At 72.4% G+C, this 56175-nt stretch carries 55 protein-coding genes and 1 riboswitch (1 of these 56 only partly in view); of the genes, 28 read left to right on the forward strand and 27 right to left on the reverse strand.

Going from position 1 to position 56175, the window contains the following annotated elements:
- Both AB0924_RS30300 and AB0924_RS30305 read left to right on the forward strand, forming a co-directional pair.
- The coding region (locus AB0924_RS30300) for an ALF repeat-containing protein (protein WP_366913069.1) at positions 1–2908 on the forward strand (2908 nt) is incomplete at its 5' end.
- Complete coding sequence (locus AB0924_RS30305; protein ID WP_358930791.1) at positions 2905–3264, forward strand: DUF6086 family protein; 360 nt, start codon at positions 2905–2907, stop codon at positions 3262–3264. The genes AB0924_RS30300 and AB0924_RS30305, both read left to right, overlap by 4 nt.
- Positions 3265–3339: 75 nt before the next feature.
- Here AB0924_RS30305 and AB0924_RS30310 read toward each other — a convergent pair whose 3' ends face one another.
- The 5 genes from AB0924_RS30310 to AB0924_RS30330 form a co-directional block, all read right to left on the reverse strand.
- A complete protein-coding gene (locus tag AB0924_RS30310; RefSeq protein ID WP_366913070.1) occupies positions 3340–4170 on the reverse strand; it encodes a hypothetical protein in 831 nt (276 codons plus the stop codon).
- Positions 4171–4394: 224 nt separating this feature from the next.
- Complete coding sequence (locus AB0924_RS30315) at positions 4395–5276, reverse strand: DUF5707 domain-containing protein (protein ID WP_366913071.1); 882 nt, start codon at positions 5274–5276, stop codon at positions 4395–4397.
- A 162-nt stretch (positions 5277–5438) separates the two neighbouring features.
- A complete protein-coding gene (locus tag AB0924_RS30320) occupies positions 5439–8567 on the reverse strand; it encodes a molecular chaperone Hsp90 (protein ID WP_366913072.1) in 3129 nt (1042 codons plus the stop codon).
- A gap of 68 nt (positions 8568–8635) precedes the next feature.
- Positions 8636–8884, reverse strand: coding sequence for a DUF397 domain-containing protein (locus AB0924_RS30325; RefSeq protein ID WP_358930783.1), 249 nt, complete (start codon positions 8882–8884; stop codon positions 8636–8638).
- Complete coding sequence (locus AB0924_RS30330) at positions 8881–9726, reverse strand: helix-turn-helix transcriptional regulator (RefSeq protein ID WP_358930781.1); 846 nt, start codon at positions 9724–9726, stop codon at positions 8881–8883. Before AB0924_RS30330 ends, AB0924_RS30325 begins: the two co-directional genes overlap by 4 nt.
- Positions 9727–9852: 126 nt before the next feature.
- On the opposite strand from AB0924_RS30330, the gene AB0924_RS30335 reads away from it, so the two are divergent.
- The 3 genes from AB0924_RS30335 (at position 9853) to AB0924_RS30345 (ending at position 12029) form a co-directional block, all read left to right on the forward strand.
- Positions 9853–10380 (forward strand): ATP-binding protein, encoded by a 528-nt coding sequence (locus AB0924_RS30335; protein ID WP_366913073.1) that lies wholly within the window; start codon positions 9853–9855, stop codon positions 10378–10380.
- A 154-nt stretch (positions 10381–10534) separates the two neighbouring features.
- Entirely contained in the window at positions 10535–11383 is an 849-nt protein-coding gene (locus AB0924_RS30340; RefSeq protein ID WP_366913074.1) for a helix-turn-helix domain-containing protein, read from the forward strand.
- A 52-nt stretch (positions 11384–11435) separates the two neighbouring features.
- Complete coding sequence (locus AB0924_RS30345; RefSeq protein WP_366913075.1) at positions 11436–12029, forward strand: Uma2 family endonuclease; 594 nt, start codon at positions 11436–11438, stop codon at positions 12027–12029.
- 24 nt (positions 12030–12053) lie between these two features.
- Here the strand turns inward: AB0924_RS30345 and AB0924_RS30350 are convergent, their stop codons facing one another.
- Together AB0924_RS30350 and AB0924_RS30355 are read right to left on the reverse strand one after the other, a co-directional pair.
- The gene (locus AB0924_RS30350) at positions 12054–12521 is read right to left on the reverse strand and encodes a DUF3592 domain-containing protein (RefSeq protein ID WP_358930773.1); all 468 of its coding nucleotides are present in this window, start codon (positions 12519–12521) and stop codon (positions 12054–12056) included.
- 11 nt (positions 12522–12532) lie between these two features.
- On the reverse strand, positions 12533–13459 hold the full coding sequence (locus tag AB0924_RS30355) for a DUF3027 domain-containing protein (RefSeq protein ID WP_358930771.1): 927 nt from the start codon (positions 13457–13459) through the stop codon (positions 12533–12535).
- Between the two features lie 406 nt (positions 13460–13865).
- Between AB0924_RS30355 and AB0924_RS30360 the strand changes: the two genes are divergently transcribed.
- From AB0924_RS30360 to AB0924_RS30375, 4 genes are all read left to right on the forward strand, one after another.
- The gene (locus AB0924_RS30360) at positions 13866–15272 is read left to right on the forward strand and encodes an MFS transporter (protein ID WP_358930769.1); all 1407 of its coding nucleotides are present in this window, start codon (positions 13866–13868) and stop codon (positions 15270–15272) included.
- Between the two features lie 62 nt (positions 15273–15334).
- A complete protein-coding gene (locus AB0924_RS30365; RefSeq protein WP_358930767.1) occupies positions 15335–15835 on the forward strand; it encodes a DUF2771 domain-containing protein in 501 nt (166 codons plus the stop codon).
- Entirely contained in the window at positions 15805–16554 is a 750-nt protein-coding gene (locus tag AB0924_RS30370; RefSeq protein ID WP_366913076.1) for a futalosine hydrolase, read from the forward strand. The genes AB0924_RS30365 and AB0924_RS30370 overlap by 31 nt, the downstream gene beginning before the upstream one ends.
- Entirely contained in the window at positions 16544–17392 is an 849-nt protein-coding gene (locus tag AB0924_RS30375) for a 1,4-dihydroxy-6-naphthoate synthase (RefSeq protein WP_358930763.1), read from the forward strand. Before AB0924_RS30370 ends, AB0924_RS30375 begins: the two co-directional genes overlap by 11 nt.
- Positions 17393–17441: 49 nt before the next feature.
- Here AB0924_RS30375 and AB0924_RS30380 read toward each other — a convergent pair whose 3' ends face one another.
- Positions 17442–17825, reverse strand: a complete 384-nt coding sequence (locus AB0924_RS30380; protein WP_358930761.1) for a cold-shock protein — start codon at positions 17823–17825, stop codon at positions 17442–17444.
- Positions 17826–17988: 163 nt separating this feature from the next.
- On the opposite strand from AB0924_RS30380, the gene AB0924_RS30385 reads away from it, so the two are divergent.
- Positions 17989–18252, forward strand: a complete 264-nt coding sequence (locus AB0924_RS30385; RefSeq protein ID WP_358930759.1) for a hypothetical protein — start codon at positions 17989–17991, stop codon at positions 18250–18252.
- Here AB0924_RS30385 and AB0924_RS30390 read toward each other — a convergent pair.
- Complete coding sequence (locus AB0924_RS30390; RefSeq protein WP_366913077.1) at positions 18216–18845, reverse strand: haloacid dehalogenase-like hydrolase; 630 nt, start codon at positions 18843–18845, stop codon at positions 18216–18218. The two genes, AB0924_RS30385 and AB0924_RS30390, sit on opposite strands and share 37 nt — an antisense overlap.
- Before the next feature lie 75 nt (positions 18846–18920).
- Positions 18921–19907, reverse strand: a complete 987-nt coding sequence (locus AB0924_RS30395) for a hypothetical protein (protein ID WP_366913078.1) — start codon at positions 19905–19907, stop codon at positions 18921–18923.
- Positions 19908–20030: 123 nt separating this feature from the next.
- Between AB0924_RS30395 and AB0924_RS30400 the strand changes: the two genes are divergently transcribed.
- Positions 20031–22562 carry a helicase C-terminal domain-containing protein gene (locus AB0924_RS30400; RefSeq protein WP_366913079.1) on the forward strand — a complete coding sequence of 844 codons (2532 nt, stop codon included), beginning with the start codon at positions 20031–20033 and terminating at the stop codon, positions 22560–22562.
- 153 nt (positions 22563–22715) lie between these two features.
- Here AB0924_RS30400 and AB0924_RS30405 read toward each other — a convergent pair whose 3' ends face one another.
- The gene (locus AB0924_RS30405; RefSeq protein WP_366913080.1) at positions 22716–23285 is read right to left on the reverse strand and encodes a hypothetical protein; all 570 of its coding nucleotides are present in this window, start codon (positions 23283–23285) and stop codon (positions 22716–22718) included.
- A 149-nt stretch (positions 23286–23434) separates the two neighbouring features.
- Between AB0924_RS30405 and AB0924_RS30410 the strand changes: the two genes are divergently transcribed.
- Positions 23435–25084 (forward strand): DNA repair helicase XPB, encoded by a 1650-nt coding sequence (locus AB0924_RS30410; RefSeq protein WP_366913081.1) that lies wholly within the window; start codon positions 23435–23437, stop codon positions 25082–25084.
- Here the strand turns inward: AB0924_RS30410 and AB0924_RS30415 are convergent.
- On the reverse strand, positions 25036–26193 hold the full coding sequence (locus AB0924_RS30415) for a glycosyltransferase 87 family protein (protein ID WP_366913118.1): 1158 nt from the start codon (positions 26191–26193) through the stop codon (positions 25036–25038). The genes AB0924_RS30410 and AB0924_RS30415 overlap by 49 nt on opposite strands.
- 147 nt (positions 26194–26340) lie before the next feature.
- Positions 26341–26523: a hypothetical protein gene (locus AB0924_RS30420; RefSeq protein ID WP_358930747.1), complete on the reverse strand. Its 183-nt coding sequence runs from the start codon at positions 26521–26523 to the stop codon at positions 26341–26343.
- A 315-nt stretch (positions 26524–26838) separates the two neighbouring features.
- Between AB0924_RS30420 and AB0924_RS30425 the strand changes: the two genes are divergently transcribed.
- On the forward strand, positions 26839–28905 hold the full coding sequence (locus AB0924_RS30425) for a UvrD-helicase domain-containing protein (RefSeq protein ID WP_366913082.1): 2067 nt from the start codon (positions 26839–26841) through the stop codon (positions 28903–28905).
- A gap of 311 nt (positions 28906–29216) precedes the next feature.
- The gene (locus AB0924_RS30430; RefSeq protein ID WP_366913083.1) at positions 29217–29867 is read left to right on the forward strand and encodes a hypothetical protein; all 651 of its coding nucleotides are present in this window, start codon (positions 29217–29219) and stop codon (positions 29865–29867) included.
- On the opposite strand, the gene AB0924_RS30435 is transcribed toward AB0924_RS30430, so the two are convergent.
- Both AB0924_RS30435 and AB0924_RS30440 read right to left on the reverse strand, forming a co-directional pair.
- The gene (locus tag AB0924_RS30435) at positions 29864–30583 is read right to left on the reverse strand and encodes a copper homeostasis protein CutC (protein WP_366913084.1); all 720 of its coding nucleotides are present in this window, start codon (positions 30581–30583) and stop codon (positions 29864–29866) included. The genes AB0924_RS30430 and AB0924_RS30435 overlap by 4 nt on opposite strands.
- A gap of 91 nt (positions 30584–30674) precedes the next feature.
- A complete protein-coding gene (locus AB0924_RS30440; protein WP_366913085.1) occupies positions 30675–31352 on the reverse strand; it encodes a maleylpyruvate isomerase family mycothiol-dependent enzyme in 678 nt (225 codons plus the stop codon).
- A gap of 50 nt (positions 31353–31402) precedes the next feature.
- Here AB0924_RS30440 and AB0924_RS30445 point away from each other — a divergent pair, with 50 nt between their 5' ends.
- Positions 31403–32047 carry a hypothetical protein gene (locus tag AB0924_RS30445; RefSeq protein WP_366913086.1) on the forward strand — a complete coding sequence of 215 codons (645 nt, stop codon included), beginning with the start codon at positions 31403–31405 and terminating at the stop codon, positions 32045–32047.
- A gap of 65 nt (positions 32048–32112) precedes the next feature.
- Positions 32113–33189, forward strand: coding sequence for a GNAT family N-acetyltransferase (locus AB0924_RS30450; RefSeq protein WP_358930735.1), 1077 nt, complete (start codon positions 32113–32115; stop codon positions 33187–33189).
- On the opposite strand, the gene AB0924_RS30455 is transcribed toward AB0924_RS30450, so the two are convergent.
- Together AB0924_RS30455 and AB0924_RS30460 are read right to left on the reverse strand one after the other, a co-directional pair.
- Positions 33171–33449: a DUF4031 domain-containing protein gene (locus AB0924_RS30455; RefSeq protein WP_359548666.1), complete on the reverse strand. Its 279-nt coding sequence runs from the start codon at positions 33447–33449 to the stop codon at positions 33171–33173. The genes AB0924_RS30450 and AB0924_RS30455 overlap by 19 nt on opposite strands.
- 7 nt (positions 33450–33456) lie before the next feature.
- Complete coding sequence (locus AB0924_RS30460; protein ID WP_358930731.1) at positions 33457–33840, reverse strand: hypothetical protein; 384 nt, start codon at positions 33838–33840, stop codon at positions 33457–33459.
- Between the two features lie 55 nt (positions 33841–33895).
- Here AB0924_RS30460 and AB0924_RS30465 point away from each other — a divergent pair, with 55 nt between their 5' ends.
- The 7 genes from AB0924_RS30465 (at position 33896) to AB0924_RS30495 (ending at position 39944) form a co-directional block, all read left to right on the forward strand.
- Entirely contained in the window at positions 33896–34801 is a 906-nt protein-coding gene (locus tag AB0924_RS30465) for a MurR/RpiR family transcriptional regulator (RefSeq protein WP_366913088.1), read from the forward strand.
- Between the two features lie 34 nt (positions 34802–34835).
- Positions 34836–35759 carry an N-acetylmuramic acid 6-phosphate etherase gene (gene murQ, locus AB0924_RS30470; RefSeq protein WP_366913089.1) on the forward strand — a complete coding sequence of 308 codons (924 nt, stop codon included), beginning with the start codon at positions 34836–34838 and terminating at the stop codon, positions 35757–35759.
- 317 nt (positions 35760–36076) lie between these two features.
- Positions 36077–36508, forward strand: a complete 432-nt coding sequence (locus AB0924_RS30475) for a hypothetical protein (protein ID WP_358930725.1) — start codon at positions 36077–36079, stop codon at positions 36506–36508.
- A gap of 76 nt (positions 36509–36584) precedes the next feature.
- Positions 36585–37862: a hypothetical protein gene (locus AB0924_RS30480; RefSeq protein ID WP_358930723.1), complete on the forward strand. Its 1278-nt coding sequence runs from the start codon at positions 36585–36587 to the stop codon at positions 37860–37862.
- Positions 37859–38446 carry a hypothetical protein gene (locus AB0924_RS30485; protein ID WP_358930721.1) on the forward strand — a complete coding sequence of 196 codons (588 nt, stop codon included), beginning with the start codon at positions 37859–37861 and terminating at the stop codon, positions 38444–38446. The genes AB0924_RS30480 and AB0924_RS30485 overlap by 4 nt, the downstream gene beginning before the upstream one ends.
- On the forward strand, positions 38443–39174 hold the full coding sequence (locus AB0924_RS30490) for an ATP-binding cassette domain-containing protein (RefSeq protein WP_366913090.1): 732 nt from the start codon (positions 38443–38445) through the stop codon (positions 39172–39174). The genes AB0924_RS30485 and AB0924_RS30490 overlap by 4 nt, the downstream gene beginning before the upstream one ends.
- A 194-nt stretch (positions 39175–39368) precedes the next feature.
- On the forward strand, positions 39369–39944 hold the full coding sequence (locus AB0924_RS30495; RefSeq protein ID WP_358930717.1) for a hypothetical protein: 576 nt from the start codon (positions 39369–39371) through the stop codon (positions 39942–39944).
- Between the two features lie 17 nt (positions 39945–39961).
- On the opposite strand, the gene AB0924_RS30500 is transcribed toward AB0924_RS30495, so the two are convergent.
- The 5 genes from AB0924_RS30500 to thrC all read right to left on the reverse strand — a co-directional run bounded on the left by AB0924_RS30500 (position 39962) and on the right by thrC (position 45417).
- On the reverse strand, positions 39962–41086 hold the full coding sequence (locus tag AB0924_RS30500) for an NADH:flavin oxidoreductase (RefSeq protein WP_366913092.1): 1125 nt from the start codon (positions 41084–41086) through the stop codon (positions 39962–39964).
- Positions 41087–41289: 203 nt separating this feature from the next.
- Entirely contained in the window at positions 41290–42912 is a 1623-nt protein-coding gene (gene groL, locus AB0924_RS30505; protein ID WP_358930713.1) for a chaperonin GroEL, read from the reverse strand.
- Between the two features lie 298 nt (positions 42913–43210).
- Positions 43211–43414, reverse strand: a complete 204-nt coding sequence (locus AB0924_RS30510; protein WP_004929928.1) for a cold-shock protein — start codon at positions 43412–43414, stop codon at positions 43211–43213.
- A gap of 447 nt (positions 43415–43861) precedes the next feature.
- Positions 43862–44137 (reverse strand): MoaD/ThiS family protein, encoded by a 276-nt coding sequence (locus AB0924_RS30515; RefSeq protein ID WP_358930711.1) that lies wholly within the window; start codon positions 44135–44137, stop codon positions 43862–43864.
- Positions 44134–45417 (reverse strand): threonine synthase, encoded by a 1284-nt coding sequence (gene thrC, locus AB0924_RS30520; RefSeq protein WP_358930709.1) that lies wholly within the window; start codon positions 45415–45417, stop codon positions 44134–44136. The genes AB0924_RS30515 and thrC overlap by 4 nt, the downstream gene beginning before the upstream one ends.
- Before the next feature lie 17 nt (positions 45418–45434).
- A riboswitch (SAM riboswitch) is annotated at positions 45435–45577 on the reverse strand.
- 161 nt (positions 45578–45738) lie between these two features.
- Between thrC and AB0924_RS30525 the strand changes: the two genes are divergently transcribed.
- Positions 45739–46710, forward strand: a complete 972-nt coding sequence (locus AB0924_RS30525; protein WP_366913093.1) for a glucosyl-3-phosphoglycerate synthase — start codon at positions 45739–45741, stop codon at positions 46708–46710.
- Positions 46711–46817: 107 nt separating this feature from the next.
- A complete protein-coding gene (locus AB0924_RS30530) occupies positions 46818–48236 on the forward strand; it encodes a trehalose-6-phosphate synthase (RefSeq protein ID WP_366913094.1) in 1419 nt (472 codons plus the stop codon).
- An 18-nt stretch (positions 48237–48254) separates the two neighbouring features.
- On the opposite strand, the gene otsB is transcribed toward AB0924_RS30530, so the two are convergent.
- From otsB to AB0924_RS30545, 3 genes are all read right to left on the reverse strand, one after another.
- Positions 48255–49088 carry a trehalose-phosphatase gene (gene otsB, locus AB0924_RS30535; RefSeq protein WP_358930703.1) on the reverse strand — a complete coding sequence of 278 codons (834 nt, stop codon included), beginning with the start codon at positions 49086–49088 and terminating at the stop codon, positions 48255–48257.
- A 67-nt stretch (positions 49089–49155) separates the two neighbouring features.
- Positions 49156–49383, reverse strand: a complete 228-nt coding sequence (locus tag AB0924_RS30540) for a DUF3263 domain-containing protein (protein ID WP_358930701.1) — start codon at positions 49381–49383, stop codon at positions 49156–49158.
- Between the two features lie 36 nt (positions 49384–49419).
- Positions 49420–50661 (reverse strand): extracellular solute-binding protein, encoded by a 1242-nt coding sequence (locus AB0924_RS30545; protein WP_366913095.1) that lies wholly within the window; start codon positions 50659–50661, stop codon positions 49420–49422.
- 139 nt (positions 50662–50800) lie between these two features.
- Here AB0924_RS30545 and AB0924_RS30550 point away from each other — a divergent pair, with 139 nt between their 5' ends.
- From AB0924_RS30550 to AB0924_RS30560, 3 genes are all read left to right on the forward strand, one after another.
- A complete protein-coding gene (locus AB0924_RS30550) occupies positions 50801–51742 on the forward strand; it encodes an ROK family protein (RefSeq protein WP_366913096.1) in 942 nt (313 codons plus the stop codon).
- Positions 51742–52911 carry an N-acetylglucosamine-6-phosphate deacetylase gene (nagA, locus tag AB0924_RS30555; protein WP_358930695.1) on the forward strand — a complete coding sequence of 390 codons (1170 nt, stop codon included), beginning with the start codon at positions 51742–51744 and terminating at the stop codon, positions 52909–52911. The genes AB0924_RS30550 and nagA overlap by 1 nt, the downstream gene beginning before the upstream one ends.
- A gap of 119 nt (positions 52912–53030) precedes the next feature.
- Positions 53031–53960 (forward strand): 1-phosphofructokinase family hexose kinase, encoded by a 930-nt coding sequence (locus AB0924_RS30560; RefSeq protein WP_358930693.1) that lies wholly within the window; start codon positions 53031–53033, stop codon positions 53958–53960.
- A 501-nt stretch (positions 53961–54461) separates the two neighbouring features.
- Here AB0924_RS30560 and AB0924_RS30565 read toward each other — a convergent pair.
- Entirely contained in the window at positions 54462–55415 is a 954-nt protein-coding gene (locus tag AB0924_RS30565; RefSeq protein ID WP_358930691.1) for a carbohydrate-binding protein, read from the reverse strand.
- A gap of 118 nt (positions 55416–55533) precedes the next feature.
- Positions 55534–56175: the 3' end of a diguanylate cyclase CdgB gene (gene cdgB, locus AB0924_RS30570; RefSeq protein WP_358930689.1), read on the reverse strand. The gene runs 1017 nt beyond the window's last position; only the last 642 of its 1659 coding nucleotides appear in the window; its start codon lies beyond the right edge, outside the window — the gene reads right to left on this strand; the stop codon is at positions 55534–55536.

Consider the following 56175-nt stretch of genomic DNA (forward strand, 5'->3'; position numbering starts at 1 on the left):
ACTGGCCGAGCAGGCGAAGGAAGCGGGCCGGCAGGCCGCCAAGGAGACCGCGGCCGCCAAGACCGAGTCCGCCAAGGCGGTCGAGGCCGCCGGGCTGGCCAAGGACGCCGCCCTGGAGGCCCAGGCGGAGGCGAAGGCGGCCAAGGGCGACACGGACCGGGCCGCGCGCGCCGCCAAGCGGGCCGCGACGGCGGCCTCCGAAGCCGCGGCCGCCTCGCAACGGGCGATCGACGCGGCCAACGCCGCGAACAACTCGGCGCGCGTCGCGGCGAACGCGGCCGCGCAGGCGGCCGCCGCAGCGGCCGGTGCCTCGCAGGCCGCCTCCCGGGCACGCAACTCGGCCGCCGACGCCGCGGTCGACGCCAAGAAGGCCGACGCGGCACGCAAGGCGGCCGAGGACGCCGACAAGGCGGCCAAGGGGGCCGAGCTGGCCGCCGACGCCGCCGACCAGGCCGCCAAGGCCGCTGACGCCGCCGGTGACGCCGCCCACTCGGCGGCCGGAGCGGGCGCCAACGCCAAGGCCGCCGCCGACGCCGCCGCCGAGGCCGGCGACTACGCGGGGCAGTCGAGCGCTGAAGCCGCCGAGGCGCGCTCCGCCGCGGCCGCCGCGAAGCGCCACGCCGACGAGGCCAACCGTGCCGCCGGCGAGGCCGAGTCGCTGGCGCGCAAGGCGGGCAAGGCCGCTCGCGAGGCCCGGGACGCCGCGACATCCGCGGCCACCCACGCCCGGAACGCTGGCAAGGCGGCCCGGGAAGCGGCCGAGCATGCCGGCGAGTCCACCAAGGCCGCGGCGAAGTCCACGGAACACGCGAAAGCCGCGACCGAGGCAGCCGACGCCGCCACCGCCGCCGTGACCAAGGCGCAGGACATCTACACCCTCGCCCGCCAGGTCGAGGCCGAGGGCCTGCAGGGCCGCACCAACGCAGGCATCGAACGCGCCCGGGACGACAAGGAGCAGGACAACGTCCGTACGGCCGCGCAGGCCGCGCTGGAGAAGGCCGCGAAGGACCGGCAGGCCGAACGGGACCGCCTGCTGGCCGAGGCGGCGAAGCCCGAGGCCGACCTCGCCGCCGTCGCCAAGCAGGGCCGCGTCCTGGCCGTACGCGTGATGAAGGGCGGCACGTCCTGGGGACGCGCCGCGGCCGAAGCCGCGCTCGGCGGCACCGACGAGGTCGTCGTCGACTACCTCCGCAACGGCTGGAAGACCGCCGAGCAGCAAGACCAGCGGTCGTACGTGGAACGCCTCGCCGAGGAGAGCGAGGACAAGACGGTACGGGACGCGGCCGAGACCGCTCTGGACGGTGACGCCGCCACCATCAGCGAGTTCGTGAACAACGGCCAGTACCAGGTCGGCGCCGAGAGCATGCGCGTCGCCATCGCCCAGGTCCTCGACGGGGCCGGTCCGGTGCTGACCGACGCCGGGCGCAAGGCCCTCGCCACCGGGGACCCGAAGAAGTACAGCGAGTTTCTGCTCACCACGCAGCACACCGCGCGGACGCAGGACGAGCGGGTCCGGGCGGCACAGCTGGTCGACAGCGGCACCCCCGAGGTGAAGTCCGCCGCACGGATCGCCCTGGAGGCCTCACCGCAAGCTCTGCACGCCTTCATCGTCTCCGGCCAGTACAAGGCGCTGCGCAAGGACTACCTGTCCGCCGCCCACGTGGCCCAGGTGCAGAAGCTGATCGCTGACGCGTCGAAGGTGGCCGCCACCGCACGACAGAACGCAGCCACGGCCCAGAAGGTGGCTGCCACCGCCCGCAAGGCGGCCGCCGAGGCCAACGACTGGGCGAAGAAGGCGGACGCGGCCTACGCCGACGCGCAGGAGTACGCGAAGAAGGCCGACCGTTACGCCAAGGACGCCGAGACATCCGCGGCGCAGGCCGCCGCCTCCGCCAAGACGGCCCGCGAGGCCGCGAACCGCGCCGACCGGGATGCGGCGGACGCCGCCAGGTCGGCGGCGGACGCCACCCTGTCCTCGGAGACCGCCCAGGCGGCCGCGACGAACGCCTCGTACTACGCGGACCAGGCCAGGCAGTCCGCAGTCGCGGCCGGCAAGGACGCCGACGCCGCGATGAAGGCGGCGACCGACGCGTTCGAAGTCTCGGTGCGGAAGTACCGGGAGGAGGCAGAAGCACGGCGCAAGGCCGCCGTCGACGCCAAGGAGAAGGCCAAGAACGACGCCGGGGCCCGCGCCCGTGAGCTGTACCGCTGCCAGCAGGGCCTCATTCCCTGCGACCCGCAGGGCTTCGCCCGCTGGTGCCAGCACCAGCAGGTCTACTGCAGCATCCTGGCGCACGGCAAGGAGTTCGGCGACGCCGCCGAGCAGCTGTGGAACGTGGAGAAAGAGCTGCTGGGCCTCGGCCAGTACGAAGCGTGCATGGAGAAGAAGGACTTCGACTCCTGCGGCAGTCTCGCGGTGGACGCCCTGCTCAAGAGCAAGTTCAAGGTCCTGGACCGGGCCTTCGAGGAACTGAAGCTGCTGAAACGCGGCTGCAAGCTGGTCTCCAAGGTCTCCTTCACCCGGACCGCCTCGTTCCGGCCCCAGGCACGGGCCGCCGCGGGGACCAACCCCGCCAAGTGCCTCGACGGTCTGACGGACCACGACGTCTACGACCCCGTCAGCGGAAACCGGATCACCGACATCGACCTCTTCGAGAACGGTGTGATGTGGGAGCTGAAGTCGGCGATCTACGCTGACGACAAGTGGCTCGACGACAAGGTCGACAAGAAGCTCGCCGCCTACCTCAGGTGCCGGGAGCTGCTTCCCGGCTACGAGGGCGCACCCATCGGGTTCCGCTTCACCAGGTCGGGGATGGATCCGCGGTTCCGGACGGCCCTGCAGGAGCGGTTCAAGCAGCTCAGGCAGAAGTACCCGGACCTCGACCTCAGACTGGAGATCGCAGATTGAGTTACCCCTTCGAGTACGGCGACGAGACGATCTGGGACGCGGGGTACCACAGCGGGCAGCTGTACTTCGCGCTCGCCCGGGGATGTGCCGAGTTCCTCGACGTGGCGCCGGGACTGACTCACACACCGCAGGGGAGCTGCGCGGTGGACGGCGAGGTGTTCCAGGTCTTCGTCCAGCGCCTGTACGAGCTGTACAGCGCGAGTTCCCACGAGGTCCTGCGGGAACTGGGGCACGGCCTGCTCGTCACCTCGCTCGTCCTGCTGGACCGGACGGGCGGACGGATCGACATGCGACCGGAGGACAGGGCGGCCCTGGATGAGGCGCGCTCGGGCCTCGCCCGGACCATGGCCTCGTAGGAGCCTCCCGACCGGCCGCTGACCGGGGGCCGCCCCGTCTGGGCGGCCCCCGGTCTCATGTGCGCGACCGAAAGGTCACTTCACGTCGACGTAGTCGCCCGTGGCGCTGACCGCCGGGGTGGTCGAGGTGCCCGCGAAGCTGAAGCGCCAGTAGCCGTCGTTGGAGGCCGTGGTGGTGGTCTTCAGGCTGCCCGTCGAGTCGGAGTAGACCGTCTTGACGGTGGTGTACGTGCTCGTGCCCGCCTTGCGGAACTGGAGCTTGACCGGCTGGCCGGTGTAGCCGTGGTACAGGTGGTCCTCCCAGTTGGCGCGGGAGAGCTTGCCGGTGACCGTGAGGGTCTTGCCCTTGTAGACCGGCTCCGGGGAGGCGTTCACGGTGAGCTTGGAGTAGCGCTGGACCAGGGTGGCGCCGAGGCCGTCCTGGTCCTTGTAACCGACCTTGCTCATGTCCGGGCTGTCCGGGTCCTGCCCGTTGAAGGCGACGGCCTCGGCGGCCACGGTCCAGGTGCCGGCGCCCGCGTTCGTCAGGTCGCCGTCGGCCGGGTGGATGTCGATCGTGCCGGTGCAGGTGGCGGTGGTCGCCGAGGTGGCGGTGCAGGTCGCCCCGTTGTCGCCGTACAGCTCGGCGCTCGGGTCGTCGAAGGAGCCACGGTAGAGGAACGCGTCGGTGTAGAAGTCCTGCGCGGTGATGTCGACATCGGCGCCGTGGGTCAGCGTGTAGGTGTACTTGGTACTGACCTCGCTGGTGGTGCCGACCTTGATCGCCTTGGCGATCGTGACGCTGGAGAAGCTCGCGTCGAGGGTGTACGGCGTGCCGCTCGGCGTGGCCGCGTGCGCGGCCGGGACGACGAGGGCGGAGAGGGCCAGGGCGCCGGTGACGGCGGCCACGGTGGCACGTATGCGCATGTGCGGTTCCCTTGGAGGGAGAAGTGATCGTGGAGTCGGCTGACTCACGCGATCAGATCCGCGACACGGGGCGCTGGTTGTAGGGCGAGAGTGCCTTCCGGCCAGATTTTGGGTTCCGATTGCCCGTCCGTTACCCAGGTGGGACGGCATCTTGGCACAAGTGAGAGAAAAGGTTCCGGCCCCGGAAACGGTGGGTTTCCGGGGCCGGGGCGGTGCGGTGCCGCTTACCTCACGTCGACGTAGTCACCCGTGGCGTTGACCGCCGGGGTGGTCGAGGTGCCGGCGAACGAGAAGCGGTAGTAACCGTCGGCCGTGGCCGTGGTCGTGGTCTTCAGGTTGCCGGTGGAGTTGGTGGTGATGGTCTTCAGCGTGGTGTAGGTGCTGGAGCTCTTCTTGCGGTACTGGAGCTTGACGGACTGGCTGGTGTAGCCGTGGTACTGCAGGTCGTCCCAGTTGGCCCGGGACAGCTTGCCCGTGACCGTGATGGTCTTACCCTTGGTGACGGGCTCCGGCGAGGCGTTGACGGTGAGCTTGGAAGCGCGCTGGACGCGAGCCGTCTTGTAGGCGTCCTTGATCACATAGTCACCGTCGTTGCCCGCGGCACCCACCCACACCTTCCAGGTGCCGGCCAGGATGTTGCTGTAGATGTTGTCGTACGGGTCAGCAACCAGGGTGACCTTGCAGGTCGCTGTCGTGGCGTTGACGTTGGTGCAGGTGCCGACCTGGTCATCCTCCAGGTTGTCCGGGCCGATGGCGCCGTCGGCGTGCTGGGAGTCCGGGCCGTGCCACAGCATGGGGAACGCGTCGTAGATGCCGCTCGGGTCGGTCGCCGTCACCGAGACGGTGAAGGTCTTCTTCGCCGAGATGCCCACCACGATGTCCTTGCCGGCGTTCACGGTAACGCTCGTGATCTGGGTGTCACCCTCGGCGTCGTCCGTCGGGGCGGCGGCGACGGAAGGCGCAGCCTTGAAGGACGACACGCCCTTGGAGAGTGACGGGACGTGCGCGGCCAAGTTCCCGTGGCCGTCGGCCTGCGCGGCCGGAACGGCGAGGGCGGTGAGGGCCAGAGCACCGGTTACGACGGCGACAGAGGCACGAATGCGCATGTGTTATCCCCACGTTGGAGGGGGCACGCTTGCGGCTCAAGAGCTTTCGCGATGCCCGAGACGAATCTGTGGAGTCCGCTGACTCCACAGACCAGACCCGAGCCAGTTGTGAAAGGTTGTACGACTCTGTGAAGTTTCTTCGAGATCAGGTCTGAACGGCGTTCAGTCGAACCAGCGATCCCGCGCCAGCTCCCCCGTCCTGGACGGGTCCTCCAGCAGGGCAGCCACCTCGAAGCGGCGGGGCCACTGGCCGGCCGCCCAGGCGAGGCCCGCGGCGACGCCCTCCAGGGTGGCCGCGTGCAGCGTGCCGTCGTCGGTGAGGCGCCAGTCGATCTCGACGCCGTCCACGACCAGTTCCTCGTGCTCCACATAGGTGCCGGGCGTGCGCGGCCCGAGCAGCACCCGCACCGCGTCCGGTACGTCGTGCTCGGCGCCGTCGGATTCGACCGACCCGGTGACGGACTCGCTCAGCCGCCGCACCTGGAACAGCTCGGCCAGTTCGGCGGCCCGGGCCGGGCGGACCGGCAGCAGCGGGACGCCGGAGGTGAAGGGGAGCAGGTCCGGGGAGTCCACGACCACCGCGTCGGCCGCGTCGACCACCTCGACCCGGCCGTCTACGACGGCCCGCAGCTCGTCCGGCAGGGTCACCCGCTCCGGGTCCAGCTCGGCCAGCGCGCCGTAGAGGCCGTGCAGTTGGGCCGGGCTCACGGGCCGCTCGGGGTCGGACAGGCGGTCCAGCAGTTCGGCGGCGCCGCCGGGCTCGTCGAGCAGGGCGGCGACGGAGGTCCGTACGCCCAGCGCGCGCAGCACCTGCTCGTCGTTGAAGCCGGTCGCGTCGGCCTCGTCGTACAGGCCGTGCAGGAGCGGGTCGCCGCCGGACGCGAGCAGGCCCGCCGGGCGGCGGCCGTCGAGCACCGGGTGCCCGCGCAGCCACCACGCGGTGTAGGGCCGTACGACCTCGTGGGTGCCGTCGGGCAGCAGGACGCGCACCGGCTGGGTGAGGGCGTCGCGCAGCGGCGGCTGGGCGAGCAGCGCGAGTGCCTGCGGCCACTTGCCGTCGTCCACCAGGTCGAGGTCGCGGACGGCGATCAGCTCGGTGGCGACCGGCGGCACGGGTGTGTCCGGGAAGCGGTCGAGGATGTCCTCGCTCCACACGTCCACGGCGTCCAGCAGGCCCGCGTCGTCCGGCTCTGCGAAGTCCCCGTCCCGGGGCTCCAGTTCGTCCGGGTCGAGGACGACGTCCGTGGCGCGGACGAGCGCGAAGTTCGCGAGCACTCCGCAGGCGGTGAGCGGCTGCTCGCCCCACTTGTCGGCCAGGTCGCGATCGACGGCGGCCAGTTCGTCCGCCCGGATCACCCGGGCGAACGGGCTGCCGGGCAGGACCAGTTCACCGGCCGGGGCGAGTTCGCCGTCCTCGTCGGGCAGCGCGAGCGCGCCCAGCCAGGGTTCGTCACCGGGTTCGAGGGCGGCGTCGCGGACGAGCGCGAGGACGGTGTCGGCCAGTTCCTCCGCGCCCGGCGCGTCCTCCTCCCACAGCGCCCCGCCCTCGTCGTCCAGCGAGGCCGCCACCGCGGCCCGCACCTGCGGGGTGGTCAGCACCGCGCGCGGGGTCGCGGGCAGCGCGCCCAGCTTCTCCAGCAGCGGGTGGACGGCGTCCTCGTGGGCGACCTTCAGCCCGAGCCGGCCGAGCACGTCGGGGTCCAGGGCGGCGGCGTCGGGGCTGGGCAGCAGCACCTGCCGGGGCCCGATGGTGGTGCGTCCGTCGGCGAGCGGCACCGGCAGCCCGGAGAGCCGGTCGGGGTCGACGCCGGCGAGGCTGTCGTAGAGCCGCCACCACCAGTCGGGGTCCTTCTCCAGACCGGCGAGCCGGTCGACGGCGTCGGCGAGGGGAAGCCGGGCGACCCCGAGGGTGCGCAGCTCCACCCGGCGCTCGAGACCGGCGGGCAGCAGGGTGGGCAGCACCTCGGCGAGGACCCGCACGGTGTCCGCCCCGGCGCCCTCCACGATCTCGGCGTCCCTCGGCCGCAGCGCCTCGGGGAGGTCGTCGTCCTCCTTGTGGTCGGCGGCCGGGGGCAGGAAGGCGGTACGCGGCAGCCGCTCCAGGATCGCCTGGCGCAGCGCGCCGTCCAGCTCGCCCTTGCCCAGCGGTCCGGGCACCAGGTCGATGACCCCGTCGGTCACCGGGCGCCACCCGGCGAGCAGTTCGGCGTACGCGTCCGCCGCCCGCTGCACCAGGAAGTCGGTCAGCGGGCCGGGTGCCGCGTGCCGGCGGGTGGTGTCCAGCGGGAAGGACGCGATGAGCAGCGCGGGGACGCCGAGGGGTTCGTCGCTCGGGGTGGGGGCGTGCACGACCGCCGCCGTGCGCGGCCGGGCCGGGCGGCCCTGGTCGTCCGCCGGTACGGCCCAGGTCACCGACCAGTGCGGGCGCAGGCGCTCCTCCACCGGCCGGTCGGCGAGCAGCTCGGCGGTGAGCGGCCCGTGCGAGGCGGCGGTGCGCCAGCGGGTGACGCCGTCCCGCGAGTCCTCCACGACGGTGACGGCGTCCTCGGTGCGGCGGCGCAGGGTGCGCGGGGCATCGCCCTCGACCTCGACCACGACCTCCTCGAGCCCGGGCAGGGCGAGGAGCAGGGCGTCGTCCACGGCGTCGAGGAGGCGTTCGGCGAGATCGGCGGCGGCCGCGTCGCGCAGGGGCAGGATGACGGCGGTGTCGTACGGGTCCGGGGCGGAGCCCTCGGCGGCGAACGGGAGCCGCAGCAGCGGCACGTGCCCGTCGCGGCGCCGGACCTCGTCCCCGAGTCCGGGGCTGTGCCGGGCGGTGTCGGCGGCCAGCTCCCGCGCCTCGGCCAGCGACCAGCGGACCCCGCCGTGCCGGCCGACGATCGCCGGTTCGTCGGTGACGGACAGTACGGCGGCGAAGCCCACGCCGAACCGGCCGACGGCGCCGTGGGTGTCGCCGGTGTCCCGCTTGGCGGACGCGCGCAGGGTGGACAGCGACTCGACACCGGTCGCGTCCAGGTTGGCGCCGGTGTTCGCGGCGACCAGGACACCGTCGCGGAGAGTGAGACGCAGCCGCCCCGGCACCTTCGCCCGGGCGGCGGCGTCGGCGGCGTTCTGGGCCAGCTCGATGACGAGCCGGTCCCGGTAGCCGCCGAGGACCAGGTCCTCCTCGGCGTTGGCGTCCTCGCGGAACCGGGCGGGGCTGGTGGCCCAGGCGTCGAGGACACCGCGGCGAAGTCGGGCAGTGCCGAAGGGGTCGGCGCCCTCGGTCGCCGGCCTCACGTACTTGCTCACGTTCACTCTCCTCGTCTGCGTGAGGACGAAGGTACAGCCCCGTGAGCGGGTGGCCGTCCGGCCCGGCGTCAGCGGTGGGAGGCGTAGCCGACGAAGGTCGCCCAGGTGGCGGGGGTGACGGTCAGCAGGGGGCCGGCGTCCTGTTTGGAGTCGCGTATGTGGATGGTGGAGGGGGTGGGAGCCACTTCGAGGCAGGAGTCGGCTTCGCTGCTGCTGCTGTAGCTGCTCTTGAACCAGTCGAGGGCCACTTCGACGCAGGAGTCACCTTCGGGACCGTCGCTGTGGCTGCTCTTGAACCAGACCAACTCGCGGATCATGTCTCTCCCAGCAGTTGCTCGATGAAGGCCACCGACTCCCGTGGGGAGAGAGCCTGAGCCCGAATGGTGCTGTACCGCAGCTCAAGGAGGCGGAGCTGTTTCGGGTCGGAGGTCGGGCGGCCGTTGTACGCCCCTTCGGAGCGTCCCAGTGCCGTACCGTCTCCGAACTTCAGCACCTCGATCTTGCCACTCAACCCCGGGTGGGCCCCCGAGTCGGTCGGCATCACCTGCAACGTGACGTTACGGAGCTGAGCGACACCCAGCAGGTGTTCGAGCTGCTGACGCCACACCATTGTGCCTCCCACCTTTCGGCGTAGCGCCACTTCCTCCTGGACGAAGCTGAGCGCCGGCGCCGGGGAGCGCTCGAAGATCGACTTACGCGCCATGCGAGCGGATACCAGGCTTTCCAACTGCTCTTCCGCATAGGCGGACTGAGACACCTCGAACAGCGCCCGCGCATGTTCCGGGATCTGCAACAAGCCATGGACGCTCAGCCCGACGTACACCCCGTACTCGACGGCCTTGGCCTCCATGTCAGCCAAGTCCCGCACCCGCTTCGGATACCGGACCTTGCCCACGTCCTCCTTCATCGCGGCGAGCAGCCCACCCGCGCTCAGCACCTCGTCCGCCTTGTCCAGGAACTCGGGGCGCGGGATCCGCTTGCCGCTCTCGACCTTGTAGACCATGTCCTCGCCGTAGCCCACGACCCTGCCGAACTCGGCCGCACGCATGCCCACCGCCTCGCGGCGCAGCCTGAGCTGCCGTCCCACGGTGGTGATGACGGCGACTCCCCAGTCGTCGTCCGGGTCGACCTCCCAGCCCGGTTCCTCTTCCTCACCCATGGCGCGCCCCCTTCCCGTCCCCGCCGTCCCGACAGACCGGACACCACCGGACAAGGCCCGGACAGTGACTCTACGTACCGACATCGTCACTGTTCACGGTAGGCGCACGCCGCCACGCTGAGTGATGTGAATCAGCAAACCTCCACCCGTATCCCGAACTTCAGCGTGCGGCTCTCCCCCACTCCGCGCGGCGCCCGTCTGGCCCGGCTGCTCGCCACGGAGCGACTCAGCTCCTGGGGGCTGCCGTTGGATCCGGCGGCGCTGATCGTGGCCGAGCTGGCGGCGAACGCGGCCACGCACGGGCGGGTGACGGGCCGGGACTTCCGGCTCACGCTCTACGCCGTCGCGGACGTCCTGCGGATCGAGGTGACCGACACCCGCGGCGACCGGCTCCCCCACGTCGGTGAAGCGAACCCGGACGGCGAGTCGGGGCGCGGGTTGCTGCTGGTCGACGCGCTGGCCGACCGCTGGGGCGTGACGCCGGGCCTCACGCCCCGCAAGACGGTGTGGGCGGAGATCGCTCTGCCACCGCGACCCGGGAACTCGTGCTCCGGTCCGAGTGGCGCTCTTTCCCAAAGGACCACGAGGGAGAAAGAACCCGGCCAAGCCCCACCCCTCCCGCCCACGACGGCGCACGCTCACTCGCGAGGGTGAACATCGCCAACGCGGCTGGCGTGGCGCCCCGTTGATCGCTCTACGCTCGGCGCAGCAGGCACGGCACATTGGCAAACCGGCAAAAAATACGGCCCCCGGCCGGGACTAGCGATCCCGATCGAGGGCCTGACCACCTAGGAACAGCACCTTCCCGATGGATACCCAGAACCGTAGCGCGCCCGAGCGCGCCCAGTCCCGAGTTGTCGCCAAGAACCACCCGAACCGGCGGTCCGCGGCCGGCGGGCTGATCCACGACAACACCCGCCACTCCGCCCGCTTCACGGTGGTCGGCAACCACCTGGCCCAGCATCCGGAGCTGTCCGGGCTCGCGATCGGGCTCGGGGTGCACATCCAGTCGCTGCCCGCGGGGTCCCGCGTCGACATCCGGACCCTGACCGCCCGCTTCCCCGAGGGCGCGGTCCGGATCGCCGCCGCGCTGCGGGAGTTGGAGGCCCACGGCTACCTGCGGCGCGAGCGCAAACGCGGAGCCGACGGCCGTATCGTCACGCGTACGGTCTCCTGCAACCAGCCGGGAGGCGGCGGGGACGTCGCCGCGGCGCCGCCGCCCCGGAAGAAGAAGACCGCGAGCAGGGCGCTGCCGGCCGTACCCCGTCCGGCCCAGCCCGCTCCCGCCCTGGTCCAGCAGGCCACGGATCTCCTGGCGGATCTCCGCCGCCACGACTCCCGTCTGCTGCTGTCGGCCCACGACACCGCCCATCTGGCGCCGGGAGTCGTCGCCTGGCTGGAACGGGAGGCGACCCCCTCGGCCGTACGGCACGCGCTGACCACGGGCCTGCCGGACGAGCCCCTGTGCCGCCCGGCGGCCCTGCTGGCCCACCGCCTGACGGCCCAGTTGCCTCCACCGCCCCCGTTCCGCGCCCCGGCGCTCCCGCCGGCGGCCCGGCACCCGCTCCAGAACTGCGAGGGCTGCGACCGCGCCTTCCTCTCCCCGGAACCAGGACGCTGCTCCAGTTGCAGCCCCGACCCCCCGGAGGCCGCCTAGCATGAAAGCGACGATCCTTGCCCCTGGGCACAGACGACGAGGAGCGAGCGCCATGACCATCGCACCGGACAGCGAGCGACGGGGTGCCGACCACGTCTACCGGGCCATGCGGGACCTCATCGAGTCGATGGACGACACGATCCCCGGCAAGTTCGAGATCACCAAGGAAGGGATCGTCCACGACATGACGGCGCCCGTCAGGCCGCACGAACTCACCGTGCTGCGTCTTCGGAAACGCCTGGAGAAGGTGATGCCCGAGGAGATCGTGGCCCACACCGGTGAACCGGATGTGGAGGACGAGCCGGAAGGCATCATGCGGCGCCCCGACGTCATGGTCATCGCCGAGGCGGACATGGAGGGAGGCGGGTCGTTCGACCCGCGCACGCTGATCGCCGCCATCGAGATCGCATCGCGTTCCAACCCGGACAACGACTGGGTCGGCAAGATGCGCGACTACCCGCTCCTCGGCATCCCCGTCTACGCGATCTTCGACCCCCGCACCGGCACCGGCACCGTCCTCACCGACATCCACTCCACCCCCGACGGGCCGCGCTACGCGACCCGCAAGGACTTCGTCTACGGCGAGGACGTCACCATCGGCGACTGGACCATCTCGTCGGAGAACCTGCCGCTCTACGGCGACTGATCCCCGCGGGCCCGCGGCGGGAACTCAGCGGGAGCGGCGCCGTGTCACCAGGGCGACGGTCGTGCCGACACCCGCGATCACCAGGCCGATACCGCCGAAGATCAGCGGCAGCAGCCACAGCGAGGCGAAGCCCTTGATGCGCGCGTCGTCGGGTGAGTCGGCGTCGTAGAGGACCTCGACGTGCTCGCCCTTCTCGTACGACGGCGGATTGGAGCCGAAGGAACTGCGGAAGGTCCGCCGCTCGCCGTCCGCCGAGGTGAAGGCGACCACCGGGTACGCCACAGGGTCGTCGTGCGCCCGCTTCCTGCGGGAGCCGCTGTGGTCCTCGCGCCACTCCAGCGCGACCACCGTGCCCCGGGCGTGCTTCGCGCCCGACAGGAACGAGACGGACACGCCCGCGAGGATCAGCCCGACGACCAGGAACAGCGAACCGAACGCGATCGCCCCGAACGTGATCCACCGGACGGCACGCCCGTGCACCCCCACCCGCACGACGCCCGCCCTCAGCTGTGGCCGAGTTCCGCGGTCTCCGCGTCGCCCGCCTCCGGGACCGAACCCGAGTCACGGGCCGGGCGGAGCGGGAAGACGTCGATCCGGGTCTCGTCGACGACCGGCGGGGGCGGCTGCGGGGTCTTCGGCATGACGGCCGCCTCGGAGTGGGCGCCGCAACCGTAGGACAGGGAGACCACACGGCCGTCGGCCGGGGAGAACTCGTTCCCGCAGACACCGAAGGCCTGGCCGAGCGAGCCGCCGATCGGGATGAGGAACCCGCAGGTCATGCAGGTGGCGGGGGCCGCCTGGGCCATCGGGGTCTGGGGGCCGAACGACTCCTCCCAGCGGTCGGCCGCGACATGCAGGCCGTAACGGGAGAGGACCCGCGCGCGCCGCATGCCCAGCTCCTCCGCCACCGAGGCGATCGAACCGCGGACGGGCGTCGTGGGCTGAACGGCCGGGGCGCCGGGAGAAACCTCCGCGTCCTCGGCCTCCGCCAGTTCCGCCATCTCCCCGGACACGACCGAGTTCGGCGGGGGCTCCTCCTCACCCGTCCAGCCGGGCTCCAGGCGCAGGTCCTCCTGGTCGGTGGGGAGCAGATCGCCGGGGCCGAGGTCGCCGGGGCGCAGGCGCTCGCTCCACGGCACCCACTCGGGGGCCAGGAGGGCGTCGGGCCCGGGGAGCAGGACCACCTCGTCCAAGGTCACGATCTTGGCACGGGAGGCGCGGGCGACCGTCGCGGCCCAGCGCCAGCCCCGGTAGCCCATCTCCTTGCACTCGAAGAAGTGGGTGACAACACGGTCGCCCTCCGACACCAGCCCGACGTGCTCGCCCACCACTCCGGGTGCGGCGGCCTCCTCCGCGGCGGTGCGGGCGAGGTCGACGGCCTCGGCGCACAGACGGTCGGGGGTGCGGCTTCGCGTTGTCGCTGCGCTCACAGGTATCGCTTCTCTCCTACGCCGTCTGCAATGAGTGCGGCTGCCTCCGGCGGTTGGGGGGACGGAGCGGACCTGGGGGCCGCATCGACGTCCGCATCCGATCGCGCTCGGGCGCACCTCTGCCATCCATTCTGCGTTATGGCTGAGATACGCACGCTACCCGGTCGCCGGTGGTCGGGGACAGTCCGCCGCTGCCCGGCGATGTTTCCCGACCGGCCACACGTGCCGGTTGGCCGAGAACCGGCCCCGGCGAACGGTCCGGTTGGCCGAAAAACGACCGGTCCGGGAGCCGGTGTCCGTCATGGGGTGATCGAGTGGCGAGCCGGCCGGTGCCTGGCCGTCACCGAAGGGGCCGGCCGACTCGCTTGAATTCAAACCGCACTATCGGGCGGGGTCTCGGGGCACTATGAACGACGTGGCAGCCACGGACAGGGGCAGCAGCGTTCGGGGTGGCGGTTCGGGCCGGGTCGGCGGTACCGTCCGCGCGGTCGGCCGTGCCCTGCACCTCCCCGTGACCGGCACCGCGCGCGGCATCCGCAAGGTCACGCACGCGCACGGCGCGGGGGAGTCGGGTCTCGGCAAGCTGATCGAGCTGCACGCGGTGAACGGCGCCGGGGACGTCATGATCACGGTCGCGCTCGCGTCGACCGTGTTCTTCTCGGTACCGACCGACGAGGCCCGCGGGCGAGTCGCGCTCTACCTGGCCATCACCATGGCCCCGTTCACCGTGCTGGCGCCCGTCATCGGGCCCCTGCTGGACCGGCTGCCGCACGGGCGGCGGGCCGCGATGGCCGGGGCGATGCTGGCCCGGGCGCTGCTGGCACTGATCATCTCGGGGGCCGTGGCGAGCGGAAGCCTGGAGCTGTATCCCGCGGCGCTGGGCGTGCTCGTGGCGTCCAAGGCCTACGGAGTGGTCCGCAGCGCGGTCGTGCCCCGGCTGCTGCCACCCGCCTTCTCCCTGGTGAAGGCGAACTCCCGGGTCACCCTGGCCGGACTGCTGGCCACCGGGGTGGCCGCGCCGATCGGGGCGGGCCTGCACGCCCTCGGCGACCCGTGGCCGCTGTACGGGGCATTCGTGATCTTCGCCGCAGGGACGTTTCTGTCGTTCTCGCTGCCGCCCAAGGTCGACTCCGCCAAGGGCGAGGACGTGGCGCTGCTCGCGGCCGACGAACAGCATCTGCACGGGCCTCGACGCAAGCAGCAGGCCAAACGGCCGGGGCTGCGGACCGTCGGGCCCGCCGTCACGCACGCCCTGGCCGCCAACGCCGCGCTGCGCTGTCTGTCCGGCTTCCTGATCTTCTTCCTCGCCTTCCTGCTGCGCGAGCACCCGCTGACCGGCGAGAGCGCGGCGGTCTCGCTGGGGATAGTCGGGGTCTCGGCCGGGGCGGGCAACGCGCTCGGCACGGCCGTGGGCGCCTGGCTGAAGTCGAAGGCGCCCGAGATCATCATCGTGACGGTCGTCGCGGTGGCGCTCGGCACGGCCATCGTGGCCGCCCTGTTCTTCGGGGCGTTCCTGGTGGCCTGCCTGGCCGCCGTCGCCGGGTTCGCGCAGGCGCTGGCCAAGCTGTCGTTGGACGCGCTGATCCAGCGGGACGTGCCGGAGCAGGTGCGCACCTCGGCGTTCGCCCGGTCCGAGACACTGCTGCAGATGGCGTGGGTGTTCGGCGGCGCGGTCGGCATCGTGATGCCGCTCAACGGCACCCTGGGCCTCGCCGTGGCCGCCGCGTTCGTGGCCGTCGGCTGGCTGAGCACGCTGCGCGGGCTGCTCGCCTCGGCCCGGCACGGCGGCCGGACCAGGGCGCGAGTGGCGTAACGAACCGGGCACGCCGTACCCCACGTGGGCGGACGGCCATGGGCGCCCGATAGCCTTCGGCCATGACCACGCTGCCCCGCGGCGAAGCCGCTGATGTAACACGTGCTGTGCGACGCCGCCGCGCCGTCGCCGCCGCCGGCGCCGTTACCGCCGGACTGCTCGTCCTGTCGGCCTGCGACAAGCCGACGCCCGTCGCGACCGTCACCGTTGGCCAGGACTCGGTCAACTCGGAGGCGCTCTGCTACAACGACGGCAAGGCGCTGGACGCCAAGTCGCTGGCGAAGTGCTCCAAGAAGGCGAAGGACATCAAGTCCATCAAGGTGGGTCAGGACCAGACGGTCCGCTTCGGCGTCGACCCGAAGATCGCGGACGCCGGCTGGACCATCCTGGTGAACGGCAACCCGTTCTCCGAGTCCAGCAAGCTGACCACCCGCACCCTCCCGTACAACGCGTTCTTCAACCAGCAGTACGGCACCCAGGGCGACACCAACACCGTGTCGATCCAGATGGGCAGCAACCCGCCCAAGGGCCTGTGGTCCTTCAAGGTGAAGAAGGCGGGCTGACCACGCCTTCCGCACGCGTCCTCGTCGCCACCGCCGTCCCGGCCGAACGGGACGCGGTGGCGGGCGCGTTCCCCGGCGAGACGGTCGCGGTACGGCTGCCGGGCGCCGGACTCGTCCGGGTCCCGGGCGGCCCCGACCTGCTGGCCGCCGGTGTCGGACCGGCCCTCGCCGCCGCCTCCACCGCCACCGCGCTGACCGCGGCGGCACTCGCCGGGACGCCGTACGACATCGTGGTGTCCGCCGGGATCGGCGGGGGCTTCCCGCCCCAGGCGCCGCTCGGCTCGCTCGTCGTCGCCGACGCGATCACGGTGGCCGATCTGGGCGCCCAGACCGGCGACGGCTTCCTCCCGGTCACCGAACTCGGCTTCGGAACCGTCACCCACCGGCCGCCGGAATCACTCGTACGAGAAATTTCCCAGGTCACCGGCGCGCGTGTCGGCGCCGTCCTCACCGTCTCCACCGTGACCGGCACCGCCGACCGCGCCGCCGAGCTGCGCGCCCGTCACCCCCGGGCCCTCGCCGAGGGCATGGAGGGGTTCGGCGTGGCCGAGGCGGCCGCCGCGCACGGCGTGCCCGTGCTGGAGATCCGCGCGGTGTCCAACCCGGTCGGCCCGCGCGACCGCGCCGCCTGGCGCATCGGCGAAGCCCTCGCCGCCCTCACCGAGGGCTTCGGGAAGCTCACGCCCGTACTGGAGAGTTGGAACCCGCATGACCGCTGAGCACCTGCAGATCGCGTACTCGCCCTGCCCGAACGACACCTTCGTCTTCGACGCCCTCGCGCACGGCCGCGTCCCCGGCGCACCCGCCCTGGACGTGACCTTCGCCGACATCGACATCACCAACGGCATGGCCGAGCGCGGCGAGTTCGACGTGCTGAAGGTGTCGTACGCGGTGCTGCCGTACGTCCTGGAGGAGTACGCGCTGCTGCCGTGCGGCGGGGCGCTGGGCCGGGGCTGCGGTCCGCTGGTGCTGACCCGCGAGTCCGGGGCGGACCTGACGGGCCGTACGGTCGCGGTGCCCAGCGAGAAGTCCACCGCCTACCTGCTGTTCCGGCTGTGGGCCGCGGACACCCTGTCCGGTGGTGTCGGCGAGATCGTCGTCATGCCGTTCCACGAGATCATGCCGGCCGTGCGGGACGGCAAGGTCGACGCGGGGCTCGTCATCCACGAGGCGCGCTTCACCTACCAGAACTACGGGCTGCACAAGCTCGCCGACATGGGGGAGCACTGGGAGCGCACGACCGGGCTGCCGATCCCGCTGGGCGCGATCATCGCCAAGCGGTCGCTGGGCGCGGACACGCTGGACCGGCTCGCCGAGTCCGTGCGCGCCTCCGTGCAGGCCGCCTGGGACGACCCGCAGGCGTCCCGGCCGTACGTGATGGAGCACGCCCAGGAGATGGACCCGGCCGTCGCGGACCAGCACATCGGGCTGTACGTGAACGAGTTCACCGCCGCTCTCGGCGAGGACGGCTACGCCGCTATCCGCGGGCTCCTCACCCGTGCGGCCGCCGAGGGGCTGGTACCGCCCCTCGGTCCGGACGCACTCGCGTTCCCCTGAGGCTTCTCCCGCAGGACCAGGGTCTGTTCGGCAGGCCCTGGTCCGCCGGTCAGACGTCGAGCTGGTCGGCGACCGCGCGCAGCAGGCCGGCGATCTTCTTGCCGGAGGTCTTCTCCGGGTAGCGGCCGCGCTCCAGGCCCGGCGTGATGCTCTCGAGGAGGGTCGTCAGGTCCTGCACGATCGAGGCCAACTCGTCGGGCTTCTTCCGCTGGGCCGCCGCGACCGAGGGCGCCGGGTCGAGCACGGTCACCGAGAGGGCCTGGTCGCCGCGCTGACCGGCGACGACACCGAACTCCACGCGCTGTCCCGGCTTGAGCGCATCCACTCCGGCGGGAAGAACCGAGGAATGCACGAAGACGTCACCGCCGTCGTCGCGGGAGAGAAAGCCGAAGCCCTTCTCACTGTTGAACCACTTGACTTTGCCGGTGGGCACGTCCGTCCTCGTCCTCGTACTCGTCGGGAAAACTGCTCGGAAATGGTTTCTGACAGCAGAGAGCGGGTCGACCATGACCCGCCGCAACCAAGGCTAGTGGTCTTCGGGCGGGTGACAAGACGTCCCTCGGTTGTTCTCTCGCGCTGGGAACTACCCTGGTCGGGTGCGTGACAAAACCCAACCGAATTCCGCCGGACCCGGTGACCGACTGATCCGCGCCGGTGTCATCGTGTTCTTCGTCGGGGCACTGGCCACTCTGGTCACAGTGGCCCCACTGCTCCTCGGTACCGATCCCTTCCCGACGTTCATGTTCGGCTTGAGCATGCTCATGGCCGTCGGATTCCTGATCGCCGGCGCGGGGATACTGCGCTCCGTCGCCGCCGGGCGGCGTCAGGCCGGGGAGACTGCGCCGGGCGCCTCGCGGTAGCCGGCCAGCCACGCCGGGAACGCGGGGAGGTCGTCGAGCACGACGTCCGCCCCGGCGGCGCGCAGTTCGTCCCCGTCGCAGGGGCCGGTGGCCACGGCCACGGACAGCGCGCCCGCCGTACGGGCGCCGCGGACGTCACCCACGTGGTCGCCGACGTACACGCGCGCGCCGTGCTCGCGCAGGGCGCGCGCCTTCTGCTCGGCCCACAGATCGCCGACCACCACGTCCGGTTCCAGGCCCAGGTGGGTGAGGTGCAGCTTGGCGTTCGGCTCGTACTTCGCCGTGACCACCATCGTCCGGCCCCCGGCCGCCCGCACCGCCTCCATCGCCTGCCGGGCGCCGGCCATGGCGGGGGTCGTGGTGATCGCGGTCGTCGGGTACATCTCCCGGTACAGGTCGGCCATCGCGGCGACGTGTTCCGCCGGGAACCAGTTGATCAGCTCCTCGGCGAGGGGCGGGCCCAGCCGGGTCACCACGAGATCGGCGTCGATGTACGTGCCCGTCCGCTCCGACAGCGCGAGGTAGCAGGCGCGGATGCCGGGGCGGGAGTCGATGAGGGTCATGTCCAGGTCGAAGCCGACGGTGAGAGTCATGGGCTCATTTTGCCTGGGGGCGCGGGGCCCTTTTGGTGCGGGTGGCCCCTGTGGGGGGCCGTCGGCGGGTGCGGGTCAGCGGGTTCGCTGCGAGCGCCAGACCAGGTACAGGGCTGAGGCGATCGCCGCGCCCCGGACCACCCAGGGCCAGGTCTGGGTGAGGGCGTCGTTCATGTGGCCCTGGGCGATGGGGTCGCCCCAGCGGCCGGTGTTCCTGCCCCACAGCCACACCAGGCCCGCGACCGCCGCCGAGCCCGGCAGGACCAGTACCGCCCACTTCGTCTCGGCCGGGGTCAGGCGCCGGGAGCCGTAGGCGATCAGCCAGCCGAGGAGCAGCGCGAACCAGTTGCCGAGCACGGCGCCCGCGACCAGCGCGGCGGCGGCCAGCAGCAGGAGCGGGTTGGTCCAGCCGGCGGCCGGGCGGGGAAGCGGGAGGAGGAGGCGGCGGCGCGCGGGGGCCGGGGCCTCGTCGATCGCCTCTTTCGCCTCCTCCGGCTCCTCCGGGGTGGGTCGTTCCGTCCCCTCAGGGTCCCTCGGGGGGCGTTTGAGCAGGTCGGGGATCTCCACACCGCCGACGAACCCCGGGACGGAGTCACCGGCCGCCGTACCGAACGGGCTGTCGTCCACCCGCCACCAGTCGGGCCGCGTCGCACTGTCCCCGAGCTCGTGCGCGGCGGCCAGGTGCGGCGGTGAGGCGCCCGTGCGCGGGGCGGGCGCCTCCGGTTGGGCGGGGCGCGGGCGCGGTACGACCCGGCGCAGCCCCTTGGGCCGCTCCTCCGGCTCCGGCTCGCGCTGCACGGGCACGGCGGTGACCGGCGGCTGCGGGGCCGCCGCGGTGCCGCCCGCTGCCTCGACCACCTCGTCCGGCGTGCCGAGCCGGTCCAGGATGCGGCGCACGGCGGCCGGGCTGTCCACCGCCGTCCTCGCGCGGTGCCGGTCGATCTCGTCGCGCAGGCGCGACACCAGCCGCATCCGGGTGGACGACGGCAGCTGCCGTTGCTGAGCGACGTCCCCGACGCGGCTCAGATACTCGTAGACGACCTGATCGCTCTCGATCCCCACGGAACCCCTCCGGGGCGACGCCGATGAAACCCCTTGCCGATGAAACCCGTTCAGGAAGGTAGCGCAGACCGGCATCGAACAGCCCACCCGGCGTTCGGCACGGCACCCGCTAACGTGGGTCAGATGAGCCCCGAGGCCAACTCAGCCCCCCGTTCCCTCGCCGAATCGCTCCGCATGAGGGACGACGCCTCGCTGGCCGCGCTGCTGCGCAGCCGCCCCGATCTCATCACTCCCGTCCCCACGGACCTCACCCAGCTCGCCACCCGCGCCGGCACCCGCGCCTCGGTGCTGCGGGCGCTGGAACGGCTGGACCGGTTCACCCTCCAGACGGCGGAGGCGCTGGCCGTGGCCCCGGACCCGGCGTCGTACGGGACGCTGCTCGGCCTGATGGCGGGGGACGCGGGCGACGCGGCCGTGGCCGCCGCGCTGCCCCGCGCCGTCGCCGTTCTGCGCGACCAGGCGCTGGTGTGGGGCGGCGACGACCGGCTGCGGCTGGTGCGCACCGCGCAGGAGGTGCTCGCGCCCTCCGCGCAGCACCCCTCCCCCACCGGTCTCGGCCCGAGCGTGCAGGAGGCCACCTCGGGCATGTCGCCGGGGCGGATCCAGGAGATCGTCGCCTGCGCCGGGTTGCCCTCCACGCACGACTCGGTCTCCGCGGTCACCGCGCTGACCGCCCTGTTCACCGACCGCCGGAAGATGGCCAAGCTGCTCGCCCAGGCGCCGGAAGCCTCCCGGGAGGTGCTGTCGCGGCTGGTGTGGGGGCCGCCGTACGGGCAGGTCACCCCGGAACCGGCGGCGCATCTGCGCTGGCTGCTGGACCGCGGCCTGCTGCTGCCGACCGCGCCCGGCACCGTGGTGCTGCCCCGCGAGGTGGCGCTGCACCTGCGCGAGGGCCGCGCCCACCGCGCGCCCGAGCCGCGGCCGCCCGCCGTGGAGCCCGCCGCCACGCACGGGGCGCAGGTGGTGGACGCCACCGCGGCCGGGCAGGCGTACACCGCGCTGGCCACCGTCGAGGAGCTGCTGAAGGACTGGGACGAGGGCGGGCCCGCCGTGCTGCGGGCCGGCGGTCTGAGCGTGCGGGACCTGAAACGGACCGCCGTCGCCCTCGACGTGTCCGAGCCGGTCGCCGCGTTCTGGATCGAGCTGGCCTACGCGGCCGGGCTGCTCGCCTCCGACGGCGAGGCCGACGAGCGGTACGCGGCCACGCCCGCCCACGACGAATGGCTGGAACAGCCCCCCGCCGAACGCTGGGCCCGGCTGGCCCAGACCTGGCTGACCGCCACCCGGACGCCGGGCCTGATCGGCGGACGGGACGCCAAGGACCGCACGTTGTCCGCGCTGGGCCCGGGACTCGACCGGTCCGCCGCGCCCGAGGTACGGCACCGGGTGCTGGCCCTGCTGGCCGGGCTCCCGGCGGGCGCGGCGCCGGCGGCCGAGGCGGTCCTGGCCCGGCTGCGCTGGGAGCGGCCGCTGCGCGGTCCCCGGCCGGACGGCGAGGAGGATCTGCGCTCCCGGCTCGCCCGCTGGACCCTGGCGGAGGCGGAACTGCTCGGGATCACCGGGCGCGGCGCGCTGTCCGCGCACGGCCGGGCGCTGCTGGGCACGGCCACGGCCGAGCAGGCGGCGGCCGGGGCGGAGTCCTCCGGCCCCGGTGACAAGCTGCCCGTCCACCACCGCCCGGCCGCCCCGGCCGAGCCGCTGACCGCCGCCGAGCAGGCCGTCGCCGCCGGCGCCGCCGCCCGGCTCCTCGCGCCGCTGCTGCCCGAGCCCCTGGACCACGTGCTGCTCCAGGCCGACCTGACGGCGGTGGCCCCGGGCCCGCTGCGGCGTCCGCTCGCCGACACGCTCGGGGTCCTCGCGGACGTCGAGTCCAAGGGCGGGGCGACCGTCTACCGCTTCACCCCGGCCTCGGTCCGCCGCGCGCTCGACGCCGGGCGGACCGCCACCGACCTGCACGCCTTCCTCACCGAACACTCCCGTACGCCGGTCCCGCAGCCGCTGGCCTACCTCATCGACGACGTGGCCCGCAGGCACGGCCATCTGCGGGTGGGCGCGGCCTCCGCGTACGTGCGCTGCGACGACGACGCGCTGCTGAACGAGATCCTCGCCGACAAGCGGTCGGCCGCCCTGCGGCTGCGCCGGCTGGCGCCGACCGTCCTCGCCACCCAGGCGGACGCGGCCGCGCTGCTGGAGGGGCTGCGCGCGATGGGGTACGCGCCGGCGGCGGAGTCCGCCGAGGGGGACGTGCTCATCGCCCGCGCCCATGCCCACCGCACCCCGCCGCGCACCGCGCCCGAGCCGGTGCCGGACGGCCCGCCGCCGCCCGACGCCACGCTGCTCTCGGCGGCGATCCGGGCGATCCGGGCGGGCGACCTCGCCGCCACCGCGCCGCGCAAGACCACCGGCGCCGCTCCGGCGCGGGGCGATCTGCCCCGCACCGGCTCCGCCGAGACCCTGGCCACCGTGCAGGCCGCCGTACTGACCGGCGAGGCGCTGTGGATCGGCTACGTCAACGCCGAGGGCAGCGCCAGCCAGCGGGTGATCGCCCCGATCCGGGTCGAGGGCGGCTTCGTCACGGCGTACGACCACACGGCCGACGAGGTGCGCACCTACCCGCTGCACCGCATCACGGGAGTCGCCGAACTGGAGGAGTAGCCGACAGACCGTGCGGCAGCCCTGGGCAGAAGCCCCCCGTGGGCAGGCCGAAGCGGTCGCGGAGGTCGCGGACAGCGGGCTCCGGGGCACCGGACTCCACCGGACCGCCGGAACCGGTGTCGGCGCCGGGTCGCGCGTCGGCCCGCGGAACGGTCAGCAACCCCGCACGGGAGCGTCCGCGGGCAGGCCGAAGTGGTCGCGGGCGGCGGCCCGCAGGGCGCCGGACGGCATGGAGTCGCCGGTGTCCGCGTCCGCCTGGTGGGCGAAGTGGGCGTCCACCCACTGCCCGTACCCAGCGCCGTCCGGCGGGCGCTGCGCCGACACCACGCGGTAGCCGCCGGCCGCGCCCTTGTCCCGCCGCAGCCGCAGTACCTGGGGGCCCTGGGCGCCGCCGCACTCCAGCAGCGCGCCCGCCCGCACCCCGTACTCCAGGCACAGCGTGCTCACGCCCGCCCGTACCTGGCCGCCGTGCTCCTCGAGGTCCTGTGCCTGCGCCCGGCAGAACCACCGCGCCCGCAGCCCTGGCACCGCCTCCCCGTATCCGCCGCCCCGGGAGTCGGCGACCAGCCGGGCCTCGATCACCGGCCGCACCTCGCTCCACAGGTGCGCGTCGACGTCCGCCCGCCCGTGAGCGCCGTCGGTGCCCGGTCCCATCGCCCACACCCCGGTCGCCACCAGCACCCCCGTGGCCGCCAGACCGGTCCCCCACCTGCCCACGGTCATAGCCCCGCCCTCCTCCCCGGGCCGCGCCCCCGCGCCGCACCCGCACGTGAAGACCCGCGGTGGGCGCCGGGGGTTGCAGGCGACCTCGCCGCGATCATCCGCCGGTAGGGCACACTGGACGTTTGGCCGTGCCGAAGGGAAGTGCGTAGGTGAACGGACCGCTTATCGTCCAGTCGGACAAAACCCTGCTCCTGGAAGTCGACCACGAGCGGGCCGACGAGTGCCGTCGGGCCATCGCGCCCTTCGCCGAGCTGGAGCGGGCCCCCGAGCACATCCACACCTACCGGGTCACCCCGCTCGGCCTGTGGAACGCGCGGGCCGCGGGGCACGACGCCGAGCAGGTCGTGGACGCGCTGGTGCAGTACAGCCGCTACCCGGTGCCGCACGCGCTGCTCGTGGACATCGCCGAGACGATGGACCGGTACGGCCGCCTCACCCTCTCCAAGCACCCCGCGCACGGACTCGTGCTCACCACCACCGACCGGCCGGTGCTGGAGGAGGTGCTGAAGTCCAAGCGGATCATCCCGCTCGTCGGCGCCCGCATCGACCCGGACAGCGTCATCGTGCACCCCTCCGAGCGCGGGCAGATCAAGCAGACGCTGCTGAAGCTGGGCTGGCCGGCCGAGGACCTCGCCGGGTACGTGGACGGCGAGGCGCATCCGATCGAGCTGCGGGAGGACACCTGGGCGCTGCGCCCGTACCAGAAGCAGGCCGTGGAGAACTTCTGGCACGGCGGCAGCGGTGTGGTCGTGCTGCCCTGCGGCGCCGGGAAGACCCTGGTCGGCGCCGGGTCGATGGCGCAGGCGAAGTCCACCACGCTGATCCTGGTCACCAACACCGTCTCGGCCCGGCAGTGGAAGCACGAGCTGGTGAAGCGGACCTCGCTGACCGAGGACGAGATCGGCGAGTACAGCGGGACCAGGAAGGAGATCCGCCCGGTCACCATCGCCACCTACCAGGTGCTGACGACCCGGCGGAAGGGCGTCTACCCGCACCTGGAGCTCTTCGACTCCCGGGACTGGGGACTCATCGTCTACGACGAGGTGCACCTGCTGCCCGCCCCCGTCTTCAAGTTCACCGCCGATCTCCAGGCGCGGCGGCGGCTGGGGCTCACCGCGACCCTGGTGCGCGAGGACGGCCGCGAGTCGGACGTCTTCTCGCTCATCGGGCCCAAGCGGTTCGACGCGCCTTGGAAGGAGATCGAGGCGCAGGGCTACATCGCGCCGGCCGACTGCGTCGAGGTCCGCGTCAACCTGACCGACTCCGAGCGGCTGGCGTACGCGACCGCCGAGACGGAGGAGAAGTACCGCTTCTGCGCCACCACCGCGACCAAGCGGAAGGTCACGGAGGCCATCGTGCGCCGGTTCGCCGGGCAGCAGATCCTCGTCATCGGCCAGTACATCGACCAGCTCGACGAGCTGGGCGAGCATCTGGACGCCCCGGTCATCAAGGGCGAGACCTCCAACGCCCAGCGCGAGAAGCTCTTCGACGCCTTCCGTGAGGGCGAGATCAGCGTGCTGGTCGTCTCCAAGGTCGCCAACTTCTCCATCGACCTGCCCGAGGCCACGGTCGCCATCCAGGTGTCCGGCACCTTCGGCTCCCGCCAGGAGGAGGCCCAGCGCCTCGGCCGCGTCCTGCGTCCCAAGGCCGACGGCCACCAGGCCCACTTCTACTCGGTCGTCGCCCGCGACACCCTCGACCAGGACTTCGCCGCCCACCGCCAGCGGTTCCTGGCGGAACAGGGCTACTCCTACCGGATCGTGGACGCCGACGAGATCCTGGCCGAGGGCACCGGCTGAGCGACGGTGAGCGCGGCGCCCGCCAGTAGCGCGAGCGTCAGCAGCGGGTAGGGCGAGGCCAGGGGCTGCTGCCACCAGGGCAGGCGCAGGTCGCCGTAGCCCTGGTGGGGGACCAGCCAGAACGTGCGGGCGGTGAAGACGGCCGCCGTCGCTGCCGCGAGCCGCGGGCGGCCGTCGGCCAGCAGCACCGCCAGCAGCGGCACGCACCACACCCAGTGGTGGGACCAGCTGATCGGGGAGACCAGCAGGGCCGTGAACGCGGTCAGCAGGATGCCGTGGCGGTCCTGCGAGGCGCGGGCCGCCAGGTACAGGCCGGCCAGCCCCACGGCCGCCGCCGTGAGGATCCAGCAGATCCCCGGCGCCGGGTCGTGCAGCGCGCGGGCGGTCAGCCCCTGCAGGGACTGGTTGTCCACGATCCACACCTTGCCCACCCGGCCGGTCTCGTACAGCCGCCGTGTCCAGTACTCGGCGCTCGCGGCGGGGAGCAGCAGCGTGCCGAGCAGGACGGTGGCGGTGAAGGCCGCCGTCGCCGTGGCCGCCTCACGGGTGCGGCCCCTCAGCAGCAGGTAGGCGATGAAGATCGCCGGGGTGAGTTTGACGCCGGTCGCCAGGCCGAGGGCCAGGCCCTTTCCCCGGGCGCCCGGGGGGCGGGTCAGGTCCCACAGGACCAGGCAGGTGACGGCGAGGTTGATCTGGCCGAAGAGGAGCGTCTGGAAGACCGGTTCGAGCCAGAGGGCCAGGGCGGTGGCCGTGCACAGGAGGGGCGGGGGCAGGGGCGGCCGGTGTGTGGAGGCCGGCGTCAGGGGGCCGGGCGGAGGCAGGGACGGGTGTGGTGAGGGGGAGCGGTGTGGTGGTGGGGAACGGTGTGGTGGCGGGTGGGACGCGAGCCGGGCGGAGAGGGAGACGAGCCCGGCGAGCAGGAGCGCGTTGCCCGCGAGGAACGCCGCCTTCAGGACCGGTACCGGAATCCAGCCCGCCGGGATGAGCAGGACCGCCGCGAAGGGCGGATAGGTCGCCGGGAGCCGCCAGGGGGTGGCCGTGAAGCCGTACAGGTCGCCGCCGTGGAGGGCGGCGACACCCTCGGCCCGGTAGACCAGCAGATCGGCCATCGGGGCGTGTCGCAGCAGGCACAGGGCGGTGAAGGAGCAGAGGGAGACCGCCAGGAGAAGCGGGGGTAGCAACGAGGGGAGACGAGGTGGCAGGGCAGGGAGGAGGAGCTTCACCGTCCGTTTCCGCACGGAAGTGACCCTATGTCGTCATTTGCGGCGAACGCCCGCCTCCTCGCCGTACTCACCGAGGATCACGACCTCGAACGCGGCCTCCACGAACACCTTGACGGCACGCAGGGCGTTGCCCAGAGGGTGGTGATGGGGGCCGTCCATGGCCGTGGCACCGGACGGGGGCCGGACGGGGGCCGGAGAGATGGTCGCTGCGCTCATGTCTCCATGGTGGAACTTCGAGCGCGTGTCCGGAATCGGTCTCCGGGTCCAATTCCCGGGGACCGCGCATAGACCTCCAGGTGGAGCGCTCCCCTACACGGGACTGCCCCCGCCCCCTAGGGCCTGCCCGGCGCGGAATGCGCGGGAGACGAAATCCATTGGCCCCATCGCCCCGGTCTCACTTAAAATCTCCGCTCTTGCCCGCCTCCCTCTCGGAGTGCCGCCGCCCGGCCGGAAACCGGACGGCAACGTCGCCGGCCCGAAACCGACGGCATTCGTCGTAGCCACGCAGCAGGCCCATCCGGAGGCACCCCCTTGTCCACGCCCGCCCACGAACAGCTCGACGGCCCACCCGGCGACCCGCTGGCCCGAGAGCGCTCCCACCTGGCCTCGTCCCGGTCGGCCCTGCGCGCCATGCGCGAGGACGTCGAGGCGCTGGACATCAGCGACGTCAGCGCGAACTGGGTCAACGCCGCGGTGCTCGCCCGCCAGATCGACGAGCGCATCAAGGCGCTGGCCGACCTCAGTGGCACCCCCCTGTTCTTCGGCCGGCTCGACTATCTGCACGCCCCGGGGGCCGCGCGGGCGGAGGGCGCGGAGGGCGAGCAGTTCTACATCGGGCGGCGGCATGTGCACGACGCCGACGGCGATCCCATGGTCATCGACTGGCGTGCCCCGGTCTCGCAGCCGTTCTACCGCGCGTCCAAGAAGGCCCCGATGGACATCGGGCTGCGCCGCCGCTTCGGCTACACCGGCGGCGATCTCACGGCGTACGAGGACGAGCACCTGTCCGACCCGGCCGAGGCGGCCACCACCAGCAAACTGCTCCAGCAGGAGATCGAGCGGCCGCGCGTCGGCCCGATGCGCGACATCGTGGCCACCATCCAGCCCGAGCAGGACGAGATCGTCCGCAGCGGGCTCGGCGGGACCGTCTGTGTGCAGGGCGGCCCCGGCACCGGGAAGACGGCCGTCGGCCTGCACCGGGTCGCCTATCTCCTCTACGCGCACCGGGAGCGGCTCGCGCGCACCGGCACGCTGGTCATCGGACCGAACCGGTCCTTCCTGCACTACATCGAGCAGGTCCTGCCGGCGCTCGGCGAGCTGACCGTGCAGCAGGCGACGGTCGACGACCTGGTCGCGCAGGTGGAGGTGCGCGGCACGGACGACGCGGCCGCCGCCGTGGTCAAGGGCGACGCCCGGCTGGCCAAGGTGCTGCGCCGGGCCCTGTACTCCCATGTGAGCATGCCCACCGAGCCGGTCGTGGTGGTGCGCGGCTCGCGGCGCTGGCGGGTCCCGGCGTACGAACTGGAGGAGCTGGTCCGCGAGTTGCTGGACCGGGACATCCGCTACGGCGCCGCACGCGAGGCCCTGCCGCAGCGGATCGCGCACGCGGTGCTGGTGCAGATGGAGCGCGCCGGGGAGGCGCCGGACGATCGGGTGCAGGACGCGGTCGCCCGCAACAGCGCGGTCAAGGCCGCCGTGAAGGCGGTCTGGCCGGCCGTGGAGCCGGCGAAGCTCGTCCTGCGGCTGCTGAGCGACGCCGATTTCCTCGCCGAGCACGCCGAGGGGATCCTGGACGAGGACGAGCAGAAGACGATCCTGTGGGCCAAGCCGGTGCGCAGCGTGAAGTCGGCGAAGTGGTCGGCGGCGGACGCGGTGCTGATCGACGAGGCGACCGACCTGATCCAGCGCACGCACTCGCTGGGCCATGTCGTCCTGGACGAGGCGCAGGACCTGTCGCCCATGCAGTACCGGGCCGTCGGGCGCCGCTGCACCACGGGCAGCGCGACCGTCCTCGGCGACCTGGCGCAGGGCACCACCCCGTGGGCGACCCGGAGCTGGGACGAGGCGCTGGCCCATCTCGGCAAGCGTGAGGGGGTCATCGAGGAGCTGACGGCCGGCTTCCGTGTCCCCACGGACGTCATCACATACGCCTCCCGGCTGCTCCCGCACATCGCTCCGGGCCTCACCCCGGTCGCCTCGGTCCGGGAGAACCCGGGCTTCTTCGAGGTCCGCACCGTCGCCGAACCGGCCGAAGTAGTCAGCGCCTGCGAGGAGTTGCTGCGGCACGAGGGCTCGACGGGCCTGATCGCCGCGGACGCCCGCATCCCGGTTCTCGCCGAGGCACTGGCCGCGGCGGGGATCGCCCATCTCGCCCCGGGTGAGGAGACCACCCGCGAGACCCGGCTCACCCTGGTACCGGCCTCGCTCGCCAAGGGCCTGGAGTACGACTACGTCGTCCTCGACGAACCGCAGGCGGTGGTGGACGGCGAACCGGACGAGCGCACCGGCCTGCGCCGGCTGTACGTGGCCCTGACCCGTGCGGTGTCCGGCCTGACCGTGACCCACACCGCCCCGCTGCCCGGGCAGCTCGCCGACTAGGCTCCTGTGACGTCCCGCTCCGTCACGTCCCCCCGGAAGGCGCCCAGTTGAGCACCCCACCGCCGTCGCAGCCCGCCCACCAGCAGGCACCGGGGCCCTACGCACCGGGGCCCTACGCGCCGGGGCCATACGCGCCGGGGCCGGGGCCGTACGGGCAGCCTTCCGGGCCGTACGCGCAGCCTCAGCCGGCGGCGCCCGGGCCGTATCAGCAGGCGCCGGGGCCGTACCCGCAGACGCCCGGACCGTACCCCCCGGCGCCCGGTCCGTACCCGGGCGGAGGGCCGGCGGGCGGGCCGGTGGCGGGGTGCCAGATGTGCGGGGCGGCTCCCGCGGCGCCGGTGACGGTCCGCGGCCACCAGGGCATGCTGGTGATCATGCGGTTCCTGCGCCGCCAGGGCGTGTTCTGCCACACCTGCGCGCTGGCCGTCTTCCGGGACATGCAGGCGGACACCCTGGTCATGGGCTGGTGGGGCCCGCTGTCGGTGTTCATCACGCCGTTCACCCTGCTGGCCAACCTCGGCGCCCTGTCCGGCATCCGGCGGATCCCGGCACCGGTCACTCCCGGTTGGCGCCCACCGCTGGACCCGGGCCGGCCGGTGTTCCGACGTCCGGCCGGCATCCTCGCCCTCGTCCCGCTCGCCGTGCTGGGCCTGCTGGTCCTCGCCGTCACGGCCCTCGTCGTCATCGGCCTCGTGGCAGGGCCGGACGACAGCGGCAGCGACGACGGCACGGGCACCGGGAGCGCCGGCGTGACCCTGAAGGCCGATTCGTGCGCGCGCAACGACGCCTCCTGGCCGGCGCAGGAGCTGAAGCCCGTGGACTGCGGCTCCCCGGACGCCCAGTACCGCGTCATCGACCCGAAGACCGGCTCCTGCGCGTCCGGGGACTACGCCGCCTACGCGCAGTACAGCGACGACGGCACGTCCTTCTGCCTGCGCCCCTTGAAGGGCCAGGCTCCTTAGGGCCTGTCCGAGCGGGCCAGGGCCACGTCCTCGTCGAGCACGGACCGCCACTGCTCGACCGCCGCCGCCGAGACGGGTCCGAGCCAGCCGCCGGGGCGGGCCGCCCCGCCGATGTGGAACGCCTCGATCCCGGCGGCGCGGAGCCGCGGCACATGGTCGAGGCGCAGTCCGCCGCCCACCATGATCTGCTGCTCGTAGCCGGGCTTGCCACCGAGCGCCGCCTCGGACACCAGCGTCGGCAGCCCCTCGTCCACGCCGGCCGCGGCTCCGGCCGTCAGATACGTGTCCAGGCCGGGCAGGCCGGCGATCCGGCGGCGCAGGGTGTCGCGGTCGGCGGTGCGGTCGATCGCCCGGTGGAAGGTCCAGCGGCAGCCGTCCAGCGCGGCCACCAGCCGTTCCACGGCGGCCAGGTCCACCCCGCCCGCCGCGTCGAGGAACCCGAGCACGAACTGGTCGGCGCCCGCGTCCCGCATCTCGTGCGCGACCCGGACCAGCCGGTTCACGTCACCGGCCGCGAAGCCGTCCGCCAGCCGCAGCATCACGCGCAGGTCGATGTCGACGGCGGCCCGGATCCCGGCGACGGTGGCGGCCGGCGGGGTGAGTCCGTCGGCCGCCATCTCAGTGACCAGTTCCAGGCGGTCCGCGCCTCCCGCCTGGGCGGCGACCGCGTCCTCGATGTCGAGGGCGATCACCTCCAGGACTGCACGCTTGCTCATGGCACCCCATTCATCGGCGGTATGCGTCGGCGGTTCATCGACGGCTACAGGTCTAGTCCAATCCAAGACTACGCCGATCCGGGTACGCCCTTCAGCCGAAGATGTTCAGCTCCCCCTCCCGCACCCCGGCCAGCTCGTACGCCGCGCCGGACACCGGCCGCCCGGAGTACAGCCGTACGAGGGTGGGCGCGTCGCCGATGTACCGGGCCGGCGGGCCGTCCCCGGCCACGGCGCCCAGCCGCAGCGGCTCGTCCAGGTCGTCGAGGTCGGCGTGCAGCGACAGGTGCTCCTTCTCACGCGTGACGTGGGCCAGCAGCGCCAGCGCGTCCGGCAGCCCCGCGCCCGCGTACGCCCCGGGCTCGCCCAGGACCTCCCGTACGTCCCCGGCGTGCACCCACTCCCCGAGGGCGAGCACGTCCAGCGCCCCGCCGGCCTTGGCGATCACCGGGCCCGCCTCGGTCATCCCGCGCTCCAGCTCGTCCACGACCTGGGCGTTCGTCCACCGGGCGCGCTCGGCGATGTCCCGGTCGTTGGACTCGGGCGAGAACACTCCCTTCTCGAACCGGCTCTCCACCACCCGTGTCAACGCGGCGGAACAGTGCGCCAGCACGTCCCGCACCGTCCATCCCGGACAGGCGAGGGTCGGCAACGCGAAGTCCGCGTCCGTCCGCGCCCGCAACAGTGGTACCAGCACGTCCCTCTCGGCGCTCAGCAGCCGGCCGGGCAGCTCGGGGTCCCGTACGTCGTGCACATCCGCAGGAGTCGTCATACCTGTCACGCTAGGGGGCCGACCGGCGCACGTCACGGAACAATGGGGGTATGGCCGACCTCGACGCCCTGCGTGCCCGATTCGCCCGCGCCCTGGAAGGGGCCCGCGGCCCCGGCGGCGGCCCCGATCCCGCCCCGTACGCCGACAACCTCCTGGGCCGCTGGCAGGAGCCGCAGCGCCACTACCACACGCTGACCCACCTCAGGGCGGTCCTGGACCACATCGACACGCTCGAGAAGTACGCGGCCGACCCGGACGCGGTACGTCTGGCCGCCTGGTTCCACGACGCGGTCTACCTGCCCGACCGCTCCGAGAACGAGGAACGCTCCGCGGCCCTGGCGGAACGCGCCCTGCCCGAGGCGGGGGTGCCGACACCGAGGACGGCCGAGGTCGCCCGCCTGGTCCGCCTCACCGTCACCCACGCCCCCGCGGACGACGACCCCGACGGCCAGGTCCTCTGCGACGCGGACCTGGCGATCCTCGCCTCATCCCCTTCGGCGTACGCCCACTACACGGCCGAGGTCCGCGAGGAGTACCACTTCATCCCCAACGAGGCCTTCCGCGAGGGCCGCGCCGCCATCCTGCGCCAACTCCTGGATCTGCCGCGCCTGTTCCACACCCCGCACGGCCGGGAGCACTGGGAACGCACGGCTCGGTACAACCTGGCGGGCGAACTGGAACTGCTGTCGGGCTGAGGAGCTTCGCCGAGCATCCGGAAATACTGTCGCCCCCAGCAGAGCACCCCCCTAGGGTTCGCCCCATGCGACCTATAAACGGGGACGACGTGATGAAGGCCGTCCAGGGGTGTCTGGCGGTGCTGGGGCCCGTGGCGGGGCGGGACTGGGAGGGGGTGCGGGCGGCCGGGCTGGAGTGGAGCTGCCGGGAGACCGTGGAGCACGTCGCAGGTGATCTGATCGCCTACGCGGGGCAGTTGGCCGGACGGCCGCGGGACGCCTATGTCCCGTTCGACATCAGGCTCGACGAGGGCACCGACAACGCCGGGCTGCTGGAGGTCGTGCGGACGACCGGTGTGCTGCTCGCCGCCGCCGTGCGGACCACCCCTCCGCACGTCCGCGCCTTCCACCCCTACCCGTTCCGCAGCGCCGACCGTGAGGGCTTCACCGCGATGGGTGTCGCCGAGGTGGTGCTGCACACGCATGACGTCACCCGGGCACTCGGCGTCGAGTACGCGCCGCAGGAGGGTCTCGCCGAGGCCGTGCTCGGCTGGCTCTTCCCGCATGTGCAGCCCGGCACCGCGGCCTGGCCGACCCTGCTCTGGGCGACCGGCCGGGGTGAACTGCCAGGGCGGGCGCCGGTCACCGAGTGGCGCTGGCGGAACAACCTCGTCATCCCGGCCGAGCGGCTCGATCTGGTCGGGCTGCGGCCGGCCGTCGCACGGGATCTCCGGCTGGGCGGCGACGGCGGCCTGGACTGGATCGAGGGCGGGCCCTACGAGGGCACGCGGGAGGCCGCCGGCTTCCTGGTCAAGGCGTACGAAGGCGGCGTGCACCGCCCGGAGTTCGGAGTCTTCGCCCTCGTACGGAAGGAGGACGGCCGCGCGGTCGGCGGCATCGGCTTCCACAGCGCGCCGGACGAGGACGGCCGGGTGGAGATCGGCTACGACCTGGCGGAGGGTGCCCGCGGGCAGGGCTACGCCACCGAGGCCGTGCGCACGCTGGCGGACTGGGCGCTGGCCCGGGACGACGTCGGTTCCCTGTTCGCGACCGTCGAGCGGGAGAACACCGCCTCCCAGGCCGTACTGGCCCGGGCCGGCTTCACCCGGGTGAGCGAGGAGGACGGCAGCGGCGCGGAGCTGGCCTACGAGCTGCGGCGCTGAGCGAGCCCCTTGGGCCGGCGCAGTCCGGAGGCACGCAGCAGCCGCACCACCTCGCGGCTGCTGACCTGCACCGCCCCGGCGGCCACCGCGTCCGTGTACCGGTGCGACGGAAGGTCGTAGTGGTCGCGCTCGAAGGCCCGCCGGGGCACGCCCAACCCGGCCGCGAACACGTGCAGTTCGTCATAGGAGACGTCACTGACGAGGTGCGACCACATGCGGCCGTGACCGGGCCAGGCAGGCGGGTCGATGTAGACGGTCACGGGCGCCTCACGAGGACTGCGTCCCGCCCATGGCCCGTCCCAGCGACCCCACCGAGGCGACCTGGACGCCCGCCTTGTGGCACACCCAGTGCGGGTCGGGGCCCAGTTCCGGCTCCACGTCCAGGGCGTGCGGGTCGCCCGAGCCGCACACCGGGCACAACGGCCAGCGGCCGTAGCGCTCGAGCAGCGCGTCCTGGACGTCCTGCGCGACCAGCCCGGGCAGGAAGGGCACGCCGTCCGGCCACTGCTCGACCCACCAGCGCCGTTCGGCGACGGAGTCCTCCACCAGTGAGACCACGTCGGCCTCGGCGACCCCGCCCGCGACCAGGTCGGCCAGGACCAGCGCGCGGGCGGCGTGCAGCGCCTGCTCGAGCGGTGTGAATGACTCCATGGTCCCATTGTGCGCACTCTTGACCGCGGGACCGAAACGAAAATATCTTTCATTGGTGACCCAGGACGTGAAGGAAATTTTCGGCAGTCCGGGCGGCTCCCTCGCCGCGAAGGTGCGCACCCTCGCCCCCTCCATGACCCGTTCCATGCAGCGCGTCGCCGAGGCCGTCGCGGGCGACCCGGCCGGCTGCGCCGCCCTCACGGTCACCGGCCTCGCCGAACTGACCGGCACCAGCGAGGCGACGGTCGTGCGCACCGCCCGCCTGCTCGGCTATCCCGGCTACCGCGATCTGCGCCTCGCCCTCGCCGGCCTGGCCGCTCAGCAGCAGTCGGGCCGCGCGCCCGCGATCACGACGGACATCGCGGTGGACGACCCCATCGCGGACGTCGTGACCAAGCTCGCCTACGAGGAGCAGCAGACCCTCGCCGACACCGCCGCGGGACTGGACACCGCGCAGCTCGGCGCGGCCGTCGCCGCGCTCGCGGGCGCCCGCCGCACCGATGTGTACGGCGTCGGTGCCTCCGGTCTGGTCGCCCAGGACCTCACCCAGAAGCTGCTGCGGATAGGGCTCATAGCCCACGCGCACAGCGATCCGCATCTCGCCGTGACCAACGCGGTGCAGCTGCGTTCGGGTGATGTGGCGATCGCCATCACCCACTCGGGTTCCACCGGCGACGTCATCGAGCCGCTCCGGGTCGCGTTCGACCGCGGGGCGACCACCGTCGCCATCACCGGCAGGCCCGACTCGCCGGTGACGCAGTACGCCGACCACGTGCTGACGACGTCCACGTCACGGGAGACGGAGCTGCGGCCCGCCGCGATGTCCTCCCGGACGAGTCAGCTGCTGGTGGTGGACTGCCTGTTCGTCGGGGTGGCGCAGCGGACGTACGAGAGTGCGGCGCCCGCGCTGGCCGCGTCCTACGAGGCGCTGGCGCACCGGCACCGCTCCACCCCCAGGTGAGTGCAAGCACGCGAATCGGAGAGAGCCACCCCCCATGACCTCCCATGACCTGCGCAACGAGCTGGAGTCCCTCACCACCGAAGCCTTCCGGCCGGAACTCGCGGAGATCGACCGGCTGCCCACCCTCGACATCGCCCGCCTCATGAACGGTGAGGACGCGGGCGTGCCCGCCGCCGTCGCCGCGCGGCTGCCGCAGATCGCCGCCGCCATCGACGCCGTGGCCGAGCGCATGGCCCGCGGCGGGCGTCTGGTCTACGCGGGCGCCGGCACCGCCGGGCGGCTCGGCGTCCTCGACGCCTCCGAGTGCCCGCCCACCTTCAACACCGAGCCCGGTCAGGTCGCCGGCCTGATCGCGGGCGGCCCCGAGGCGATGGTCACCTCGGTCGAGGGCGCCGAGGACTCCGCGGAACTGGCCCGCGCGGACCTGGACGCGCTGAAGATCCGGCCCGAGGACACGGTGGTCGGCGTCTCCGCCTCCGGCCGCACCCCGTACGCCGTGGGCGCCGTCGAGCACGCCCGCGCGGTCGGCGCCCTGACGGTCGGCCTGTCCTGCAACGAGCACAGCGCGCTCGCGGCCGCCGCCGAGCACGGCATCGAAGTCGTCGTGGGGCCCGAACTGCTCACCGGTTCCACCCGGTTGAAGGCCGGCACGGCGCAGAAGCTGGTGCTCAACATGCTGTCGACGATCACGATGATCCGGCTGGGGAAGACGTACGGGAACCTGATGGTCGACGTCCGCGCCTCCAACGCCAAGCTGCGGGCCCGTTCCCGCCGCATCGTGTCCCTGGCCACCGGGGCCCCCGACGAGGAGATCGAGCGGGCGCTGACCGAGGCGGGGGGCGAGGTGAAGAACGCGATCCTGATCGTCCTCGCCGGCGTCGACGGCCGCACGGCCGCCCGCCTGCTGGAGGAGTCCGGCGGCCACCTGCGTGCCGCACTCTCCGTCACGGCCGACTGAGGCTCGCGCTACGCGTCCGCAACGCGCTCCCCCGCGCTGGAGCCCGCGGTACCGGCGCCCGCCTCGGCGGGCCGTCGCGGGGGAGGCGGGACCGGTCTCATCGACCGCTCGCCCGATTGACTGTAACTACCATTTGCATAAGCGGTGTTGAGCCGCGTTCCGGGCCACGGCTCTCGTCCGTCAACCATGCGAAAGTCAAGAACAAGCCCCGCTGGCCGAAAGTTGACGCAAAGATCATTTAAACAGTACGTTCCCGCAGTTCCACCCGGAAGTGATCATGCACAGCGTGGCGCCGGGCGGAAGACTGGGGAACCCGTATGTCGGGCATATCTATCAAGCGTGTCTCCACCGTGGCCGGCCTGGCCGCCGCCGCCGTTCTCGCGTCGGCGCCGGGCGCCTGGGCCAACTGGTCCAGCCACATCACCTCCTGGACGGACGGCAACACCTCCCGCACCTGGGCCGACGAGAGCTACAGCCAGATCCAGTTCACCGGGTGCACGGCCCAGTACGCCACCACCAAGCAGGTGGTCGTCCAGCTGTGGGACTACGACGCGCTGTCGTCCAACGACTACTACGGGTCCAAGACCTACACCGCCTGCTTCAACGGCGGCACGAGCAACGGTGAGTGGACCGGGCTGCCCACCGAGCCGGACTTCTACTTCGAGACCTCCAAGATCGGCCAGGGCGGGAGCTGCTGCCTCCTGAACGTGAGCTCGGTCTACGTCGACACCACCAAGGCCGACAGCTGACCTTCGGTCCGAGGCGCGGCGTTGCCCCGTGGGGCACGCCGCGCCTCAGCCCGTCCCGAGCCCCGCGAGGAACCCCTTGAAACCGCTCGCCCGAATCCGGTCCAGCAGTGTGCTGTGGGCGTCGCCCGTCGTCTTGCTGCTCGTGCTCGCCTACTACTTCACGGACATCACGTCCGACCTGCGACTCGACCCGCTCGACTACGCGCCCACCGTCGTCGACGGGGTACTGCGCAACCTGGTACCCGTCGCCTACGCGGTCGCCGCGGCCCTGGGCGCCTGGGAGGCGCGCAAGCTCGGCAACGCGGACATCTGGCAGTGGGGCGCCGTGCGTTCCCGCTACGCCATCGCCGCGCACAGTCTCGTCCCAGTGGTCGCGCTGGCCTGGCTGGTCCTGATCCTGCCCGTCGTGTGCGGGCTGGTCCAGACCGGAACCCCGCTGAACATGGCGGGAACGGGCCTCCTGGTGCTCGCCATGGCGCTCTGCGCGGCCCATGCGGTGATCGGGTTCGGCTGGGGAACGGCGGTCCGGCACATCGCGGCGGTCCCGGTGATCGCGGTCCTCGACTTCCTGGCCCTCGGCTGGTCCACCGGACTCACGGTCCCCTGGCCCCGGCACCTCACCAGCCTCTACCCGGGCCGGCTGATGTTCGGCGAACTGCCCACCGCGCCGGCCCTCTTGGCGCCTCTCCTGGTCGGCCTCGGCGCCGCCGCGGCGGTGGCCCTGCTCTGGTCGGGCATACCCCGGCCGTGGCTGCGTGCCGCCCTCGCCGGGGCACTGGCGCTGTCCTGCTTCGGCGGCGGCTACGCCATCGTCAAGGACTGGAGCTACATCGGGCCGCGGAGCACGGGGCACGGATCGATGTCCTGCACGGGTGGCAGCCCTCGCATCTGCACCCCCTCGGCCTACGCCGCCGACCTCCCCGCCCTGCGCGAGGACGTCACGGGCACCCTGCGGACCCTCCGCAAGGCGGGCGTCGAGGCCCACCCCGCCACGCTGACGGACACCCTCGCCGCGGTGCGGTACCCGGAGCCGTCCACGACCACCGACTGGCACCTCCCGCTCGGCGCGAGCCAGGCGGCGGGCATGACGCCCTACCAGGTCGCCCGTGCGGCGGTGCGCTTCGAGTGTGCGCCGCCCGCGACGGAGCCCGCCCGCCTCGTGTACTACTGGGTGTCCATGAAGGTCGGCCAGGGCGACGTCTACCTGCGGCGTCTGTCCACCGAGCCCGACTTCACCGCGGGCAAGCGGGAGCTGCTGCGGGCCCGGGTGGGCAAGGTTCTCGGCATGGACGCCGCGGACCAGGCGGACTGGTTCCGGCGCACCGTCGCGTCCGCGTGCGGGAAGGCGTCATGACCTGGTGGTTCAAGGCACGGCGGGCGCACACCCATCTGCCGGCCGGACTCCTGCTGTTCGTCCTGCTGGCCGCCGTCGTCCAGGACGGCCCGGTCCACCTGCCGTCGATCTCACTGGGCACCTCGGAAGGGGTGCAGGCCATGGTCTTCGTACCGCTCGTACCGGCGGCGGTCCTGTTCAACTGCCTGGGATCACGGTTCGGCTCGGCGGAGGAGTCGGGGATCCGGCGGGTACGGCAGTACGACGCGCTGCTCGCGCTCGCGGTCGTCGCGCTCACCTCCCCGCTGGGCTCCGCCGTGGCGGCCGCGACCGGTTCCCGCGCCGCCGAGTCACTGGGCCGCAACACCGCTTTCCTGGTGGGACTCACCCTGCTGTGCGGCGCCCTGTTCGGCAGCTCCGCGGTGCTCATGCCGGCGGTGTGGCCCCTGGTGGTGGTCATGTTCGGTCTGCGCCGCCCGAACGATCCGTACCCGTGGACCGTGCTGCTCGAACCGGCCCACACCTGGTACGCCACCACCGGCGCCGCGCTGATGCTCGCCACCGGCATCGGCGCCCATCTCTTCTTCGCTCGGAGGTCCGCATGACCGTCGTAATGGAATCCTGCAGCTACGGCTACGGGCGCCGCCGGCGTCCCGTGCTCTCGGACTTCGGCTACCGGCTGCCGGACGGACTGACGATCCTGCTCGGGCCCAACGGCGCCGGAAAGTCGACCCTGCTGAAGCTCGCCGCCGGGGTCACCTCCCCCCGGAAGGGGACGGTGACGCTCGACGGCGTCTCCGCGCGGTCCAAGGAGTACCGCCGCGCGGTGGCCTGGATGCCGCAGACCATCACCCCGCTGCCCTCCCTCACCGTGCGGGAGTACGTCGCCTATGCGGGGTGGCTGAAGGGAATGAACCGGCGCGCCGCCTGGGACGAGGCGCCCCGGGCACTGGCCCGCGTCGAGATGGGCAGGAAGGCGAGGGAGAGGACGGACCGGCTCTCCGGAGGGCAGCTGCGCCGGGTCGGCGTGGCCTGCGCCCTCGTGCACGAGGCGCGCGTACTGCTCCTGGACGAGCCGACGGCCGGCATGGACCCGCGCCAGCGCCGCGTCTTCCGGGACCTGCTGGCGAGCCTGAAGCAGGACGTCAGGGTTCTGATGTCCACCCACGACGTGGCCGATCTCGCCGAGGAGGCGGACCACGTGTCGATCCTGGCGTCCGGGAGGCTGGTGCTCAGCGGCACGACCGCCGAGTTCCTGGCCCACACCCCCGCGGGAACGGCCGAGGGCAGAAGCGCGGAAGGTGCCTACACGGCGCTGCTCCAGTCGCACTGACGAACGCCCGCGAGGCCGGCCCGGGCGGACCGCGCACCGCACCACCTCCCGGAGCCCGGCCTCGCGACCCGGACTCCGGGGCTCCGGGACCTCTTCGCGGTCCCGCCGCCACCCGTGGCGCGCTACCGTCGAACTGCCGGCCCGGCCGGCATCGACCCTGGCCCCGGAGAAGCCGAAGGACTGCGCGGACCGATATGAACCACGCCCAGCTCACCGCCCTCGGGCGTGCCCTCAGGGTGCTCGGGGAGCACGGGGACGCCCTCTCCGCCGACACCCCGGACGCCCGGCTGCACGAGGTCAAGGCCGATCTGCGGCGCGCCCTCGACCTGCTGGACGAGACCGTGGGAGCGGGGGCGCCCAGCACCCGGTGTCCCGAGCATCCGCACGGGCCCGTCGACAAGAGCGCGCCCGATCTGTGTCTGCTCTGCGAGACCCGCAGAAGGGCCGCCCGGCGCTCGGAGTACCAGAGCGGGGGCCGGGCCCAGGCCGGGGAGGCGCCCGCCGGCGCGCCCTCGCGCTACGGCGTCCGCGCCGACCGTCCCCAGCCCCAGCAGCGGTGGCTGCCGGAGGCGTGGAACGGGCGGGAGTGGCAGCTGTGCGGGACGCCCCGGCGGGACCGGCGGGAGGCCGAGGCGTATCTCGCCGCCCAGCGGCGCGGGTCCCGGCCGGCGATGGCGTACCGGCTGGTGCACGAGTTCACCGACTACGAGGTGCTGCGGGTGTGGGGGACGCCCGTCCAGGTCGACATCGAGCCGATGGGCAACCTCTAGGCGCCCCCCGGCACACCTCAGCTGAGGGTCTGCAGCGCCGCCGCGTCGTACGGCTTCAGCTCGTCGAAGCGGTCGCCGAGCACCTTGGCCGCCCACTCGGGGTCCTGGAGCAGGGCGCGGCCGACGGCGACCATGTCGAACTCCTCGGCCTCCAGGCGGTCCAGCAGGTTGTCGATGCTCTTGACCGGGGAGCCCTCGCCCTGGAACGCGTTGATGAAGTCGCCGTCGAGGCCGACCGAGCCGACGCTGATGACGGGCTTGCCGGTGAGCTTCTTCGTCCAGCCGGCGAGGTTCAGGTCGGAGCCCTCGAACTCGGGGAGCCAGTAGCGGCGGGTGGAGGCGTGGAAGACGTCGACACCGGCGGCGGCCAGCGGGGCGAGGATCGCCTCCAGCTCCTCGGGGGTCTCGGCGAGACGGGCGTCGTAGGCCTCCTGCTTCCACTGCGAGAAGCGGAAGATGACCGGGAAGTCCGGGGACACCGCGGCGCGGACGGCGGCCACGATCTGCGCGGCGAAGGTGGTGCGGGCGACCGGGTCGCCGCCGTAGGCGTCGGTGCGGCGGTTGGTGCCCTCCCACAGGAACTGGTCGAGCAGGTAGCCGTGGGCGCCGTGGATCTCCACACCGTCGAAGCCGATGCGCTCGGCGTCGGCCGCGGCCTGGGCGAAGGCGGCGATGACGGCGTCGATGTCGTCCTGGGTCATCGGGGTGGCGTCCTCGGTGCCGTCCACGCGCAGCCCGGAGGGGCCGTGGGAGGGGGCGTCCGGGTGGGGGTTCTGGCCCTGCTTGCGGACCGTGCCGATGTGCCAGAGCTGGGGCACGATGGTGCCGCCCGCCTGGTGCACCGCCTCGACGACCTTCGCCCAGCCGGCCAGCTGCTCCTCGCCGTGGAACCGGGGCACACGGCTGCTGCCGCCGGCCGACTCGTGGCCGACGTAGGTGCCCTCGGTGACGATCAGGCCGACACCGGCGGCGGCGCGCCGGGCGTAGTAGGACACCACGTCGTCGCCGGGGATGCCGCCCGGGGAGAACATCCGGGTCATCGGCGCCATCACGATGCGGTTGGGGACGGTGAGGCCGCCCAGGGTGATCGGGCGGGAGAGGATCTGGGCCGCGCGGGAGGCGGGGGGCGGCGTGACGGTCACGTGTGGGCTCCTCGGGGACGACTCGGTAGACCGATTGGTATGTGCGCACGCATTGTTGCAGCTCCTTAAGGAACCTCCCAGAGGCTGTCGCGCATTCCACACACGGCCGGGTGCCACTGTGATCCCGGACACGCCCGAGGGCGGCATCCCCTGCCATGGCAGGGGATGCCGCCCTCGGAAAGGACAGGCCGATCCGCGCGGGATCAGAAGTCCATGTCACCGCCCGGCATGCCGCCCGGAGCGGCCGCGGCGGCCTTCTCCGGCTTGTCGGCGATGACGGCCTCGGTGGTGAGGAACAGCGCGGCGATGGAGGCGGCGTTCTGCAGCGCGGAACGGGTCACCTTCGCCGGGTCGATGATGCCCTCGGCGACCAGGTCGACGTACTCGCCGGTCGCGGCGTTCAGGCCGTGGCCCGGGGTCAGGTTGCGCACCTTCTCCACCACGACACCGCCCTCGAGGCCGGCGTTGACGGCGATCTGCTTCAGCGGGGCCTCGAGCGCGAGCTTCACGGCCTGGGCGCCGGTCGCCTCGTCACCCTCGAGCTCCAGCTTCTCGAAGACCTGGGAGGCCTGCAGCAGGGCCACGCCACCACCGGCGACGATGCCCTCCTCGACGGCGGCCTTCGCGTTGCGGACGGCGTCCTCGATGCGGTGCTTGCGCTCCTTGAGCTCCACCTCGGTGGCGGCACCGGCCTTGATGACCGCGACACCGCCGGCGAGCTTCGCCAGGCGCTCCTGCAGCTTCTCGCGGTCGTAGTCCGAGTCGCTGTTCTCGATCTCGGCGCGGATCTGGTTCACGCGGCCCTGCACCTGCTCCGAGGAGCCGGCACCGTCCACGATGGTGGTCTCGTCCTTGGTGACGACGACCTTGCGGGCGCGGCCCAGGAGGTCCAGGGTCGCGTTCTCCAGCTTGAGGCCGACCTCCTCGGAGATGACCTCGCCGCCCGTGAGGATGGCGATGTCGCCGAGCATGGCCTTGCGGCGGTCGCCGAAGCCCGGGGCCTTGACGGCGACGGACTTGAAGGTGCCGCGGATCTTGTTGACCACCAGGGTCGACAGGGCCTCGCCCTCGACGTCCTCGGCGATGATCAGCAGCGGCTTGCCCGACTGCATGACCTTCTCCAGCAGCGGGAGCAGGTCCTTGACGGAGCTGATCTTGGAGTTGGCGATGAGGATGTACGGGTCCTCGAGCGTCGCCTCCATGCGCTCCATGTCGGTCGCGAAGTAGGCGGAGATGTAGCCCTTGTCGAAGCGCATGCCCTCGGTGAGCTCGAGCTCGAGGCCGAAGGTGTTGCTCTCCTCGACGGTGATGACGCCTTCCTTGCCGACCTTGTCCATGGCCTCGGCGATCAGCTCGCCGATCTGGGTGTCGGCGGCGGAGATGGACGCGGTGGAGGCGATCTGCTCCTTGGTCTCGACGTCCTTCGCCTGCTCCAGCAGGGCGGCGGAGACGGCCTCGACGGCCTTCTCGATACCGCGCTTCAGGGCCATCGGGTTGGCACCGGCGGCGACGTTGCGCAGGCCTTCCTTGACCAGGGCCTGGGCGAGCACGGTCGCGGTGGTCGTACCGTCACCGGCGACGTCGTCCGTCTTCTTGGCGACTTCCTTGACCAGCTCGGCGCCGATCTTCTCGTACGGGTCCTCGAGCTCGATCTCCTTGGCGATGGAGACACCATCGTTGGTGATCGTGGGGGCGCCCCACTTCTTCTCGAGGACGACGTTGCGGCCCTTGGGGCCGAGCGTCACCTTGACGGCGTCCGCGAGCTGGTTCATGCCGCGCTCGAGGCCGCGCCGCGCCTCCTCGTCGAACGCGATGATCTTGGCCATGTGAAGTGGTCCCTCCAGGACTGGGGGTGATTCCTTCGGACCGCGCCCGCGCCCGCGACGGACGGCTCGCCGGCCGCGTGGTTCCTTCCCCCACTTGGCCTGCGGGCCTCACCGACCCGGTCCTCGTTGTCACTCTCACCTTCAGAGTGCTAACGCAATGATTAGCACTCGGCATGCCCGAGTGCAAGCGCCTCCCGGGGTACGGGCGGCCCCGTCAGCCGCCCGCGAACACAGGGGCCCGGGCACGGCGAAGGGCCCGCACCCTGTGCGAGGTGCGGGCCCTTCGTGCAAGAAACGTTCAGGCGCTGAGGCGAACCATGTCGGCCTGCGGGCCCTTCTGGCCCTGCGAGATCTCGAACTCCACCCGCTGGCCCTCTTCCAGGGTGCGGTAGCCGTCCATCTGAATGGCGCTGTAGTGGACGAATACGTCCGCACCACCGTCGACCGCGATGAAGCCGTACCCCTTCTCCGCGTTGAACCACTTGACGGTGCCCTGAGCCATGCCTAACTCCCCTATTACTGGCCCTTGCACAGATCCACACTTCGCGGACCCGGGTCAGACCTCACCCCCCATTGGCCGGGGGCGTGCGCCGGAACGCGTCGACCGCCGCTGAATGTATCTGCCCAACTGCCGTCTGCAACAGGTCAATCGGACGAGAAATATGGACGCGAACGGTCCGGAATGTAGCGTGAATTCGCCCGAATTCAGGGCAAGTCGGGCTCCATAAAATACACAAAAGCCGCAGAAAGCACCCACAGTTTGGCTACTTCTTGTCGGGTGCATCGCGGTGAATCCAGGGCCCCTGACCCATGGTCCGGGAGCGGGTTCCCCAACTCTACCGCGCTCAATCACACAGAATGGCCCCCTCCGTTTCTCGCGCGGGGGAGGCCATTCAACGAACAATCGGTAACCGGCGTTACCGAAGGTAATGATCGGTCATTCTGTCAGTCAGCCGCCGGCGACCGCCGGAATGATGGAGACACCGGCGCCGTCCGGGGTCGCGGTCTGCAGACCCTGCTCGAATCGGACATCGTCGTCGTTGACGTACACGTTGACGAAGCGGCGCAGCTTGCCCTGGTCGTCCAGCACCCGCGCGGCGATCCCGGTGTGGTTCTTCTCCAGGTTCTCGATGACCTCGGCGAGGTTCGCGCCGTCGGCGGCGACCTCGGCCTTCCCGCCGGTGTAGGTGCGCAGGATGGTGGGGATGCGAACGGTCACGCTCATGCGAGGCCAGCCTCTCGGAAGGAGTCCAGGTTCGGGCGGATGGTGGCGGTGAGGCCGGTGCCGGCCACCGCGTCGAGGGTCTTGAGGCCGTCGCCGGTGTTGAGGACGACCGTGGTCTTCGCCGGGTCCAGCACGCCCGCCTTGAGCAGCTTGCGGGTGACGCCGACGGTCACTCCGCCCGCCGTCTCCGCGAAGATGCCCTCGGTCCGGGCCAGCAGCTTGATCGCGTCCACGACCTCCTCGTCCGTCACGTCCTCCACCGCTCCGCCGGTGCGGCGCGCGATGTCCAGGACGTACGGCCCGTCGGCCGGGTTGCCGATGGCGAGGGACTTGGCGATGGTGTTCGGCTTCTGCGGCCGTACGACGTCGTGGCCCGCCTTGTACGCGGTCGACACCGGCGAGCAGCCCTCGGCCTGGGCACCGAAGATCTTGTACGGCCGGTCCTCGACCAGGCCGAGTTCGATCAGCTCCCGCAGACCCTTGTCGATCTTCGTGAGCTGGGAGCCGGAGGCGATCGGGACCACGATCTGGTCGGGCAGCCGCCAGCCGAGCTGCTCGCAGATCTCGTACGCCAGCGTCTTGGAGCCCTCGGCGTAGTACGGGCGCAGGTTGACGTTGACGAAGCCCCAGCCCTCGCCGGCCGGGTCGCCGATCAGCTCGGAGCAGAAACGGTTCACGTCGTCGTAGTTGCCCTCGATGCCGACGAGTTCGCCACCGTAGATCGCGGCCATGACGACCTTGCCCTGCTCCAGGTCGTGCGGGATGAACACGCAGGAGCGCAGGCCGGCCCGGGCGGCGGCGGCGCCGACGGCACCGGCGAGGTTGCCGGTGGAGGAGCAGGACAGGGTGGTGAAGCCGAAGGCGCGCGCGGCCTCCAGGGCCTGGGCGACGACGCGGTCCTTGAAGGAGTGCGTCGGGTTGCCGGAGTCGTCCTTCACGTACAGCCCGCCGGTGACGCCCAGCTCGTGGGCCAGGTTGTCGGCCTTGACGAGCTTGGTCCAGCCGGGGTTGAGGTTCGGCTTCCGGGCCACGTCGGCGGGGACGGGCAGCAGGGGCGCGTAGCGCCAGATGTTCGCGGGACCCGCCTCGATGCGCCGGCGCAGCTCTTCGGTGTCGTAGGCGGAGAAGTCGTAGGCGATCTCCAGCGGGCCGAAACACTCCTCGCACGCGAAGACCGGTCCGAGGGGTACCCGGTGTCCGCATTCGCGACAGCTCAGGGCAGCGGCGGGGCCGAGATCGACGGCGGGATTGCTGGTGCTTGCAACTGTCTGCACAGCCATGGAGGCGAGGCCCTTTCTCCTCATCTTCCTCACGACGCATCTCGCCGTGAGACGGATTTGGCACCTTCCCTGGCCGGGAGCCTCGCGCGAAAACGAGTGCGGCTCAGGGGGGTTGCCGGGGCTTCATCGGGCCGTGTCCCTCTGCCCCTCTGGATGAGCGGTATTCGGTTGTGAACGCCGGGCGACCCCCGACATGCGATGGTCATCGGCGTTGTTCAAGACTGTAACCGACGGCCGGGACAGTTGAGATAGTCGTCCGAACCGCGAGATGCATCACCCTCCCCCAACAGGTGTGATCACGACAGTGAGGAGCCGCAGACCGTGCTGGAAGAAGTCGAGCGCTGGCTGGCCACCCGCTCCTGGTCCGTGGCCGACCGCCCGCTGCACGGAGTCCTGGCCGCCAAGCAGCGCACCGGGCAGTCCGTCTCCGTCGTCCTGCCCGCGCTCAACGAGGAGGAGACGGTCGGCAACATCGTCGCCGTCATCCGTCACGACCTCATGCGGCAGGCTCCGCTGGTCGACGAGATCGTCGTCGTCGACTCCGGCTCCACCGACCGCACCTCGGAGGTCGCCGCCGCGGCCGGCGCCCGGGTGGTGCACCGCGACAGCGTCCTGCCGCGCATACCGGCCGTCCCCGGCAAGGGCGAGGTGCTGTGGCGCTCGCTGCTGGCGACGAGCGGGGACATCGTCTGCTTCATCGACGCCGACCTGAGGGAGTTCTCCTCCGACTTCGTCCTCGGCATCGTCGGCCCGCTGCTCACCGAGCCGGACGTCGACCTGGTCAAGGCGATGTACGACCGCCCGCTCACCGTGCCCGACGGGCGCGCCTCCGGCACGGCCGCCGCCGGACAGGGCGGCCGGGTCACCGAGCTGATGGCCCGCCCGCTGCTGAACATGCACTGGCCGCAGCTCGCCGGCTTCGTGCAGCCGCTGGGCGGGGAGTACGCGGCCCGCCGCTCGCTGCTGGAGCAGCTCCCGTTCCCGGTGGGCTACGGCGTGGAGCTGGGCATGCTGGTGGACGCGCTGCACCTGGTGGGCCTGGACGCGCTGGCCCAGGTGGACGTGGGGGTGCGCAGGCACCGGCACCAGGACGGGCAGGCACTCGGCCGGATGGCCGCGGCGATCTACCGCACCGCCCAGCTCCGGTTGGCCCGCGGCCACCTCGTACGGCCGTCGCTCACCCAGTTCGAACGGGGCGAGGACGGGTTCGAGCCGCGCACCTACTCGGTGGACACCGAGGAGCGGCCGCCGATGGTGCAGATCGCGGAGTACGCGCACCGCAAGGTGGCCTGAGCGGCCCGGCGCGCGGTGCGGTGGACGCGGAAGAACGGCCGTATACAGTCCCCTTCCGGGGCGGAGCGTACGTTTGAGCGTTTCCGGGCCGGGCTAGGTTGAGAATCATGGCTTCCACGCAGGGTGCTGAGGTGCTGGTCGCGTCCAACCGCGGCCCGGTTTCGTACGAGGTGCTCGAGGACGGCTCGCTGAGCGCCAGACGGGGCGGGGGCGGGCTGGTCTCGGGGCTGTCGGCCATCGGGCCGGACCACAACGCGGTGTGGGTCTGCGCCGCGCTCGGCGACGGCGACCGGGAGGCGGTACGGCGGGCGGGCGGAGGTCTGCTGCCGGCCGAGGACACCGGCGAGCAGCGGGTGCGGATGCTCGACATCGACGCGACCGTGTTCGCCGACGCCTACAACGGCATCGCCAACTCGGTGCTCTGGTTCGTCCACCACATGCTGTACCAGACCCCGCTGGAGCCGGTCCTCGACGCGGAGTTCCGCCGCCAGTGGGCCTCGTACCAGGCGTACAACCGGGCGTTCGCCGAGGCGCTGGCGCAGGAGGCGGCCGAGGGTGCCGCGGTGCTCATCCAGGACTACCACCTGGCCCTCGCCCCGCGGATGCTCCGGCAGCTCCGTCCCGACCTGCGCATCGGCCACTTCTCGCACACCCCGTGGGCCCCGCCGGACTACTTCCGGCTGCTGCCCGACGACATCGCCGCCGAGCTGCTGACCGGCATCCTCGGCGCGGACCGGGCGGCGTTCCTGACCAGGCGCTGGGCGGACGCGTTCACGGACTGCTGCCACGCGGTGCTCGGCCCCGGCATCCCGTCCGGGACCCGGATCGGGGTGCACGGGCTCGGCGCGGACGCGGACTTCCTGCGCGAGCGGGCGCACCGGCCGGACGTGGACGAGCGGATGACGGCCCTGCGCGCGGAGATCGGCGAGGGGCGCCGGACCATCGTCCGGGTGGACCGCACCGAGCTGTCCAAGAACATCGTGCGCGGACTGCTGGCGTACCGGCAGCTCCTGGAGGGCCACCCGGAGTGGCGCGAGCGGGTGGTGCACATCGCGTTCGCCTACCCCTCGCGGCAGGACCTCGCGGTCTACCGCGACTACACGGCCGAGGTGCAACGGGTCGCGGACGAGATCAACTCCCGTTACGGGACGCCCGGCTGGACGCCGGTGGTGCTGCATGTGAAGGACGACTTCGCCCGCTCGCTGGCCGCCTACCGGCTCGCGGACGTGGCCCTGGTCAACCCGATCCGGGACGGCATGAACCTGGTCGCCAAGGAGGTGCCGGTCGTCTCCGACGAGGGGTGCGCGCTGGTGCTGTCGCGCGAGGCCGGGGCGTACGAGGAGCTGGGCGAGGACGCGATCGTGGTCAACCCGTACGACGTCGTGGGGACGGCGGACGCGCTGCACACCGCGCTGGGCCTGCCCCAGGGCGAGCGGGCGGAGCGGTCCAAGCGACTGGCCGCCGCCGCCATCGCGCTGCCGCCGGCGCAGTGGTTCCTGGACCAGCTCGGCGCGCTGACCGGCTGAGGGTCCGGCGGGGCCGGGTCAGCCGAGCCTGGCCGCCAGGGCGCGCAGGAGCGCGACGACCCCCTCCGGGCCGTCGACCACCAGGTCCGCCCGTTCGGCCAGTTCCGTGACCTCGGTGCTGCCGCTGCAGACCAGCAGGCCGGGGACGCCCTCGGCGCGGAGTTCCCCGACGGCCGCGAAGGCGGGCAGGTCGCCGAGGTCGTCGCCCGCGTAGAGGACGGACCCGGCGGCGGTGCGGCGGACGTGGTCGAGGAGGGCGACGCCCTTGTCCATGCCGGGCGGGCGCAGTTCCAGGACCAGCCGGCCGGGTTCGACGATCAGGCCGTGCCGGGCGGCGAGTTCGGTGAGGGGCCCGCGCAGGGCCTCGAAGGCGGCCTGGGGGTCGTCGGCGCGGCGGGTGTGCACGGCGACGGCCCGGCCCTTGTCCTCGGTCCAGGTGCCGTGCCCGGCGCCGGCGCGCTCCAGCAGCCCGGGCAGTTCGGCGCGGACCGCGGCCACACCGGGGTGCGGCGGGGGCGCGGTCACCTCGCCGGTCGCGGCGTCCCAGCGTTCGGCGCCGTAGTGGCCGAGGACGGTGAGGTGTTCCAGGCCGGGCACGTCCGCGAAGCCGCCGTAGCGCACCGCGACCTCGGGGGGCCGGCCGGTGACCACGGCGACGGAGGCCACCTCGGGGGCGAGCGCGGCGAGCGCGGGAACGGCGTCCGGGTGGGCGCGGGCCTGCTCGGGGTCGGCGACGATCGGGGCGAGGGTGCCGTCGAAGTCGAGGCCGATCACCGCCGCGCGGGGCTTGGCCAGCAGCGTGTGCAGTCCGTCGCGGCCCGCCTGGGTCGCCGGGGTCGGCAGGAGGTCCATACAGGGACAGTATCCGGCGCGGGCCCGGGTCACTCCTGGAGCGTTCCTCCCGGTCCGGGCCGGCGGTTCAGCGCTCCTGGCGGCGGGCCTCCCGCACCCGGCGCAGGCGGTTGACCGTGACCGGGTCCGCGGCGAGCGCCCGGGCGTCGTCCAGGAGGGCGTTGAGGAGCTGGTAGTAGCGCACCGGGGCGAGGCCCAGTTCCTCGCGGATGGCCCGTTCCTTCGCGCCGGGGCCGGCGAAGCCCCGGCGTTCCAGCGCGAGGATGGCCTGTTCGCGGCTGCCCAGTTCCTCCATGCGGCCAACCGTAGCGCCGGGCACCGACAGCCGGTCTCAGTTGACGTCGGCGCTGTCCGCGGCCGACGCCGTCGACTGGAGCCGGGACAGCACGTCGGCGGGGCTGCCGCCGGGGGCGACCGCCTGGCCGATGTTCTTCTTCACGGCCGCGCTGACCGAGGCCCACGAGGTCTTGCCGACCGGGTAGAGCTGGGAGAGCGGGAGTTCGTCGAGGAAGGGGCGCAGGACCTTGTCGCCGGCCGCGTCCGAGCCGGACATGGCGCGGGACGCGGAGTCGGTCACCGGCAGCAGTCCGTACTCGCGGGAGAAGGCGAGGACGTTCTTCTTCTCGTAGACGAAGTCGAGGAAGTCGCCGATCTCGCGGGCGTGCCCGTTCTGCCGGAAGCCCATCATCCAGTCGGCGACGCCCATGGAGGCCTTGGTCCGGCCGGTGCGGCCCGGCATCGGGACCGTGCCGAACTTCACGCCCTTCTTGGCGGCCTGCTGGATCAGCGTGGGGTGGCCGTTGAGCATGCCGACCTGGCCGTCCGTGAAGGCGGTGAAGGCGTCCGCGCGGTTCAGCTTGCCGGGGGCGACCGGGCCGGTCAGGCCCTTGCCGACCAGGTCGTCCTTGAGCCAGGTGAAGGTCTCCACGTTCTTCGCGGAGTCGATGCTGTAGGCGCCGATGTCGTCGGTGTAGCCGTCGCCGCCGCCCAGCAGCCACTGCATGGTCTCGGCCTGGGCCTCCTCCGGGCCGAGCGGCAGCGCGTAGGGGTACTTCACGCCCTTGTCCTTGAGCGCGCGGGCGTCGGCCGCCAGCTCGTCCCAGTTGGTGGGCGGGGTGATGCCCGCCTGGCTGAACAGGGTCTTGTTGTAGAAGAGCACCCGGGTGGAGGCCGCGAAGGGGATGCCGTACTGCACGTGCTTCCACTGGCCGGCGTCGGAGAGCGCGGCGAGGAAGTCGGCCTGGGTGCGTATGGAGAGCAGGTCGGAGGCCTGGTACAGCTCGCCCGCGGCCGCGTAGTCGGCGTAGGCGCCGATCTGCGCCAGGTCGGGGGCGTGCCCGGCGTCGACCATCTCCTTGACCTTGCGGTCGACGTCGTTCCAGGAGTAGACGCTGACCTCGACCTTCACCCCGTGCTCGGCCTCGTACTCCTTGGCCAGCCCGTCCCAGTACTTCTTGGAGCCGTTCGCCGCCGAGTCGCCGTAGTCGGCAGCGACGAGTCTGAGGGTCACGTCGGAGGAGTCCGTGCTCCCGCAGCCGCCGAGGACCGCCGTCATGCCCAGTGCGGACACCACCGCGATCGTTCCTGCCGTACGCCGACGCACCCTCAAAGCCCCAACCCTGCTGTCTGACCGTTCAATATGTGGACACATAAGGTCTACACCACGTGAGTGGACTAGACCTCTTGCGGGTCCGGGGGCCACACTGTCCCCCGTGAGACATGTCATCGCCCTGGACGTGGGCGGTACCGGGATGAAGGCCGCCCTCGTCGGAGACGACGGCGAGCTGCTGCACCGCGCCCGCCGGGCGACGGGGCGCGAGCGCGGGCCGGACGCGGTGGTCGGGACGATCCTCGGCTTCGCCGCCGAACTGCGCGCGTACGGCGTCGAGACCTACGGCGAGCCGGCCGCGGCGGCCGGCATCGCGGTCCCCGGCATCGTCGACGACGAGCACGGGATCGCCGTGTACGCCGCCAACCTCGGCTGGCGGGACGTACCCCTGCGCGCCCTGCTCGCCGAGCGGCTCGGCGTCCCGGTGGCGCTCGGCCACGACGTGCGCACCGGCGGGCTCGCCGAGGGACGGATCGGCGCGGGCAAGGGCGCCGACCGGTTCCTGTTCGTACCGCTGGGCACCGGGATCGCCGGAGCCATCGGCGTGGACGGCCGGGTGGAGGCGGGCGCGCACGGCTTCGCCGGCGAGATCGGGCACATCGTCGTACGGCCCGGGGGCACCCCATGCCCCTGCGGACAGCACGGCTGCCTGGAGCGGTACGCCTCCGCGTCCGCCGTCAGCGAGGCATGGGCCGCGGCCTGCGGGGACCCGGAGGCGGACGCGGCCGACTGCGCCAAGGCCGTCGCGTCCGGTGACCCGAACGCCGTCCGGGTGTGGCAGGAGGCGGTGGACGCGCTGGCCGACGGGCTGGTCACCGCGCTCACCCTGCTGGACCCGCGCACGCTGATCATCGGTGGCGGTCTGGCCGAGGCGGGGGAAGTGTTGTTCCAGCCGCTGCGGGACGCCGTACGGCGCCGGGTCACCTTCCAGAAAATGCCGTCCATCGTCCCCGCCGCCCTCGGCGACACCGCCGGCTGCCTGGGCGCGGGACTTCTCGCCCGGGATCTCCTCGACTCCACCGACCCCTCGGAGGTAACCGCCTGATGGCTCCCAGCTTGGTTCTCGCAGGTGCTCGGGTGGTGCTGCCCACCGGGGTGGTGGACGACGGACGCGTGACCGTGGAGGGCACCAGGATCACCGCGGCCGGCGCGCCGGACACCGGGGGCACCGCGGCCCCGGCCGGTGCCGAGGTGATCGACGTGAGCGGTCACTGGCTGGTCCCGGGCTTCGTGGACATCCACAACCACGGCGGCGGCGGGGCGTCCTTCTCCGGCACGGCCGAGGAGATCCTCACCGCCGTCCGCACCCACCGGCGGCACGGCACCACCACGCTGGTCGCCTCCACCGTCACCGACGAGATGGACCTGCTGGTCCGGCAGGCCGGGCTGCTGAGCGAGCTGGCCGAGCAGGGGGACATCGCGGGCATCCACTTCGAGGGACCGTTCATCTCGCCGTGCCGCAAGGGCGCGCACTCCGAGGAACTGCTGCGCGACCCGGAGCCGGCCGAGGTGCGCAAGCTGATCGACGCCGGGCGCGGCCGGGCCAGGATGGTCACGCTCGCCACGGAACTGCCGGGCGGCATCGACTCGGTGCGGCTGCTCGCCGAGCACGGGGTGATCGCGGCGGTCGGGCACACGGACGCCACCTACGAGCAGACCGTCGCGGCCATCGACGCGGGCGCCACGGTCGCCACCCACCTCTTCAACGCCATGCCCACCCTGGGCCACCGCTCCCCCGGCCCCATCGCCGCCCTGCTCCAGGACGAGCGGGTCACCGTCGAGCTGATCAACGACGGCACCCATCTGCACCCCGCCGCGCTTGAGCTGGCGTTCCATCACGCGGGCGCCGACCGGGTCGCGTTCATCACCGACGCGATGGACGCGGCCGGCATCGGCGACGGCCGCTACATGCTCGGCCCGCTGGAGGTCGAGGTCAGCGAGGGCGTGGCCCGGCTGGTGCACGGCGGTTCGATCGCCGGCTCCACGCTGACCCTGGACCGCGCGTTCAAGCGGGCGGTGACGGTCGACGGGCTGCCGGTGCGGGACGCCGTCACCGCCCTGTCCGTGAACCCGGCCCGCCTGCTGGGCCTGTCCGACCGCATCGGCTCCCTGGAGCCCGGCAAGAACGCCGACCTGGTGCTGCTGGACGCGGACTTCGACCTCAAGGGCGTGCTGCGCCAGGGGGAATGGGTCGTCAAGCCCCAACTGCCCTGATCCGTTCCGGCGTCGAGAGACGGTGACCGACCCTCGCACTGGGCCGGCCGCCGTCTCTTTGGCATGATCGGGTCCCCGCAAACCGATGGCGCGACGGACTTCGAGGGAGGTCGGACCCGGTGATCCTCACGGTCACACTGAACACCGCTCTCGACATCACCTACCGCGTACGGTCGCTGCGGCCGCACACCTCGCACCGGGTCTCCCAGGTCCTCGAACGGCCGGGCGGCAAGGGCGTGAACGTGGCCCGGGTCCTGGCCGCCCTCGGCCACGAGGTGACGGCCACCGGCTTCGCGGGCGGCGCCACCGGCCGGGTCCTGCGCGAACACCTCGCGGACACACCCCGGGTGACGGACGCGCTGGTGCCCATCGGGGGGGCCACCCGGCGCACGGTCGCCGTCGTCGACGAGCGGACCGGCGACACCACCCAGCTCAACGAGCCGGGCCCGCAGATAGCCCCGGCCGAATGGGCGGCCTTCCAGGACCGGTACGCGGAACTGCTCGGCCGTGCCACGGCGGTGGCCCTGTCCGGCAGCCTTCCGCCGGGCGTGCCGGTGGGCGCGTACGCGGGGCTGATACGCGCGGCCCGCGCCCACGGCGTCCCCGTGCTGCTGGACGCCGGCGGGGAGCCGCTGCGCCGCGGGGTGGCGGCCCGCCCCGACATCATCAAGCCGAACGCCGAGGAACTGGCCGAACTCACCGGCTCGCACGAGCCGGTGCGTGCCACCCAGGACGCCCGCCGACGCGGCGCCCACGCGGTGGTCGCCTCCCTCGGCCCGGAGGGCCTGCTCGCGGCCACCCCCGAGGGCCGCTGGCGGGCGCTCCCTCCCACCCGAATCCACGGCAACCCGACCGGCGCGGGCGACTCGGCGGTGGCGGGCCTGCTGTCGGGCCTCGTGCAGCGGCTCCCCTGGCCGGACCGATTGTCCCGCGCGGTCGCGTTGTCGGCGGCGACTGTGCTGGCGCCGGTGGCGGGAGAGTTCGACCGTGGGTCCTATGAGGAGTTGCGGAGGCGGGTGTCAGTGACGCATGAAGTCACCGCGGCTTGAAACCGGTCAATCATGGCTGACGGCCATCGACGCACATCCCCCTTTAAAACATATGATCGCCAGCGACCAAAGACCTAGTTCTCGCTGGGGGAACACAGGCGCAAATCACTGGCCTTGAAGCAACTCGCGGCGCTCGGTCTGGCCTCGATGGGACTCGTCATCTCCATGAGTTCCACGGCCTCGGCCGATCAAGCGGGCGTCTGGATGAAGGATGGCCACTACTTCAGCGTCCGAAGCACCGCCAGCACCTCATCGGCCATACTTCACTCGGTTACCGACCCTAATGCCAGGATTCCTTGCACCACGACCCCGTGCACACGGCAAAACAACGGTGGCTCATACAAGTGCTGGACTGGGGGCCCTTCCGGCAATGACTGGGTCAAGGTGAAGGCGGACGGAAAGACGGGTTGGGTGGCCGTCCTCTGCGTCGAGGGCGGACGCATCTGAATAGAGGGTGTAGCGGCCTCGGCGGCCACCGAGGCCGCTACACCACTTCGGGGCTCAGCCGCCGGACTTGACCCAGCCCTTCACCAGCCACAGCCTGTCGACGAGGGCGTCGCACTGGCCCGCCTGCCCACAGGAGACGGACACGGTGTTGTGCCCCTTGTCGAGCTGGACGTAGTTGAACGTCTTCGTCCAGCCCTTCTCGTAGTCGCCGGCGCCCGCTCCCGACCAGTTCTTCAGCTTGATCGGAGTCGTCGAGGGCGTGCCGTTGACGGTGAGAATGGCGGCGCCGTCCTTGCCCGGCACGCTGTAGCCGACGTAGACGCTGTACTTGCCAGCCTCCGGGATGCCGTCGAGCGACCAGGTGATCGAGGCGCCGGCCTGGTTGAGTCCGGTCACATACTTGCCGTCCGCGGACGTCGCGCCCTTCACGTCGGAGGCCACGGTGGCACCGCCCGCCAGATGCACGGAGCTGTTCGCCGCGTCCGTCTTCGGCAGTTCGCCGGCCGGTGCCGAGGCGCTGTTCGACGGGCTGGGCCTGCCGCTCTGGGACTGGGTCGGGGAGGCGTCCGCCTGGTTGCCGGACTTGTCGTCGTCCGTGTTGCCGTTGATCATCGCCACACCGATGCCGATGACGACCGCGGCGACCACCGCGATGGCGCCGATCAGCAGGCCCTTGGTGTTCGGGCCGCGGCGCCCGCCGCCACCGCCGGCGGGCGGCATGGACTGCCTGCTCGTCGGTGCGCCGCCGGGCAGCGTCTCCGGGGCCTGGTAGTGGGCGTTCGGCTGGCCGTAGGCGCCCTGCTGCGGGACCGTGGGCTGCTGCTGGCCGTACGGGGCGGCCTGCGGGGCGTACTGGCGCTCGCCGACCGCGCGCACTCTGCTGACCGAGTTCGGATAGCCGTAGCCACCCGACGGCGGCTGCGCTCCTCGGGCCTGGCCGTCGGCGTAGAGGTAGCCGAACGGGTCGTCGTCCTCGGGCGTGCTCGCGCCGTTGTCGCCGGGCGTCATCCCTTGGTACTCCTCAACAGGTGCGGGTGGATGCGATACGGGTGTGGAATGGCGAGCCTACCCGCTCCGACTGAGCCAAACGGGTGACCCGTATCGCATCAGCTCACTGACCTGCGATTCATCCGGCACGCCGATGCTGTTTGGGACGAGATCGTTTCTCTACGTACATCCGTTCGTCGGCGGACTTCAGCACTTCGTCCGCCGTCATGCCGCAGTGCGCCCAGCCGATGCCGAAGCTCGCGCCCACCCGGACGGCCCGGTCCTCGGCGCGGATGGGCTGGATGATCTCGTTGCGCAGACGTACGGCGAGGTCCTGGGCGTCGGCCTTGCCGAGGCCGTCGGCGAGGATCACGAACTCGTCGCCGCCGAGCCGGGCGACCGTGTCGCCGTCGCGCACCCCGCGGGTCAGCCGCCGGGCGACCTCGATGAGCACCGCGTCGCCCGCGTTGTGGCCGAACCTGTCGTTGATCGACTTGAAGCCGTCCAGGTCGCAGAAGAGGACCGCGAGGCCCTTGGTGCCGTCGTCGTGGCCGTCCTCGGGCGCGACGGTGTGGACGTGGTGGTCGTAGCCGTCGAACGCCTCCACGCCCTGCGCGAAGTCGAAGCCGTGCCCGGGCGGGGCGTCGAAGGCGGGGTGGCCGTAGGCCGCGTCCAGGGACTCCAGGGCGCCGGCGTGGGACGGGCGGTGGCACAGGCGCGCGGAGAGCCGGGAGCGCAGCTCGGCGGAGTTCGGCAGGCCGGTGAGGGAGTCGTGGGAGGC

Source organism: Streptomyces sp. NPDC047869 (assembly GCF_040704065.1).
In the GTDB taxonomy this organism is placed as follows: Bacteria; Actinomycetota; Actinomycetes; order Streptomycetales; family Streptomycetaceae; genus Streptomyces.

Excerpts from the sequence above, each read along its gene's own strand:
- AB0924_RS30530 (WP_366913094.1), top strand. The coding sequence starts at position 46,818 with ATGGCTTCCACGCAGGGTGCTGAGGTGCTGGTCGCGTCCAACCGCGGC.
- AB0924_RS30400 (WP_366913079.1), top strand. The coding sequence starts at position 20,031 with ATGAGCCCCGAGGCCAACTCAGCCCCCCGTTCCCTCGCCGAATCGCTC.
- AB0924_RS30375 (WP_358930763.1), top strand. The coding sequence starts at position 16,544 with ATGACCGCTGAGCACCTGCAGATCGCGTACTCGCCCTGCCCGAACGAC.
- AB0924_RS30430 (WP_366913083.1), top strand. The coding sequence starts at position 29,217 with ATGTGCGGGGCGGCTCCCGCGGCGCCGGTGACGGTCCGCGGCCACCAG.
- AB0924_RS30405 (WP_366913080.1), bottom strand. The coding sequence starts at position 23,285 with ATGACCGTGGGCAGGTGGGGGACCGGTCTGGCGGCCACGGGGGTGCTG.
- AB0924_RS30315 (WP_366913071.1), bottom strand. The coding sequence starts at position 5,276 with ATGCGCATTCGTGCCTCTGTCGCCGTCGTAACCGGTGCTCTGGCCCTC.
- AB0924_RS30460 (WP_358930731.1), bottom strand. The coding sequence starts at position 33,840 with ATGGAGTCATTCACACCGCTCGAGCAGGCGCTGCACGCCGCCCGCGCG.
- murQ (WP_366913089.1), top strand. The coding sequence starts at position 34,836 with ATGACCTCCCATGACCTGCGCAACGAGCTGGAGTCCCTCACCACCGAA.
- AB0924_RS30310 (WP_366913070.1), bottom strand. The coding sequence starts at position 4,170 with ATGCGCATACGTGCCACCGTGGCCGCCGTCACCGGCGCCCTGGCCCTC.
- nagA (WP_358930695.1), top strand. The coding sequence starts at position 51,742 with ATGGCTCCCAGCTTGGTTCTCGCAGGTGCTCGGGTGGTGCTGCCCACC.
- AB0924_RS30420 (WP_358930747.1), bottom strand. The coding sequence starts at position 26,523 with ATGAGCGCAGCGACCATCTCTCCGGCCCCCGTCCGGCCCCCGTCCGGT.
- AB0924_RS30510 (WP_004929928.1), bottom strand. The coding sequence starts at position 43,414 with ATGGCTCAGGGCACCGTCAAGTGGTTCAACGCGGAGAAGGGGTACGGC.
- AB0924_RS30340 (WP_366913074.1), top strand. The coding sequence starts at position 10,535 with ATGGATACCCAGAACCGTAGCGCGCCCGAGCGCGCCCAGTCCCGAGTT.
- AB0924_RS30475 (WP_358930725.1), top strand. The coding sequence starts at position 36,077 with ATGTCGGGCATATCTATCAAGCGTGTCTCCACCGTGGCCGGCCTGGCC.
- AB0924_RS30450 (WP_358930735.1), top strand. The coding sequence starts at position 32,113 with ATGCGACCTATAAACGGGGACGACGTGATGAAGGCCGTCCAGGGGTGT.
- AB0924_RS30440 (WP_366913085.1), bottom strand. The coding sequence starts at position 31,352 with ATGACGACTCCTGCGGATGTGCACGACGTACGGGACCCCGAGCTGCCC.
- AB0924_RS30490 (WP_366913090.1), top strand. The coding sequence starts at position 38,443 with ATGACCGTCGTAATGGAATCCTGCAGCTACGGCTACGGGCGCCGCCGG.
- AB0924_RS30445 (WP_366913086.1), top strand. The coding sequence starts at position 31,403 with ATGGCCGACCTCGACGCCCTGCGTGCCCGATTCGCCCGCGCCCTGGAA.
- AB0924_RS30345 (WP_366913075.1), top strand. The coding sequence starts at position 11,436 with ATGACCATCGCACCGGACAGCGAGCGACGGGGTGCCGACCACGTCTAC.
- AB0924_RS30415 (WP_366913118.1), bottom strand. The coding sequence starts at position 26,193 with ATGGCCGATCTGCTGGTCTACCGGGCCGAGGGTGTCGCCGCCCTCCAC.
- AB0924_RS30540 (WP_358930701.1), bottom strand. The coding sequence starts at position 49,383 with ATGGAGGAACTGGGCAGCCGCGAACAGGCCATCCTCGCGCTGGAACGC.
- groL (WP_358930713.1), bottom strand. The coding sequence starts at position 42,912 with ATGGCCAAGATCATCGCGTTCGACGAGGAGGCGCGGCGCGGCCTCGAG.
- AB0924_RS30330 (WP_358930781.1), bottom strand. The coding sequence starts at position 9,726 with ATGGGTGAGGAAGAGGAACCGGGCTGGGAGGTCGACCCGGACGACGAC.
- AB0924_RS30495 (WP_358930717.1), top strand. The coding sequence starts at position 39,369 with ATGAACCACGCCCAGCTCACCGCCCTCGGGCGTGCCCTCAGGGTGCTC.
- AB0924_RS30565 (WP_358930691.1), bottom strand. The coding sequence starts at position 55,415 with ATGACGCCCGGCGACAACGGCGCGAGCACGCCCGAGGACGACGACCCG.
- AB0924_RS30365 (WP_358930767.1), top strand. The coding sequence starts at position 15,335 with ATGACCACGCTGCCCCGCGGCGAAGCCGCTGATGTAACACGTGCTGTG.
- AB0924_RS30325 (WP_358930783.1), bottom strand. The coding sequence starts at position 8,884 with ATGATCCGCGAGTTGGTCTGGTTCAAGAGCAGCCACAGCGACGGTCCC.
- thrC (WP_358930709.1), bottom strand. The coding sequence starts at position 45,417 with ATGGCTGTGCAGACAGTTGCAAGCACCAGCAATCCCGCCGTCGATCTC.
- AB0924_RS30485 (WP_358930721.1), top strand. The coding sequence starts at position 37,859 with ATGACCTGGTGGTTCAAGGCACGGCGGGCGCACACCCATCTGCCGGCC.
- AB0924_RS30360 (WP_358930769.1), top strand. The coding sequence starts at position 13,866 with ATGAACGACGTGGCAGCCACGGACAGGGGCAGCAGCGTTCGGGGTGGC.
- otsB (WP_358930703.1), bottom strand. The coding sequence starts at position 49,088 with ATGGACCTCCTGCCGACCCCGGCGACCCAGGCGGGCCGCGACGGACTG.
- AB0924_RS30435 (WP_366913084.1), bottom strand. The coding sequence starts at position 30,583 with ATGAGCAAGCGTGCAGTCCTGGAGGTGATCGCCCTCGACATCGAGGAC.
- AB0924_RS30390 (WP_366913077.1), bottom strand. The coding sequence starts at position 18,845 with ATGACTCTCACCGTCGGCTTCGACCTGGACATGACCCTCATCGACTCC.
- AB0924_RS30515 (WP_358930711.1), bottom strand. The coding sequence starts at position 44,137 with ATGAGCGTGACCGTTCGCATCCCCACCATCCTGCGCACCTACACCGGC.